Genomic DNA, 43,757 nt, shown 5'->3' on the forward strand with positions numbered 1-43,757 from the left:
TTTTCCTGTGATTGGCTTTACCTTTTTTGTAAACCTAAATATTCTTTTCTCTGTCTGGTTTTTCAATCTTCTTTTCCAAGTTTCTGATAGTTACAGACAAAGATGCAGCGAGATATTTTTTTGAGGGGCTTCCTTCAGGTATGAAAATTCCATGGTCTGCATGGTTAAGACCGCTGGCTGTCTGGCTACCTTTTATCCTTGTACTTTACTTTGTGATGTTCTGTGTGGCATCCATATTAAGGAAACAATGGGTTGAAAAGGAACGGCTTATATATCCTCTGACAATACTGCCGAGTGAGATGGTAAAGGATGTAAAGAAAGAAGGCAAAATTCCACCCTTCTTTAAAAATCCTCTTATGTGGCTGGGTTTTGGCATTGCCTTTATATTAGGAAGCACTGCTGCACTTAACTTTTATTTTCCCCTGTTTCCAAAGATACAACTTGTACAGAAGATACTTATATTCAGGAGGACTGTAGATCTACCTTTCAGAATAAGTTTTCCTGTGATTGGCTTTACCTTTTTTGTAAACCTAAATATTCTTTTCTCTGTCTGGTTTTTCAATCTTCTTTTCCGTGTAATAAGGGGCACATTTAATATCATGGGTATAGCAAGTCCAGAGAATGTTGGCATATACGGCTGTTCAGGAGAGCCAATCTTCAACCACTTTGGGATGGGTGCAATGATAGTGATGGCAATCTACAGTTTATGGATATCCCGGGCACATCTAAAAGAGGTCTGGTATGGTGCGTTAGGAAGAAAGCAGGTGGATGATTCTGATGAAGTATTAAGTTATAAAGCAGCATTATTTGGGCTTGTCTTTGGTTCACTTTTTCTTATAGGTTGGCTGATGGTCTCTGGTATGAGCTGGTATATTGCTATTTTGTTTATAGGATGTGCCTTTATCATCTGGTTTATACTTACGAGAGTTGTATGTGAAGGTGGTATCCCAATACTCGTTGCAACATCTATTGCATCCGCACAGATTATCTCTGCCTTTGGTTCAAAATTTCTTGCTCCCGTTACAATAGTCGCACTCGGGATGACCTATGTCTATGCTGCTGACTTAAGGACCTTTCCACTCTCTTCCATCTCTATGGGACTTAAGATAAGCAGTGATGAGAGAAAAAACAGTTACGGGCTTTTCTGGGCAATAATGTGTGCTATTACTGTGAATATTATTACAACTCTTACCCTACAGTTATATCTCGGATATAAACATGGGGGAATTAATATGAACAGATGGTACTTTGCTGGTAATGTTATAGCACCTTATAAATATGTTGCGGAGATGATAAAGGGACAAACAGTACCCAATAAGATTGGATGGATATGCAGGTTTACAGGTGCTTTTACCATGTGGCTATTCTTTTTTATGAGACAGCACTTTCTCTGGTGGCCATTTCATCCTGTAGGACTGGTTATAGCCCCTGTGGTATGGATTGACCAGTTATGGTTTTCTATATTTATTGTTTGGCTGGTAAAGTCCATCATTATGCGTTATGGCGGTGTTCAGGTATATGATAAAGCAAAATACTTCTTCTTGGGGCTACCACTGGGTATGTATACCTGTGCAGGTATATGGTTTATAGTGGACCTGTTTACAGGAAAAACAGGAAATATGGTATTCTGGATATAAAAGAAAGGAGTGATATATGGTCTTTTTAGGTGAGGACTATCTTTTAGGAAATAGTACAGCGAAAAAGATTTTTGAAAAGATTGCACACCTTCCTGTGGTTGACCCTCATAATCATGCAAATGTAAAGGAGATAGCGGAGAACAAAAAGTATCCTGACCCATGGCAACTTTTTGTAGGGACAGACCACTATATATGGAGTGTTTTAAGAAAGTGCGGAGCAGATGAGGAATATATCACAGGAAATACATCTCCTTTTGAGAAGTGGATGAAGATGTCAGAGTCCTTTCCTCTTATTGCTGGTAATCCTGTCTATGAGTGGGTTCATCTTGACCTTAAAAGATATTTCGGGATAGAAGAAGTTTTAAATAAAAAGACAGGTGAAAGGATATGGAATGTGCTGTGTGAAAAACTTAAACTTCCTGAAAACAGACCGAGAGAACTTTTAGAGAAGGCAGGGGTTGAGGTGATGTGTTCTACGGATGACCCTTTAGATATACTGGATTACCATAGACGGATTAATGATGAAACAGGAAAAACAATAGTAAGGCCGAGCTGGAGACCTGATAAGATAATGAAGATAAACGCTCCCTGGTGGAAAGAATACCTTTCTAAACTTGAGGATAGATTTGGTATAAAATGTTCTTCAATAAAAGACATTGTAAATATCCTTAAGGTATCCCATAACTATTTTGCTGAATACGGTTGTGTCGCAAGCGACCATGGTGTGGAGGTTCCTTATCCTGCAATAACTGAAGAAAAGGATGCAGATAAAGTTTTCAAGAAAGTACTTAAAGGAGAGAATATAACTGCTGAGGAGGTATACATATTTGCTGACTATCTTTTTGGGGTGATGGCAGAACTGGATGCTGAGAAGGGCTGGGTCTTTCAACTGCATATGGGTGCGGTAAGGGATACGAGGAAGATTATATTTGATAAACTTGGTCCTGATTCAGGTGTGGATGTCTCCAATCATTATCTTGATATACTTGCTCCACTTCTAAAATTTCTTAACAGGTTTGATGGAAGATTAAAGGTTGTCCTTTACTGCCTTGATGCATCCCATCAGCAGACACTTGCAACTGTTTCAAGAGCGTTTGGAGAAAATATACGGCTAGGTTCTGCCTGGTGGTTTCTTGATACCCCTTATGGGATGAAACAGCAGTTAAAATTTATAGCAGCCATAGAACTCCTCTCTAAACATGCAGGTATGGTATCTGACTCAAGGAAGATTCTTTCCTATGGTTCAAGGTTTGAGATGTTCAGAAGGGTACTTTCTGATGTGCTCGGTGAAATGGTTGAGAAAGGACAGATGTCTGAAGATGTTGCTAATGATATTGCTTACAGGGTTTCTTATACAAACCCAAAAGAGTTTTTTGTTCTTTAATGTAAGGAGGGTAATATGAAGGTCTATATCCAGACAGATATTGAAGGTATTTCTGGTTTTATCTCTTTTGAAGATATACATACCCAGACAGTTGAGAATTTCTATCACAGACAGAGGATGTACCGTCTTTTAACAGGTGAGGTAAATTCTGCAGTAAAAGGAGCAAAACAGGCAGGTGCAGATACAATATATATCAATGACAGTCATGGCTCTGGATATAATATTATCTTTGAAGAACTTGAGCCAGGATGTGAGGTTATACATGGGAGAGGGTCCCATTTTCCTGAATGGCTTACAGACCTTGCTGGCTCTGATGTTTTAGTTCTTATAGGTATGCATGCGATGGCTGGTGAACTGGATGCTGTCTGTCCCCATACAAAATGGGTTGTTGAGTCAAAGGAAGGTATTATCTATCTCAGTGAGGCATCTATGGCGATGGCTCTTGCAGGAGACCTCGGAATTCCTGCGGTCTTTATCAGTGGAGACCAGGTTGTGACAGAAGAGGTAAAAAAGAAAAATCCAGATATATTTACAGCGGTTGTTAAACATAGTTATGGTCCTAACTGCTGTCGTTCATTAGTCCCTAAAGTAGTACATAAGATGATAAGTGAAGGTGTAAAAAAAGGAATAGAAAAAAGGGATAAAATAAAGCCATATATTATAAGGGGACCTTTGACTATTAATCTTCTTACCTCCCCTGGATATATTCCTCCTTTAAAACCTTCACTAAAAACTCCTGTGAAGGGGAAGAATATAACAGAAGCTTTTAACAGCATATTAAAAAAATTCACCTGGGCAAGTTTTGGGAAAAAAGAGATGGACTGGTATATGTATCCTACAAATCTTTCAGGTAAGAAGCCACCGGATAGAAAATAAAATTCAGGGAATTAAATAGAGGATTTTATTAAGTATATCAGGTAAAACACCGAGCTTTTTAAGAAATCTTAAATGTGGATAAAACTCTCCTGCTTCTAAAAGGTTATGTGTGTCTGTCCCTAAAGATATCTTTATCCCTTCTTCCAGACACATACTGAAGAATTCAGGTTCAGGGTTGTTGCAGTGGAAGTTCAGTTCAGCGGCTACATTATAACTTTTAAGGATATCAACAACGGACTTAAAAAGTGTTTCAGGTACCACCAGTCCATATCTTGGAAAGATCCTGAAGGGATGTGCTAAAACATCTATCCCGTTTTCTATAAGTGCCTCTAACATATCCATAAACCAACTTTCTCGTTCCGAAGAAGCAGCAGATAGAATATCTTCTGGCAAGAAGTGTATGGCTCCTACAAGTATATCTATCCCTTCTCTGTCTTCAGGTAGTAAAGAAATCCCTCCGTTTTTGTCAGGTGTAACCTCCAGTCCAACCTTTACCCTGTCTGATTTCGCTTTATTGACTGTTTCCTTAAAAAGAGCCATCCTGTCTTTCCCCTCTACTCTTTTTCTTTTTATTATATCTGGCTGGTAATAAGAGAGTGCTTTGTTATACTCTTCTTTTGTAAGATATAACTGGTCTGCATGTTCTGTAAAACATACATAACCCATACCTAAAAGTTCAGCCCTTTCTAAAATCTTTTCTATTGTTATATCCTCTGCACAGTATGCAAACTGGGTATGGCAGTGGTTATCACATAAAGGGATTGGGTTTTTTATCTGTCGTGTACAAGAGGTAATTTTGCTGTTTTCTATCACAACCTCTACATACCTGAAAGGTTCTTCACAGAGTGCAGGAGTGGTCAGGTAGTATACACCATCCTTACAGGCAAGTTCCTGCCCTTTATGATAATGTCCGCTTATAGAGAGAATGACATTGTTATCCTTATAATATTTATGTACCTCTTCTGCATTAGCCAGATTATAAGGATATGAATTTTCTATCTCTGGATATACAGGGTTATGCTGGATAACTATAAACTTTTTATCAGGATACTTTTTTACACTCTCCATAAATTGCTGTAAATCTTCTTTTTCCCGGGAACATATATCCCCTTCTCCATAAGTATCAGAAAACGAATATATAATAAAGTCATTTATAAAACGGGCACCTGCCTTATCTTCCATTACCTGAAAAAACCTTTCATATTCAGTATCATGGTTTCCTGGTATAGCAACAACAGGGATTTTTGTCTTATCCAGTACATTTCTTATCTCAATCAATAACTGCTGGTCCATCCCATCTAAAATATCTCCGAGAATAAGGATAATGTCCGGGCTATCTCCATATCTGAACCTTCTAATAACCCTTTCTAACAACTCTCGTCCATATTGTATCCTTCTTTCAGGTATATCAGCATAGTCCTTACCGTAATGTATATCTCCAATTGCAATAAGTTTTAAATTTTCCATTTTTAATCTATTACGAAGGTATTTAAAAACGACAGAAATTTAACATTTCTCTTTAGATATGTCAATGTTAATTTCATTGACAGAAAAGGAGAAAAATTGTATTATATATCGTTTATTCTTACAGGAGGGAAGGAAGCAGAAATGGAAAGAGAACAACAAAGATATGATGCGACGACCATCCAGGTACTGGGTGGCATAGAAGCAGTTCGGAAAAGACCTGCGATGTATATCGGAGACACCTCTGTCTCAGGACTCCATCACCTTGTATATGAAGTAATAGACAACAGTATTGATGAGGCAATGGCTGGTTATTGTAATGAGATAGCAGTAGTTGTACATATGGATAACAGTGTCAGTGTTTCTGATAATGGAAGAGGTATACCGGTAGATATGCATAAAACAGAGAAAAGACCTGCTGTTGAAGTTGTTATGACAGTGCTTCATGCAGGAGGGAAGTTTGACAGGAAGGCATACAGGGTATCAGGAGGACTACATGGTGTAGGTGTCTCTGTTGTTAATGCACTTTCAGAATGGCTTGAGGTAGAGGTTAAAAGGAACGGGAAGGTATATCACCAGAGATATGAAAGAGGGAAACCGGTAACAGAACTTACTGTTATAGGGAAAACAAAAAGCACAGGTACAAAGGTTACATTTAAACCGGATGAAGAGATTTTTGAGACCATTGAGTTTGATGATAGTATTCTTTCCGGAAGGATTAAAGAACTTGCTTTTCTTAATGCAGGTGTAAAGATAACTTTTGAGGATGAGAGGAAGAAAGTAAAAGAGGAGTATTGTTTTGAAGGAGGACTGGTTTCCTTTGTTGAACACCTCAATAGAAATAAAAATGTACTTTTTCAAAAGCCCTTCTATTTTGCAAAAAGCACAGATGAAGGAGAGGTTGAAGTTGCTTTTCAGTATAATGATGGCTATAGCGAGACAGTACTTTCTTTTGCAAATAATGTTAATACAAAAGAAGGAGGAACACATCTGACCGGTTTCAGGTCCGGACTTACCAGGGCGATAAATGAATACGGTAAAAATAATGGATTTTTAGGAGAGACACTTCTTGCAGGGGAGGATATAAGGGAAGGACTGACAGCAGTTGTAAGCGTAAAGGTAGCAGAACCACAGTTTGAAGGACAGACAAAGACAAAATTAGGAAACTCTAAGATAAGATTTCTTGTAGAAGGAATAACCACTGAACAGGTTCTTACCTACCTTGAAGAAAATCCTGATGTTGCCCGTGAGATAGTAAACAAATGTGTATTAACAGCAAAGGCAAGGGAGGCAGCGAGAAAGGCAAGAGAACTGACTCGTAAAAAACTTGCGGAGACAGGAGCACTTCCAGGAAAACTGGCTGACTGTACTGTTAAAGAGCCCGAAAGAAGAGAACTTTTTATTGTTGAAGGTGACTCTGCGGGAGGTAGTGCAAAACAGGGAAGGGATAGATTCTTCCAGGCAATACTTCCATTAAAGGGAAAAATTATCAATGCAGAAAAAGCACCTTTAGAAAAGGTATTCAGTAACGAAGAGATACGAATGATGATAGGTGCTATAGGTGGTGGAGTTGGAGAGGACTTTGATGCTTCAAAGGCACGATATAGAAAGGTCATTATAATGACAGATGCGGATATTGATGGTGCCCATATCCGTACACTTCTTCTGACGTTCTTTTACAGACAGATGACAGACCTGATAAAACAGGGTTATATCTATATTGCACAACCACCTCTTTATAAGGTAAAGAAAGGGAAGAAAGAGTTTTATGTGGATACAGAGGCAGAGATGGACAGAATACTCATACAGATGGCAAAGGATAGTATAAAGATAACGGTTAAACAGAAAAGTGGCAAACAGATAGATATCAGTGAAAATATCCTTAAGATAGGAACATTAAGTAGAAGGATGGAAGAGATTTCTAAAAGTTTAGAAACGAAAGGAATTTCCCTGATAGATATATTTAGATACTGGAAAGAAAAGAAAAAAGTCCCTATATACCTCATAAGGTATCAGGAGAAAGAAGAATTCTTCTCAACAGAGAAGGAACTTTCCACCTTTATGGAGAAGCAGAATAAGAACCATATAGACCTGTTTTCTGGAGAGGAAAAGGACTATAAGATGGTTGAGATTTATGAGGCGCGAGATATTGAAAAAATCCTCAAATGGATAGAAGAAAATGGAATTGATATAGAGACACCTTCAGATAATATCTTTACAATAGAAGAGAATGATACAGGAAAAAAGGAAACAAGGAACTTTGTAGATATTTATGAAGCACTTAAAAACAAAGGGAAGAAAGGACTTTTTATACAGCGATATAAAGGACTGGGGGAAATGAACCCAGAGCAGTTATGGGAAACGACGATGGACCCAAAGACCAGAAGGATGAAACTTGTTACCATTGAAGATGCTGTTAAGGCAGAAGAGATATTTACCATCCTTATGGGTGATGCGGTAGAACCGAGAAGGGATTTTATAGAAAGGTATGCAAAAGAGGTAAAGAATCTGGATATATAATTTTAAGGTAGAAGTTATTAAAAGGAGATTGAGGAGATAAGATGGGAGAAGAAGAAAAGATTATGCCGGTTGGGATAGAAGAGGAGATGAAGACCTCTTACATTGATTACGCAATGAGCGTAATCATTGGGAGGGCATTACCTGATGTCAGGGATGGATTAAAACCGGTTCATAGAAGGATTCTTTATGGTATGCTTGAATTAGGGGTTGAGCCAGGAAGACCATTTAAGAAGTCAGCGAGAATAGTGGGGGAGGTTATGGGTAAATACCATCCCCATGGCGATGCACCTATATATGAATCCATAGCGAGGATGACACAGGACTTTTCTTTAAGATATCCACTCATTGAAGGACAGGGGAATTTTGGTTCAATAGATGGTGACCCACCTGCTGCTATGCGATATACAGAGGCACGTCTTACCCATCTTGCGATGGAGATGCTTGCTGATATAGAAAAAGAAACAGTTGAGTTTATCCCTAACTTTGATGAATCACTTCTGGAACCAGTGGTTCTACCGAGTAGAATTCCTAACCTTCTTATAAACGGTTCTTCAGGTATTGCGGTAGGTATGGCAACAAACATTCCTCCTCATAATCTTGGAGAGGTAGTGGATGCAATGATAAAAGTGATAGACAGCCCTGATATATCAATAGAAGAGATTATGGAAGTTCTACCTGGCCCTGACTTTCCTACAGGTGGAATTATATGTGGTAGGGAAGGTGTCAGGTCTGCCTATACCACAGGTAAAGGGATAATAACAATAAGAGGTAAGGTGGATATTGAAGAGGAAGCAAGCAAGAAGAAAAAGACCATTGTTATAAAAGAGATACCCTATGAAGTGAATAAAGCTCGGCTTGTAGAGCAGATTGCAGGACTGGTGGAAGAAAACAAAATCAACGGTATTATTGAGGTAAGAGATGAATCCGATAAGGAAGGGATGAGGATAGTTCTTGAGGTAAGAAAAGAAGAGAACGAGGATATTATTATAAACCAACTATATAAATACACATCCCTGCAGTCATCCTATGGCATAATTAACCTTGCGCTTGTCAATCAGCAACCGAAACTACTCAATATAAAACAGATGCTTGAACTCTTTTTGGACCATAGAAAGGAGATTATATTAAGACGTACCCGTTATGATCTTAGGAAGGCAGAAGAAAGGGACCATATTGTTTCCGGACTTATTATTGCTCTTGATAATCTTGATAGGGTAATCACACTCATCAGGAATTCCAAAACAGTAGAAGAGGCACGGGATGGACTTGTAAAGAAGTTTAAGATGAGTGAGAAACAGGCAAATGCAGTTCTTTCAATGCCGTTGGCTCGTCTTACAGGACTTGAGAGAGAAAAAATACTTGAAGAGAAAGAACAACTACAGAAAACCATAAAGGAATTGAAAGAAATCCTTGCCAGTGAAGAAAAAGTAAAGGCAATTATAAAACAGGAACTTAAAGAGATTCAAAAAAAGTATGGAGATGAGAGAAAGACAGAGATAGCAGGTCCTATTGAAGAATTTGATGAGATGGACCTTATCAGACCTGAGGATATTGTTGTAACTGTCTCTTCTGAAGGTTATATAAAGAGAAGTCCTTTAGAGGCATACAGAAGACAACGTAGAGGTGGCAAAGGGATGGTAGGGGTTAAGACAAAAGAAGAGGACTTTGTCAAACATCTTTTTGTCTGTTCCACAGTGGACACAATACTATTTTTCACAGAAAAAGGAATGGTTCACTGGTTGAAGGGATACCTTATACCAGAAACAGGAAGAAATGCAAAGGGTAAGCCCATAGTAAATCTTTTAAGGATAGACCCAGGAGAGAAAATATCAGCAGTAATACCTGTAAAGGAATTTTCAGAAGATAGATTTCTTTTGATGATTACTAAAAATGGTATGGTGAAGAAGACCGTTTTAAGTGCTTATAGCAGACCGAGAAAAGGTGGAATTATAGGTATAGGATTGAGAGAAGACGATAAACTGATAGATGTCCATATGACAGATGGAAATCAGGATGTATTTTTAAGTACGAAGTATGGACTTGGTATAAGATTTTCGGAGAAGGAGGTAAAGCCAGTAGGAAGAGCAGCGATAGGTGTAATAGGGATAAGGTTTAAAAATAAAGAAGATGAAGTTGTTGGATGTGAAATATGCCAGCAGGAAGAACAGAGCAGGTCTCTTTTTACAGCAACATCTGAAGGATTTGGAAAACGGACAATGATAAGCCAGTACAGAAGACAGCACAGGGGAGGAAAGGGTGTTATAGACATAAAAACAGGTGGAAGGAATGGTTATGTGGTTGGTATCAAGTCAGTGAAAGCAGGCGATGAAATCATACTTATTACAAAAGGTGGTATTGTTATAAGGATGCAGGTTGATGATATCAGAACTGTTGGTAGGAATACATTAGGAGTGAAACTTATCAATCTTTCTTCTGGTGATAACATAGTTGATATGGCTTTGATATCCAAAGAGGATGAAGAACTTTGAAACGATTGAACATACTGCAGATGTAGGTGGCAGAATATATGGAAAGGATATAGAAGAGCTGTTTGTTAATGCTGTAAAACTCTTATATTTTTTAGCAGGGGTAAAACAATATCAGGAGAAGACAAAGGTTATAAAGATAGAAATAAAAGGGCAGACAATAGAGGAATTACTTGTTAAGTTTTTAAATGAACTGATATACTATATGGATTCTAAAATGGTAGGAGGAGATATAAAAAATTTATTTATAGAGAAAGCAAATGAGGGATTTAATCTCTATTGTGAAGTTGATGGTCACAGGATTTCTATGGTAAGGGAAATAAAAGCAGCAACATATCACAATATAAGGATTAAAGAAAAAAACGGGTTTTTCTCATCAGAAATAATATTTGATATTTAGGGGGACAGAATGAACAAAAAAGAAAAAAAGTATTATATAGAACTTCTCAACAGGGAAAAAGAAAGAATTTTTAAGAATCTGGGATATCTCAGAGAAGGTATTGAATCAGGTGAAAAGGGGATACCTACACATATTGCTGACTATGGAACAGATGAGTTTGAAAAAGGGTTAGGAATAGATATTTCTGATGAGGAAAGAAAAATCCTTGAGAATATAAACCTTGCGATAGAAAAAATAGAGAAAAATATATATGGTATATGTGAAAAATGTGGGAAGAAAATAGCAATTTCAAGATTAAAAGCAATCCCATATGCAAGGTATTGTATAAAATGTCAGAGAGAGAAAGAAAAAGGTGGCGTATAAATATAGATGGTTTCTTTTGACGTTTGTTCTTGCTGTGTTTATTGACCAGTTTTCTAAATATCTTGTAGTCAATTTTTTATCTGATATAGGGTCTTTGCATATATTCAAATACTTTTCTCTTACCCTCGTCAGGAACAAAGGAATATGTTTTGGTATTTTGAACAACCTGAACCTAAGAGGGATTATTATCTTTGCCTCTTTCATTATTGCAGCAGGAATTTTCTTCTGCCTTGAGAGATACGGTAAGGACAGGATGACTGTTATTGCTTCTGGACTGATAGAAGGAGGTATCATAGGTAATCTTATAGATAGAATAACAATGGGGGCGGTTATTGACTTTATCAATTTTCATATCTGGCCTGTTTTCAACCTCGCTGATACTTTCATTGTTTCAGGCGTAATAATTATACTTTTAAATAATTTTAAGAGAGGGAAATATGTATCCTGAGTTTATAAAAATAGGTAATTTTGTTATATACTGGTACGGTGTTTTTGTTGCATTGGGAGTCCTTGTTGGTAGCACTATATTCCAGAAAATATCTTATCAGAAGGGGTATCCACCCCAACTTATCTCATCTTTAATATTCTGGATTATTATCTGGGGTTTGATAGGAGGTAGATTATTACATATACTGGTTCATCTTTCCTACTATTACAGACATCCTTTTGATATTATAAGAATAAGAAATGGTGGGTTAGCGGTTGAAGGTGCGGTTATATCTGTTCTTATATTTATTACGATATATTCCAAAATAAAAAGATTCAATATTAGAGAAATGTTAGATATTATTGCTCTTTCCACTCCTTTAGGCCAGGCAATAGGCAGGATAGGATGTTTTTTAAATGGTTGTTGTTATGGTAAACCAACTGAATTTTTCACCGGGATAAAGTTTCCTTTTTCTGCTGACAGGATACACCCTACACAATTGTATTACTCTGCAATTTATATAGCTATGTTTTTTTTCCTGAAAGCACTTTATAATAGACGACTTAAACCAGGGATAATATTTTCATCTTATATATTGGGATTTTCTTTAATCAGGTACCTTGTGGATATGTTAAGAGGTGATATGTCCTATACCTTTTTGGGGCTTTATCCAACGCAGTTAATTGCTATAATCCTTTTTATAATAGGTGTGGGATGGCTTTTATCTATAATTTTTGAAAGGAGAGGATAATGGCAAAACTTGTTTTTAATTATCTTTTTATGGATAAGGAGTATAAACTGGAAGGTAAAGATGTTTTTTATGTAGGACGTCTTAATAGCAATGATATAATAGTTCCCAATTATGCGCTTTTTGGTAAATTATCTCATGATTCTCAATCAGTGCTTGTTAAGGATCTTACAAAAGTATCAAGGATACACGCAAGGATTACTAGAAAAGAAGACAAATGGTATATTGAGGATATAGGAACAAAAGGGCTTGGAAGTAACTTTGGTACTTTTGTGAATGAACTACGGCTGGAGGTAAATAAACCCTATCTTTTAAAAAATAATGATAGAATAAGATTGGGAACTATTGAGTGTATATTTGTGGAAGATTAACAGATTGATAGATTTTGAAAAAAGGACTTATTGTAAAAATACTGACCTTTTTTTGTAACTTCTTATCCTTATTTCCCATCTAAAAGATATGGACTATATAAATGAAAAGTTTACAGATAGAGCACAGGAATCATTATTAAGGGCACATTCTATAGCACAGAGCAGAAACCATCAGGTAGTAGATACAGTACATCTACTGATATCCCTTATTGAAGATGAAACTGTATTAGATATTTTAAAGCAAATGGGGGTAGATGTATTGAGGTTAAAAGAGGAAAGTTCTTCTTTACTTGATAAACTTCCTGAGGTTACAGGACCAGGGGTTTCAGGTGGTGTTTATATCAGCCAGAAACTTGGTCAGGTATTGAATAGTGCTGTAAAGCAAGCTGAGAATATGGGAGATGCGTATGTAAGTGTTGAACATCTCTTCCTTTCCCTTACAGAGAAGTTTTCTGATGTCTCTGAAATTCTTAAAAAATATGATATCTTTAAGGAAAGATTATTAAAACTAATAAAACAGATAAGAAACGGAGAAAAAGTTATGGATAGAGATGCAGAAAATAAGTACAAGGTGCTGGAAAAATATACGAGGGATTTCACTGACCTTGCGAGAAAGGGGAAACTTGACCCTGTTATAGGCAGGGATGAGGAGATAAGGAGGGTTATACAGGTTCTTTCCAGAAGGACCAAAAATAACCCAGTTCTTATAGGTGAAGCAGGTGTAGGCAAGACCGCTATTGTAGAAGGACTTGCGAGAAGAATTGTTTCAGGAGATGTTCCCGAATCCCTTAAAAATAAACAGATATTAGGATTGGATATAGGCGCACTTGTCGCAGGTACAAAGTACCGTGGAGAATTTGAAGACCGTCTTAAAGCATTATTGAAAGAGATAGAAAAAAAAGAAGGAGATATAATTCTTTTTATTGATGAACTCCATACCCTTGTAGGTGCTGGTGGTGCAGAGGGAGCAATAGATGCTTCAAATATGTTAAAACCAGCACTTGCGAGAGGAACATTGAGATGTATCGGTGCAACAACTCTGGATGAATATAGAAAATATATAGAGAAGGACAGAGCACTTGAAAGGAGATTTCAGGTTGTATATGTTAAAGAACCGAGTGTTGAAGAGACAATATCTATTTTAAGGGGCTTAAAAGAAAGATATGAAGTCCATCATGGAGTAAAGATTACAGACAGTGCACTTGTATCAGCAGCGATTCTTTCAAGCAGATATATATCAGGAAGGTTTTTGCCGGATAAGGCGATAGACCTTGTTGATGAGGCAGCAAGCAGGTTAAGGATAGAGATGGAAAGTGTTCCTGCGGAATTAGATGAGATTGAGAGAAAGATAGTACAGTTAGAAATAGAAAGGCAGGCACTTAAAAAAGAGACAGGAAATGAAGTGAAAGAGCGTCTCGGGAAAATAGAAAAGGAACTTGATACACTGAAAAAGGAAAAGGAAAAATTACGGTCAAGATGGCTTGCAGAAAAAGGCATTGTAGAAAATATAAGAAAAATCAAGGGTGAGATAGAAGAAGCAAAGAATGTTATAGAAAAGGCAGAGAGAGAAGGAGACCTTGATAAGGCAGCAGAATATAAATACGGGAGATTGATTGAACTGCAGAAGAAATTGGAAGATGAGACAGCAAAATTAAAGAAAGTACAGGGCAAGACAGGAGCACTTTTGAAAGATGAAGTTACAGAGGAAGATATAGCAGAGATTGTTTCCAAGTGGACAGGTATTCCTGTTTCAAGGATGCTGGAGGGAGAGGTTGAAAAACTTATTAAGATGGAAGAGCGACTTTCTAAAAGAGTTGTAGGACAGGATGAAGCAATTATTGCTGTATCCAATGCTATAAGAAGGAACAGGGCAGGACTTTCAGACCCGAAAAGGCCCATCGGTTCATTTATCTTCCTCGGTCCTACAGGTGTGGGAAAGACAGAACTTGCAAGAACACTTGCAGAGGTTTTATTTAACGATGAAAATGCTCTTGTACGTATTGATATGAGTGAGTATACAGAAAAATATTCAATCTCTCGTCTTATAGGTGCTCCTCCTGGATATGTGGGATATGAGGAAGGAGGGCAACTTACAGAGAAAATCAGGAGAAGACCTTACAGTGTGATACTTCTTGATGAGATAGAGAAGGCACATATTGAGGTCTTTAACCTTCTTTTACAGGTTCTTGATGATGGACGTCTTACTGATGGACAGGGACATACCGTGGACTTCAGAAATACAGTTATCATAATGACATCCAACCTCGGCAGTCAGTATATCACTATGTTTAAGGAAGAGCAGGCGATGAGGGAAAAGGTGATGGATGTTTTGAAATCAACATTCAGACCGGAATTCTTGAACAGGGTGGATGAGGTTATTATATTCAGAAAACTCAAGAAAGAAGACCTTCTGAAGATAGTTGATATACAGATAGGATACCTTCAGAAACGTCTTGAAGAAAAGAGAATAACAATATCTTTTTCAGATTCTGTGAAGAACTACCTCGCTGAAAAAGGGTACGATGAGATATATGGCGCAAGACCTTTAAAGCGGCTTATCCAGAAGGAGATAGAAAATCCACTTGCCGTGAAGGTTCTTTCAGGAGAGATAAAAGAAGGCAGTAGTGTTAATATAGATATCAAAAATGATATCCTTGATTTCCATGTTCTATAAAGTGTAATAGTAATCTCTTATTTTTTTCAGTAGCCCCTGTATTTTGTAAAAGGGTATGGTATCCCATCTCTCCAATCCTTATACATTCATCAGGATTTTTGAGAAGATGGATACATTCTCTTAAAAGTGCATCATAGTCAGATACTTCTATTCCCCCTCCACCCTCTTTTATCTTTTGCCATTCCTCTTTGAAGTGCCAGTGATAGGGACCATAAAGGACGGGTTTTTTGAATGCAAGAGGTTCAATAGGATTCTGCCCACCCCACATGTACAAACTTCCCCCAACAAAAGCGAATTCAGATATAGCATAGAAATTATTGAGTTCTCCATATGTATCAACTACAACAATAGAGTATTTTTTATCAGATGGTAGTTCGCTTTTTCTTATAAAATTCATCCCTCTGTTTTTTAAGATGTTATATACGTCTGTTTTATCAAGGTATCTCGGAACAATTATCACAACCATATCATCAAAAATTTTCAAAAGTTTTTCAGCAATTTCAATAACAGGTAATTCCTCTGCGGGATGAAGTGAGCCAAATACCACAATATGTTTTTCTTTTTCTATTTTTAATGACTCCATTACCTTATCTGGATTTACTGTTTTTCCCATCTCATATGCAAGGTCAAACTTCATACTTCCCACGACCTTTACTCTGTTTCTATCCGCTCCTAAATATATAAGTTTTCCTGCCTCTTCTTCGGACCTCATACTGATTGCTGAAAAAAGTGGGAGAATTTGCCTTGTAAAAAATCTGAACATCTTATATTTCGGGTATGAAAAAGGAGAGAGCCGTCCATTTATGAGTAATACAGGTATCTTCTGCCTGTGTGCTATATAAAGCAAACATGGCCAGAATTCTGTCTCTATTATCACAATAATTCCAGGATTAATTTTACTTATAGTACTTCGGATAACAGGATAAATATCAACAGGAAAAAACAGATATTTTATGTTATTAAATCTCTTTTCAGCAACACGTCTTCCTGTCTTTGTAGAAAAAGTAATGACTATATTATTTTTATTTTCTTCCTGAAGGCGTTTTATCAGGGGTGTTATGGATAGAAACTCTCCTATGGAGACAGTATGTATCCATATATTCTTCTGTTTTTTAAGTTGTTTTATTGTTTCTCTATCGTATATACCGAGCCGTTCCTTTAACCCTGAAGGAAATTCTCTATCTGGCTTTATTCTTCTCCATATGAAAGGTAATGAAAGAATACTGGATACTGCAAGCAAAAAATTATATATGATTAGGTATATAAACATAGAAATAAATACACACTTTCCTACTTACCTTTGCTCTATAAGTAAAGCGAAGATAAGTGGCTTAACTCCATTTAAAATAACTAAAACTGTATCTCCAGTGTTAATATCCTGTAAGGTGCGATATTAAATTTAATGCTTTTCCCCCTCCATCCTTTCAACTCTTTTTCTCTTTTTTCCACACTGTTTGTAATATACACCTTTTTGGGTTTTTTTACAAAATCAATCTTTATGATTTCCTTTTTACCCTCTACTTCAACCAGCCGTAATATATAAGAATTTCTTCCCAGTGCCCTCTTGAAAGAAGTTGGAACTACATTTCCTTTTATTTCAAATGGATAAAACTCCTCTGATTCTGTTTTTCCTGATATAGCCAGTGGAGGTGTATTATATTCCATTGCTAATTTAGTAATATCAGTTATACTGGATTTACCAAAGAACAATCTATAGGAGATTAGATGTTTCCCTTTGTCAGGTACAGCATCTGGTTCATAAGGGTTTCTTAAAAGCGTCAAAGATAGATTATTTCCGTCAATATTGTATCCATGTTTTTCTTTATTCATCAGAACTACCCAGTAATTCCCTTCTTTCTGCCCTGCCCATTTTAATGCAGGATATTCCTTTCCGATGGGTTCTCTTTTTATTGCCCCAAAGGGTATTTCAAAGTATGTATCAGGATTCTTCAGCGCTGTATGGAAGTTGACCCTTAACATAGGTACCCCTTCTTTACTATTCCCTTCTTCATTCCAGACAATCTGATTAACAAAATCAATATAGGGAAAATCGTTATAAAGGAATATCTTTTGTATAATCTCTGAGTTTCTATATGTTCGTTTGATGTATATTGTGGTTTTAAAATTCTCTGTAATTGTCTTTATCTCCTCCAGATTAAAAAGGTTCTCTATCCTATAGATATTTCCTATTAGCCAGGCACTTGCACTGTGAGGTGCTTCCCAGCATACACTTATAAGATTACCACCTTTTTCTGCATACCAGGTATATATATCCTCCCAGATACTCATATGTGTAAAAAGTACCTCACGACTGTTCTTCTTATCAAAAAGTCGTTTTATTATCCCTGTTTGCCTGTCCATCTTCATTATGTAAAACTCATTCTCATATTCCTCCTCGTAATCATAAAGCCCATCTTTATTTATAGTTAGTTTCCCTTTTCCAGATATGTTTTTACATTCCTCAATACAGATTGTTTTATATCCATATCCAGGTATCTCAACAAAAGTTTCTTGATTTTTTTCTTCGTATAGATACTTTCTTTTCCATCCCAGCGGGTTGAATAGAGTTATGCTGTGCTTATTATTTTTCTGAACAAGTTTCTCAAGCAATGTACTGGAGAGTTCACTACACTTTTTTTCTACCTCATCAGCAAGTTTTCCTGAAAATTCATAAGATGAATGTATTGCAGAACCGTCAATAATATCGTGGAATTGATTGAACAGTACTGTACGCCATAACTCTTCTAATTCTTTTTCAGGAGCGGAGATACCTTTCATATGCATTATTACAGATAGTGTTTCTAAAGAAAGGAGCATTGTCTCACCTGTCCTGTTGGCTTTTTTAATATCAGAGTGTGTGGTATAACATCCTTCCAGTGTTGCATTCAATTCATCTGCCACTACAGGAATTTTATTTCTATATCTTTCAACCGCTCTAAAATATCTGAGTGTTGTAGAAAATTCAAGCTTTGGTAATACTGGTTTTGTCTCCATCTTCTGTTTTCTCTTTATATCCGCTTCCGTAGGTCCTCCCCCATGGTCTCCCACTCCGTAAACAAAAAGAAAGTCAGGTAGATTGTATCTTTTGTGATATTCAAGAAAAACAGGGATAGTAGTTTCAGGTCTGATAGAGTTGTTATATATACTATTAAAAGCAAGCAGTTCACTGCCATCTTTACCCTTCCATCTTAAAAGGGGTAGTCCTTTACCACATCTCATAAAATAATAATATTTAATACCTGCACCTGCCAGTATAGATGGTAGTGTCCCTGCATGTCCGAAACCATCAGGTGCCCAGAATATCTCTGATTTTACTCCGAAATTTTCTGATATATATTTATTGGCATAAAGTATATGCCGTATAAAGGACTCTCCATCCACTATATTCATATCACTTTCCACCCAGGAGGAGGCGGTAATGTCCCATCTTCCTTCTTTTACCTTTTCCTTTACCTTCTCAAACAATGCAGGGTTATGGTCTTCAACGATTTTGTATATATGTGCCTGGCTTTGAGAGAAGGTCAGGTCAGGGTATCTATCCATAAGTTTTGTGACTGTATCAAAATCACGCAGACATGTATCAATAGTATCTTCATAGGTCCAGAGCCAGTTCATATCAATATGGGCATGTCCTATAAGATGGACAGTATATCTCTTTGCTTCTTTTCGGAATGGTTCAAGCGCTTCTTCTGCTTTTTTAATGTCATTTAAGATATTATCCCAGTTTCTATCCTTAATATCCTGCACATTTATAAAAGAGAGTGCTTTATCCAGATTTTTTTGTAGATTTTTTGATTTTTTAGAAAGTTCCATAGCAAATTTCAACTGGAAAAGTAAGGAGTTAAGTTCAAAGAGGACTTCTTCAACTCTGTTGATAACAATCTGAGCACTGAAATATCTAAATCCATCTGCAGTGGATGTTTTAAAAACAAGAAAATATCTTTCTCCAGGAATAGCATTTTTAACAAAAGTAATAACAGGACCCCCTCTCGTATCTGCCCAGTATTTCTGTGAGTAAATCTCTTTCCCGTTAATAAAAAGTTTTGTATTTGAAAGGATAAGGAAAATGATAGAAATTTCGCTTCCTTCAATTTTTACACCTTCTATTATATCTGGAACAGTAAAATATGTTCTGAAGTATGCAGGTCCATCATTAGGTTGCCATCTTGCATTAGATGTTTTTTCTTCCCATCCGCTATCATCTATGTCAGGGTTTTCTCCATTTTCTATGCCCTGTATAAACTTCCACTTTACAGTAATTTGCTCTTCAATCTTTTTCTGAACATCCTTTATAATCCTCTCAAGTTCCAGTATCTTTTCCATTTTTTACTCTTCTCCTTTTTGAAAATGTATATTAAAAACCAATTATTCCCATATGTCAAGAAAGAGCATCTTTGAAGAATCTGTACCAGATTTTGAGTATCCATTATAAATAAGGTGGCAGAAGTAAGAAGATAAAAAATCCTCCCCATATGAGGGGGAGATACCTAAATTACCTTTTCCCTATGGGGGAGAAGGTTAAGGATGAGGGGGAAAAGTATAGCGAAGGTTTCACCCTCCCCTTAATCCCCTCCCCTCAAGGGAGGGGAGAATTAACAGAACCTCTCCATTCAAGGTAGAGCATAAGGGTAAAAGTATTACCTATGCCTCTCATCTGTGCGGGTTATTGACAGAATATATAAAAAGGCAGTATAATAAATCTCCTTTTGCCCCCATAGACTAGTGGATAGGTCACCACTCTTTCAAGGTGGGCGGGCCGGTTCGAATCCGGCTGGGGGCGCTTCTTTTTAACTATTTTCTTTAACAAAGAGGATAAGGTCATATATATTCACTGTAGCCATACAGACATATGTGTCTGCTGCTCCATAATATATCCGTAGTGTTTTTTTATCTTTTTCCAGAATAGTTGCTGTTGGAAACACTACATTAGGCACATCCCCTATCCTTTCATATTCCATACTAGGTGCCAGGATATATTTTTTTGAGCGGTATAAGACATTCCAAGGACTCTCTTTATCAAGTATTGCCGCACCAGCACTATAGACAAACCCATTACAGGATGTCAGAACACCATGGTATATTAATAGCCATCCCTCTTCTATCTCTATAGGGACAGGTCCTGCACCTATCTTTGTCTTTTCCCAGGGCATTTCAGGTTTCATTACCAGACGATGTCTCCCCCAGAATTTAAGGTCAGGGCTCTGGGAACAGAATATATTTCCAAATGGAGTATGTCCATAATCACTGGGGCGGCTTAACATAGTATAAAGACCACCTATCTTACGAGGAAAAAGCACACCATTCCTGTTGGCGGGAAGGAATGCATCTTCCATTTGATAGAATGTTTGAAAGTCCTCTGTCCATCCCATACCAATAGTAGGTCCGTTTACATCATTACACCATGTTATGTAATATCTCCCCTCTATACAGGTGACTCTCGGGTCATAACTGAATCCTATTTTAATATCAGTGTTTTCTTGTACAAACTTGATGGGTTCATCACTGATTTCCCATTTTACTCCATCCTTACTGAAACCAGCCCTGAGGGTGGCAAATCTCGTCCTGTCATCTATTCTGAAAATCCCTGCATATCCATCCTTAAACGGGACTATTGCACTGTTGAAGATTGAGTTTGCCCCTTTTACATCCTCTGGTTTAATAATAGGGTTTCCTTCATATCTTTTTACAGGTGAGTCGTACATATTTCCCCTCCTAAATTTTTAGAAGTTTTTTTGCATTATTATAGAAGATATCTTCTTTTTCTTCTTCAGTTAATTTCCAGAAGTTTATCTTTGCTATATCTATCTCCGGTGGAATTAATGGTCCATCTGAACCAAATATTAGTTTTTTGCTTCCAACCTTTTCAATCGCTTTACCGATAAAACCAACTGCTCTTACATATGATGTATCAAAATACAAATTTTCTGTTTCATTAGCAAGGTCCAGGAGTTTTTCTAACACTGTCTGGTCCTCTCCTCCTAAATGTGCGACTACTATCTTGGCAGATGGGTAGTTTTTAACAATCTCTTTCACTGGTTCAAATTCAGCACAGCAATCTATTAAACAGGGTATATCAAGTTCTATACACTTTTCAATCAGTGGAAAGATAAGATATCCTTCAAGGGTATGAATCCCTCTATGGACTTTAACCCCTTTAAAACCATATTCATTAACCGCTCTTTCTATCTCTTCACATACATTTGTGTTAAAGGCAGGGATACCTGTGGCAAAGCCAATCAATCTATCAGGGAACTTTTTTACCTCTTTATATGTTTTTAGATTACCTTCTCTCGCAGATATACATATTGAGAAGACAACACTTCTTTCAATACCTGCCCTGTCCATTATCTTTATAATCTCTTCTCCGGTTGCTTCTGTTCTGTCTCTGTCCCCACCCTTTATATGCATATGAAAGTCAATAATCTTCATTTTAAGCGACCTCCTGACAGGTTTATTATATTCTTATAAGCTACTTTTTCAACTATGTCTTTTTCAACTTCTGCATAGCCAAGTTTTGCTATCCCTGCTTCCGTATATAAAAATGGTGTATGACTGCCAAAAACGAGTTTATCAGGCGAGATTTCTTTTAACAGGGATTTTATGGTTTTAAAATACTCAGCAAAAGAGATATCAGAGTACACATTATCAATCTTACATAGTTGAATAATCTCTGAAAAATATCCACAGAGAAGGATAATCTTTATATCAGGATAGTTTACAGCAAAATTTTTTATCTCTTCCAGAGATGGACTACCTATCTTAAAGGCAGGGTTATGGCTTCTTTCATCTTCATATCTCATCTGTAGAAAAACGAGGATTTTTTTATCGGATATCTTCTGGAAGAGATAGGAGAACTTTTTATCATTTAAAGAATAGAGATGATAAGAGGGAGCAATCTTGATATATCTAAAATTTTCTATTATCTCTTCTGCATCTGTAAGGGCAGGATTTACAGCAGGGACAAAGCAGAAGAACTTATTATCTTTTATTTTCTTATGCAATTCTTCGTTATATTCTTCTACCTCTTGGAAGTTCAACGCACAGCCAAGATGGGAAATGAAACATTTAGAGATTTTATTTTTTCTTAGTTTCTTTTCAATCCCTTTTATTGTATTTATAGATAATCTCCTGAATGGCCAGTTTCCATAATTTACATTGACATCAATCAGCATATCTTCAATATCCTTTCTGCATTTTTAAATAGAATATCTTCTTTTTCTTTTGTTTTAATATTGCTTTCAATAACTGTTTTCAACTGTACAGGAAGGTCTCTTCCGCCTGGAAAATAGATATCAGAACCGAACAAAATCCTCTCAGACCCTATCTTTTTGACTGCATACTCAATGATTCCTACAACTGGCTGGGCACCTGATGTATCTATATAAACATTGCTATATCCTTTAATTGCTATTATGCCTCTGATATCAATCCCTCTTAAATGGGCAACAATAAGGGTTAGTTCAGGAAAGTTTTTTATAAGAGTTATTATATCTGTGGGGTCTGTCTGATAACATTCCGGGGAAGGATTTTTTCCTAATGTTAGTGTATTCCAGCAGTGGTGGAGTAAAGGAATATTTAAATTCTGCGCAATATCTGCAATAAAAAAGACACGTTTATCAGAGGCAAATGTAGATGCTTCAAGTTTAATTCCCTTAAGTTTGTTATTCAATATACATCTCTCAACCTCTTCCGCTATAAACTTTTTTGAGTTTTTAGGATTTAAGAAACAAAACCCGGTGAAAAAGGCAGGATATTTTCTGGTTAGGAAAATAGTTAAATCATTTATTTCTCTTACCTGTCCTTCTTGGGGATTATATCCATACTTTAATACATCTCCGAGAAGACACATTTTGATTACATTTAACCTTTCAGCATATTCTATTACATCTTCACACTCTTTTATCTGGATATGGGTATGTATATCAATTACTTTCATTTGGAAGGAGATATTATTTTATATTTTTTTCTCTGTGGGTAAGTGCCCTGTTAAAATAATCATCAAGAAGTTCTATGTCAAACTCTTTTATAATCTCTTTTATTGTTTTATCCTGCATTTCACAGGTAATTAAAACAGAACCCAAAAGTCCAGGGTCATATATCTTTACACCCGAACCATACTTTTTCTTCATCTCTTTGAACTTTCTCTCATTATAACTGATAAAAGCAACACAATAGTCGAGATTTATGTCTGCAGTGATATAAGGAGTATAGTTTGTAGTAGAGGTGATAATTTCACCTACTGGTGAAATGATAGTTCCTGGCAGCGTAGAGGTTGCACCGACAAAGTATGCCCTGCAGGAATAAGCCCAGTATCTTTGAAGGAGTCCTCCATGTGCCATAGATGAGAAAAGAATTATTTCAGGTCTTTTCTCTACATACTGTAATCTTAACCTGTCAAAATTTAAGTCGAAACATATTACACACCCTATATTCCCGAAATCACATTGTATTAAAGGTGCTTCTGTCCCATAAGCGAGTCCGTAAACTGTATTTTCTTCTATTACGAGGTGGTTCTTATGGTATATACCAGCGATATTGCCATCTCTATCAATAATCCTTGTAGAATTTCTCCATATACCATTTTCATCTTCCATTACCGCAGGATATGTAATATAACAGTTATTATTTCTTGCTATTTCTCTAAAATAGTCAAGTATTTGAGTTCCTCTTTCTTTATAGTATTCCATAATTTTCTCTTGAGGTAGATTAGATGGCCAGTCACATACTTCAGGGAGAACAATGAGGTCTGGTCTATCAGGTAAAACTTCTTGGATAAGAGCATCTAAATGTTTTTTTATCTGGTTAATTATACTTTGATAGTTGGAAGATAGGTCAACAGATGTATATCCGCTGCTTATATTACTTATCCTTACATATCTTGCCATTGATATAAGTTAGGAATTATGGGATAGTGAGTTTCTGCCCTATATACACAACATCACTTTTTAAATTGTTTGCCTTCTTAATTTCACTTACACTTGTTGCAAACTTCTCCGCAATTTTTTCAAGAGTATCCCCGCTTTTTACAATATATGTTTTTGATTCTTTTGGTTTTACTATTGGAGTAGGTTCTATCCTGTTCTTTAAATAGAATATCTCACTCTCCTGCCTTGTAAGTTCATCAAGGAATACCTGCATAGTACTATCAAACTTTGATTCCATCGCACCCTGTCGGTTATTTATATCCTGAATACTTGCAGAAATTTTATTAACTGCTTCTCCGAGGGATACCTGTGCTTTATTTACTGTAATTATATCATTCTGCAAGGTTGTTATATTTTTATTAAGTGATGCAATGGAAGTAATAATATCAGTGTATGTCTTTTTTACTCCTTCTACATCCCTGCGGAGTTCAAATTCTCTGCTCTGGGTATTTTCTTTCTCTCCCTTTATCTGCTCTTTATAGGTATAGTCAAGTTCTTCTATCTTCCCCGATAACCCCTTAATTTCAGAACTTAACCTTGATATCTCGTCAGCAAGTATGGCACGTTGTTTTTCAAGTTCATCTATTCTTTCTTCAAGAGAAGAGAATCTTTTATTATTGTTTTGTTCTAAGGTATTTAACCTATCAGCCACTGCTTTTGTTGTTGCATAAAGGTCTTCTTCCACAGAAGAAACCTTTTCCTGTACCATCCCAACATCTGATTGAGTAGCAACACAACCAGAAAGCAACAGAAGTCCACAAAAACTGATTAAAAGCCACTTTTTCATTTTGCTATTTTAAATTCAGCCCTTCTATTCTTCGCCCATGCCTCTTCATTACTTGCTGTATCTAATGGTTTATCTTCTCCATAGCTTACAGTATGTAACCTCTTTGGAGATACACCGAGGGATACAAGATACCTTCTCGTGCTAAGTGCTCTCTGTTCTCCTAATACGAGGTTATACTCTCTTGTTCCCCTTTCATCACAGTGTCCTTCAATCAGAATCTCAACCTTTGGATTTTCTGAAAGGTATTTACCTATGGCATTAAGGATTGGTCTTGCATCAGGTCTTATATCATATTTATCAAAGTCAAAGTGTATATTCTGGAATATTTTTGCAAGTTCCTCACTTATCTCCGAAGGGGAAACAAAAACTTTTCCTTCAATATTTGTAGCGGGTATTGGTTCATTCTTAATTGCTTTTGCAATCTCTTCTTTGGTGGCTTTTCCTTCTTTCATATCCTCTTCAACGGTTTTTTCCCCAGGACTTATCAGTGTTGCAGCACAAGGTTTTTCTTCTACGGCTACTTTTTTCTTTGGTGTTTGACATCCACATAAGAGTCCTGCAATCAAACATACAATAATTACTCTACTTATCAATTTCATCATATTCCCTCCTTTTTTATTTTATTCACTTATTATACCTTTTATAATATATCTGTCAAGAAAACGTACGTATAAGGTACTCAGAATCGTCTTCCCTCTCCTTTGAAGGTGATATCCTTCCTAATCTTTCTCTCCCTTATCCTGCCATTCTCCTTTACTTTTCATTGCCCCTCCCTTGAGGGGAGGGTGAGACCTTATGTTCTACTATCCACCCCCACCTAATTCCTCCCCCCTCATATGGGGAGGATATTTTATCTTCCCCCTCCCTTGAGGGGAGGGTGAGACCTTTGCTAATCTTTTTTCTCTCATCCTTCACCTTCTTCCGCCATAGGGAGAAGGGAATATAGGTATTCCACTCATATAAACAGGGATTGTTCCTTCTATCTTAGTTTATAATGGATGTGTTACCTGTGTATCTCAAATTCTGCATAACTGAATGCGTCAGGAAGTTTTTTGATAATATCTGAGGCAATAAGAGATGTTTCTCCTATTTCTTTTGCTGCAATATCTCCTGCAAGTCCATGTATATATACACCGTATCTTGCGGATTCAAGAGCAGGTCTTCCCTGTGCAAGAAGTCCTCCTATAATTCCTGCAAGAACATCCCCACTGCCTGCTGTTGCCATACCAGGATTTCCTGTGAGATTTATATATGCCTCTTTTCCATCTGTCACTACTGTTCTGTACCCTTTTAGAACAACCACCACATTGTATCTCTTTGCAAAATCTATTGCTACCTTTTCTCTATTATTCTGGATTTCTTTTATTGTTAGCCCTGTAAGATATGACATCTCACCGGGGTGAGGGGTGAGTATAATACCTGTGCTTTTACTTTTCTTTAGAACATTAAGGTTGGAAGAGATAATTTTCAATGCATCTGCGTCTATTATAAGTGGTCTTTCTATCTTTTTGATGATGTTTTTAACAAAACTGCATGTATCCTGGTTTCCTGTAGATATACCGGGTCCAATAATAACAGCATCTGTCCTTTCCTCAATAAATTTTAGTGCGGGCTTTATTGCTTTTTTAGAAAATGTCCTTCTATCTGTCTGTGGCAGTGGTAAACTCATTACTTCAGTCAGTTTTATTTCTATAATATCGTTCAGTCCTTCAGGAATACCAATTGTTACGAGTCCACACCCACTTCTTAATGCGGATTCTCCAGCCATACATACAGCACCTGTCAATCCAGGGCTACCACCTAATATAAATAAGTGTCCGTAGTCCCCTTTATGTGTATCTCGCTTCCTTTTTCCCATTATTTGTTTTATAGAGGATACAGATAGCCACTGCCTCTTCTTTTGTATGTGATATAGATAGTGATATTTTATAGCCAGCGATTTTGTTAGAAAGATTTGTATCCAGAATTTTTATGAAAGGTCTCCCTGAAGACATTTTGCCAATCTCAATCTTTTTATAGAACCTTTCTGATGGAACAATACCGATATTTTTAAGAAAGGCATCTTTTGCTGCAAATTTGCCTGTAAGGGTTATTTTATTACTTTTCTGCTCTTCCTCTGTAAAGATATTATCTATCTTCTTAGAGATTGTTTTAATATCTTCCAGTTTTTTTATTTCAATGGAGTGTTTTATCATTGGGACACAGGGACTACCTGTACCACCTTCTTCCCTTTCCTTTCTACAAATTCCACCATTCCATCAATTAAACTGAAGATGGTAAAGTCCTTTCCCATACAGGCACCTTTGCCAGGTATTACTCTACTACCTTTCTGCCGGATAATAATACTTCCAGCAGTGACGGTCTGTCCACTGTAAACCTTCGTACCAGCATATCTGGGATTTGAATCCCTTCCGTTTCCTTGTTTTTTTCTTCCCATAGTGAAAAGCATTATACCTTTAATAAAAATATCTGTCAAGGATATGGTTAGGAATTATTTATTATTTATCTTTTTTATTGAAGGTGTCCCCATGCGATAAATGTTTAAAAGCATTTTCTGGTACGTCCGCCGAGATAGTGAGCCCGTTGGCAAAAGCCCGTCAGGGCAAGACAGGGTGAGGGTGATATTCTCTCTTAACTTTCTCCTTCTTTCTCTTTATCTCCCTCGCCCTTAGAGGGGAGAGGGTACGGGTGAGGGTGAGACCTTTCTAATTTTTCTCACCCTGAGGGAGAAGAAAGTTTAGTTATCCCTCCTCATATGAGGAGGAGTTGCTCTTCTTCCTCTCCTTTGAGGAGAGATAAAATTGTACTTGACAGGAAAAGATAGTGTAGTAAAATAGTAAGTAGGTGTTGCTCTTGACAAAAGTTTTATGGCAGGTATAATAATTGTTAAAGATAGTCCGTATGCGTTTCTGGTTTAATATGCCGGAAAGGAGGTGAAGAAAGAAGAAAAAGGCAGAGACCAGAAAGGAAGAGCGACGGATTTGTGGTGTGAAGTAGAGAAGAACCGAGTGGTTTCAAAAGAGTATTTTTGAATTCACTCGGATGAGTATAGATAACAACAAGGAGAATGAAAATGAGTATGTGGAAAAGAATACTTGTTGCTGTTGCGGTAGTCGCAATGGCAATCCCTGCCTTTTCTGCTGTTGAAAGTGTGAAGGTAGGGGGAGATATTGATATATATGGAATCAAGAGAATGAATATGTACCCGACTTATTATCCATATGGTGATGAAATAACTCACCTGCAGACAAATACACGGGTTTATGTTCAGGCGATGCTTACAGAGAATGTTGAGGCAATGGTCCGCCTGATAAATGAACGTATATGGTGGGGTTCCTGGACAGAGATTATGCCAGGTTCTGATACTGATATAGACCTTGACCTTGCATACATAAAGGTATCAGATATTCTTACCCCTGGATTGGTACTTACTGTTGGAAGACAGGAAATCCAGTTCGGTGAAGGGTTGGTTGTAGGAAGTGCATATGTTCCTTTTGATACCTATCCTACAACTTTACCTTTAGCACAGGACCTCGGAAAGCAGAAGGCATTTGATGCGGTAAGAATTGACTATACATTCAACCAGGTTCCTCTTGACCTAACTGCATTTGGAGCTAAGATATGGGAAACATTGAGTGATAATGATGGTAACCTCTATGGAATTAACCTCGGCTTCAAGGCAGGTGATGCTGCGAGAATAGAAGGGTATTATGTCACTCTCCAGGATTACGCTGTTGATGAAGATGTTTCTACTGTAGGTATTCGCGCGACAGGAGATCTTGCAGGATTTGCACTTAAAGGTGAGTATGCAAAGCAGTTCGGAGAGTGGGATGGTGCTGACAATGAAGGATGGGCACTCCTTCTTTCAGGTCAGTATAACTTCCCTCAGTCAGAGATGGCTGCATATATAAAGGCACAGTTAAATCTCTATTCAGGGAATGATGGAGATGCCGATAATACACAGTGGATAAGTTTCTTCCCATCCAACGTTGCATCCAGAATAGGTGCCATCAATTATATACTTGCAACAACCGTCAATCCTTATGGACTTTCAAATGCCAGAGTCATCAATGTTGGTGGTGGAATCAGTCCTGTTGAAAAGGTAGCGGTTTCTCTGGATTGGTTTAATGTGTCCTTCATGGAAGAGGCAGGTTGGAACGATGAAACAGCAGTAGGTAATGAGATAGATGCAGGACTTACCTACAAATACAGTGAAGACCTTTCATTTGGTCTCCAGTATGGTGTGCTTCTTCTCGGAGATGCAATCCAGGACTACTTTGATGATGACCCATGGCAGTTGATTGCGTCTATGAAGGTTGTATTCTAAACCACTGCATCTAAGGGATTTACAGAAGGGGGCTTTCAAAAGCCCCCTTCTTTTTTTATTCACCTTCACCCATATCCTCTCTCCTCAAGGGAGAGTAATACAGCACAAATCCTCCCCATATGAGGGGGAGGAAATTAGGTGGGGGTAAAAAGTAAAGGGAAGGTTTCACCCTTGCCCTGCACCCTTCTCCGGACGAAAAATTGAAAATTATGTTAAGAAAGTAGTAAAATATAAGAGATTGAAAGAAATTCCTCCCCAGATAAAGGGGGAGAAGGAAAGGATGAGAGGGAATTAAGTAATAAAGGTTTCACCCTCACCTTAATCCTCTCCCCTTAAGGGAGAGGATATAAAAAAGAAAAAATGCAATGAAAAGGTATATTAAGAAACTGATAAAAAAGGCACTCAGAGAAGATAGAGGAAAAAAAGATATTACCACTTCCTTTTTGTTTGAGAAGAATTTTACTGTGGATGCGGTCTTAACAGCAAAGGAAGAGGGTATTATCTGCGGGATAGATATATTCAAAAATGTATTTTTGACCCTCTCCCCTTCTTTTAGATTTAAATTCTATGTAAAAGAGGGTGGATATGTGCATAAAGGACAAAAAGTTGCTGAAGTAAAAGGACCTTTAAAAGAACTCCTTACAGGCGAGAGGACTGCATTAAACTTCTTACAGCATCTTTCAGGTATAGCAACACTTACAAAAAGGTTTGTGGAAAAGGCAGGAAATATTAATGTTTATGATACAAGAAAGACCATACCACTTTTAAGGACACTTGAGAAATATGCGGTGAAGGTAGGTGGTGGCAGGAACCATAGGTTCGGACTTTTTGATATGGTGCTTATAAAGGATAACCATATTACAGCAATAATGAAAAGTAATGGACTGAATAAAAAATCCGCCATATCTTATGCGATAGAAAAGATAAAAAGGAAAGCAAAAGGAAGATATAAAATAGAGGTAGAAGTGGGAGATTTTAATGAGGCAGTTGCTGGCTATAAATCAGGTGCGGATATTATAATGTTTGACAATGCGGATAAGAAAGAACTGCAAAAATTTGTAAAGTATCTCGGTAAAGATAGAAAAAAGGTTATTATTGAGTGGTCTGGGAATATAGATATTGATACGATAGAGAAAATAAAGAACCTTCCTTTGGACAGGGTTTCTATTGGTGCTATTACACATTCAGCAAAGGCACTGGATTTCTCCCTGAAGATTTTGTAGGGAGGAAGAGATTATGACCAAACTTTTTCTTTCACCTCAGGAGATTTCACAGGAATTGACAAAAATTGGTACAAAAAAAGCAGAAGCAAACTGGCTGGAACTTTTTCTTTTTGGTATCCTTGCAGGTATATATATCGGGTTTGGTGCCCAGACAGCATTGAGTATTACAAGTGGAGGGACATTAGACCCAGGGATTACCAAGCTTCTTTCTGGTAGTGTATTCAGTTTAGGACTTATGCTTGTTCTTATACCGGGTGCTGAACTTTTTACAGGAAATATCCTTATGACAATCGGGACACTTACAGGTAGATATAACATTTTTAAACTTCTCAGAAACTGGTTCATTGTGTATGCTGGTAATTTTATTGGTTCTCTTCTTCTCGCATATCTTGTTTATCATACAGGACTTTTAGGCTATGGTCCGGATTCTTTTACACCGATAGGAATTTCAGCAATTACTGTGGCAGAGAATAAGATGAAACTCGGATTTATTGAAGCATTTACAAGAGGTATTTTATGTAATATACTTGTCTGTCTTGCAGTAATTCTCTGTATTTCTTCCCTTACTGTTAGTGGTAAGATATTAGGAATCTATTTCCCTATTATGGCATTTGTTGCCAGTGGGTATGAACACTCCATTGCTAATATGTATTTTATTCCTGCTGGGTTTCTTGTGAAAGGATGTTTTTTAAGTAATTTTTTATCTATGTGGAAAAATCTTATCCCTGTTACCATAGGGAATATTATAGGTGGATTAGTGATTGTTATTTTCCATCCGAAGATGTTTAAGAAGATACTGTATCATTAAATTTTTATAGATTTCATTTTATTCCTATGTACATTGATACACACTGTCATCTAAACTTCCCTGATTTTGACAATGACAGGGAAGAGGTGTTAAGAGAAGCAGAAAAGGAAGGGGTAATTGCTATTATCAACCCTGGCTCATCAGTTGAAAAAAGTAGAAGTGCTGTTGCTATATCTGAAAGATATTCTGATGTTTATGCTAATGTTGGAATACATCCTCTTGATGTTAAAGATGTCTCAACTTCTGATGTTTTTGAGATAGAAAAACTTGCTAAAAACAAAAAGGTTATAGGTATTGGAGAAACAGGACTGGACTTTTATTATGCAAGGGATACAGAAAGAAAACAGAGAGAGTTATTCATTGCCCATATTGATATAGCAGGAAAATTGAACCTTCCTCTGATAATCCATCAGAGAAATAGCAGGGATGAGGTGATTGAAGTATGTGAAAAATATAAACTGCCTGAAAAGGTTGTTTTCCATTGCTTTGGTGGAGATAATGTGATGGCGGATTACTGTAAAAATAGGGGATTTTATATATCTTTTACAGGCACAATTACTTTTAAAAATGCAGTAGATGTCCGTACAGTATGTAGGGACTATCCTCTGGATATGATAATGGCAGAGACAGATGCACCATTCCTTGCACCAACTCCTTACAGAGGCAAAAGAAATGACCCTTCAAAGGTAAAATATATTGTGGAGATGATTGCAAATGTTAAGGGACTTGAGATAAAAGAATGTGCTGAAATAATCCTGAATAATTCAAAGAAATTCTTCGGAATATGAAACTTTTTTTAAAGACATATGGATGCAAGGCAAACCAGTATGATAGCCAGTTATTACTTGAGAATTTACAGGAAGAGGGATATAGATTCTCTCCTCTCAAAGATGCAGAAGTAGTAATTGTTAATACCTGCTGTGTAACAAGTAAGGCAGAAAAGGAAGAGAGGAGTTTTATAAGAAAGGTACATGCCGAAGGGAAAGAAATATGGCTTACTGGCTGTGCTGTGAAGAAAACAGGATTTTTGGAAAAGATAGATGTAAAGGTAAAGGTTATTCCGCAAATACCATCAAAGAAAAAAACCATAACTTTCTTCTATAACCATACCCGTGCATTTGTAAAGATAGAAGATGGGTGTGAGAATTTCTGTACCTACTGTATTGTTCCTTATGTAAGAGGAAGTATAAAAAGTAGAAATGAAAGTGAGATTATAGAAGAGGTAAGAAATCTGTGTGCTAATGGATACAAAGAGATTGTACTAACGGGTATTGATACAGGAGCATATGGTAAGGATACGGATACAGATATTATACATTTACTGGAAAGGTTGAAAAATATAAATGGATTGAAACGTCTTCGTCTGAGTTCAATAGAGATTTTTTATCTTACTGATAAACTCTGTGATTATCTTCTCTCCTATCCACTTTTCTGTCCTCATCTTCATATCCCTTTACAGAGTGGCTCTGACAAAATCCTTAAACTTATGGGAAGGAGATATACATTTTCTGAGTATTTAGAAAGGATAGAGAAGATAAGAAAAAAAGATAAGGAAAATAGGTTTACATTCACTACAGATATAATGGTAGGTTTCCCTTATGAGGAGGATGATGATTTTGCATTGAGTGTTAAGGCAGTGAAGGAGATTGGTTTTCTTAAAGTTCATATATTCAGGTATTCAAAAAGGGAAGGAACATCTGCTTTTTCAATGGAAGGTGATATTTCTGAAAGGATAAAAAAAGAAAGGGAAAAAACATTGGAAGAAATGGCAGATGAGATATCCGTAAAGGTAAAAAAGCAGTTTCTGGGTAAGAAACTCTCGGTTCTTATTGAGAGACAGAAAGATAGTTTCTGGGAAGGATATTCTTCTCAATATCTTCCTGTAAAAATCCAACTTTGTTCTGATAATTGTATTATAAATGAAATTGTTTGTGTGAAAGCAGAAGGGATAGATAAGGATGGTATAGTATACGGCAGGATGATATAATCAATGTGTAAAGGAGTAGATTAATGGAACCAAAGATAATTACTCAGGTAGTGGCAGGAATTGTTTTGATAGGAGGAGGTATATACCTTACATTCAAGCCGAAACTCACATACCAAAAAGAAGGGATATCTGATATATTTGCCATCGCAGGTATTATCCTTATGATTGTTGGAGTTGTTCTTCTCTTTTCTCCCCTTTTAAGATGATTTTTATTTAGGCATGATGAGATTGATGGCTTCTGTTCTGGTGCGGAAGTCCCTTAAGAAGATTCCTCTCATTGCAGATGTTACTATTTTCGTTCCTGCCTTTCTCGCTCCCCGCATACTCATACACATATGTTCTGCTTCAATTACAACCATTGCTCCCTGTGGGGTTAGAACCTTCATAATGGTATCGGCAATCTGGTTGGTAATTCTTTCCTGTAGTTGCATCCTTCTGGAAAATATATCTACAAGCCGTGCAAGTTTGCTTATACCCACAACAATACCATTATCAGGCAGATACGCTATATGTGCCTTCCCATAAAAAGGGAGGAGGTGATGTTCACATAATGAAAAAAAAGGAATGTCTTTTACAAGAACAAGTTCGTTAAAGTTCTCCTTGAATGTCTTTCCTAATACCTTTTCAGGGTCTTCCTCTATACCACCGAGAAGTTCTACATACATCCTTGCTACCCGTTTTGGTGTTTCTTTAATTCCTTTTCTGTTAGGATTTTCTCCTACTGCCTCAATAATTAATTTAATTGCTTCCTCTATCTTCCTCTGGTCCATTAATATTCTCCCTTTTCTTAAGTCCTAATATCTCATCTATTTCGTCTGAATTAAGTGTCTCTTTCTGTAATAATTCTTCAGTAAGTTTTTCTAATTTATCTCTCTGTTCTGTAAGTATTTCCATCGCTTGTTTCTCTGCCTCTTCTAAAATCCTTCTTATCTCATTGTCTATCTCTCTTGATGTATCCTCGCTATATTCTCTCTGGCGGACAATATCTCTGCCGAGGAATACCGCTTCATTGTGGTGATAACTTACAGGTCCTAAATTTTCGCTCATCCCCCATTCACATACCATACGTCTTGCTATCTCTGTAGCAATTTTAAGGTCATTCTCTCCACCTGTAAATATCTTGCCAAATATCATTTTTTCTGCACTCCTTCCAGCCATAAGAGCACAGATAGAGTTTTTGTAATAAACATTACTTTCAATAAATCTATCTTCTTCAGGAAGTATATGTGTTATTCCCAATGCCTGCCCTCTGGGTATAATAGTAACTTTATGTACAGGATATACTTCAGGAAGTTGTTTCTGAACGAGTGTATGCCCTGCTTCATGGTAGGCAATGATTTTTTTCTCTTTATCGCTGATTACTAAACTTTTTCTCTCTACTCCCATCAAAACCTTATCTTTTGCTTCTTCAAAGTCAGACATATCTATTTTGTGCTTCCCTTTTCTCGCTGCAAGAAGCGCTGCTTCATTTACAAGATTTTCAAGGTTTGCACCTGAAAGTCCTGCAGTTGCCCTCGCGAGTATCTTTATATCAACAGATTCATCTATGGGCTTGTTTCTCATATGGACTTTAAGAATCTCTTCTCTCGCCTGAATATCAGGTAGGTCAATAACAATGGTTCTATCAAATCTACCAGGTCTTGTTAAGGCAGGGTCAAGGACGTCCGGTCTGTTTGTTGCAGCCATAACAATCACACCACTTTCAGTAGGAAATCCATCCATCTGTACAAGAAGCTGGTTAAGTGTCTGCTCTCTTTCATCGTGTCCACCACCAATCCCTGCAAATCTCTGCCTTCCTACAGCGTCAAGTTCATCAATAAAAATAATACAGGGACTGAGTCGCATCGCCTGTCGGAAAAGGTCTCTTATTCTTGCTGCTCCCACACCTACAAACATCTCCACGAATTCAGAACCACTCATACTTAAGAAAGGAGTCCCTGCTTCACCCGCAACTGCCTTTGCCAAAAGTGTCTTACCTGTCCCGGGAGGACCTATAAGAAGGATACCCCGCGGAATCTTTCCTCCGAGTCGTTGAAATTTTTTCTGGTCTTTTAAAAATTCTATTACCTCACGCAACTCTTCTTTTGCTTCTTTACAACCAGCCACATCATCAAATGTAACACGGTTTTTCTTATCAGGCATAATGGGCCTGCTTTTCGTAAATGCCATTACTCTGCTGCTTTCAGATGACATCTGTCTGAATACAAGAAACCATATAAGAAGAAAAACAAGGAGTATAGGGATCGTGGAGACAAGTATATTAACCCATATGTTTGAGGATGGCTCTACTTTAAAATTAACCTGATACTCTCTTAAAATGTTAAAAAGTTCAGGGTCATCGGGTTTGTATGTGTAGAACTTTTTTCCATCTTTCAGTGTACCAGAAATAATATCCTCTTTTATTATAACAGTGTCTGCAATATTACCCTGCTTTACTTCATTGAGAAAACCGCTGTATATAATCTCCTGTTTTTTCCCTTCAAGTCCTGCAAAATGTGCCATTATTATAAGAATAATTCCTGCTATTATCCAGAATAATAATCCTTTGAATAGGTTAAAATTATTCTTTTCTGGCTGTTTTTTTTCTTCGTTTGCCATAACTTTTTACCTCTCTTATTATCATATTTATTATTGTTTCAATTTTTTCAGGAATATCCTTTCCTATTATAAGTATAATACCATCCATATCATCTTTAAGAAGTTTTTTAAGATGGGAACCTTGGTTGATATTTGTTTCTTTAACAGGTATATTAACGATTTTTAACTCATCTGTCAAGATGACTCTGTCTTGAAGGAGTTCCTTTACCTCTCTGTAAGGTAGATCTTTTCTGTTAAGAAAAACACCATCTGCATCACAGAGTATACAAATATCAGGTCTTCCACATATGAGATATGTTAAAGATGGGGGAACTATTTTCCTTATCTTGTTTGCCATATTTAAGAAGAAACGCTGGTTATCTCCCGGGTAGCATAACATGAGCATATCTGGCTTGCAATCTATAATCTTTTTTATATTTGATAGCGATGGTTTTGTATCAAGATTTAAAAGGACAGATACAAACGGTATGGGTATATCTTTTTTGCTTATAGAAAGGAGTACTTCTTTCTCTAAGTTGTAAAGATTAAATCTTAGATTGTGAAATTTCTGTGAAGCAGAGGGTATGGTTAAACGGGAATATTCTTCCATTACCCTCATTGCTTCTGATACCCTCATAAAGTTTCTTTCTATCAATTGTTTTATATCCTGTTTATCTCTGTTGTCAATATCTTTGCCTCTGTCTCCTATAGTATCTCTTCCTTTCTTAATTACTGATAAACCGAAATACCTATCAACAGCAATGGAAAGAGCATGTCTTATATGCTTTACCTTCTTTATGAGAGATTTATCTAAATTATAGTAAAACCTTATCCCATCTTCTATAGTTCTTAGTCCCTCTCTCGCACGGTTAAAATTGGCATCAATAACTCTCAATATCTCATACATAAGTAGTATATGAATTCCATTAAAAAATTTATTTATTCAAAAAGTTTTTTCTCAACAAGGTGGCAGAGTATATGGATGATAAGAGAATGTGCTTCCTGTATTCTCGGTGTCTGTGTAGATGGAGCGGAAATAGTTATATCTGATATCTTTGAAAGAGGAGATGGGGATTTTCCTGTAAGTGCAAGCACCTTCATCTTTTTCTTCTTTGCTGTTTTCGCTGCATTTATGACATTTTTTGAAGTACCGGAAGTGGAGATGCATATGAGGACATCTCCCTTCTTTCCGAGTCCTTCTACCTGTCTTGAGAATACGATATCAAATGAATAATCATTTCCAATGGATGTTAATTCTGATGTATTGGTGGTAAGAGCGATAAAAGGAAGAGAGGTCCTTTCTTTCAGAAATCTTCCTATCATTTCAGCAGCCCAGTGTTGACAATCCGCTGCACTGCCACCATTTCCACAGATGAGAATCTTTCGCCCATTTTTTAATGTTTCTACTATAACATTGGATACCATAATGAATTTTTCAATTACCTGTGGATTTAGTAATAACTCCTTTATCCTTATACTTTCTGATATACATTCCCTTATAATCTCTTTTTCGTTATCCTGCATCTTCTTCATCATAGGTTTCTTCTTCTATTTTCTGTCCATTCTGCTTAATGCTTGTTACGAAGACCTCAATATTTGATATCCTTTCAATACCAACAGCATCCTGAAGATATTCTTTTGTAATTTCTTGGATTTTTGAACATATCTCCGGTATATTAAGATGTGCATAGAGTTTAACCCTTATCTTCGTTTCAAGTCCTTTTGCCGAGATAGAACTTTTTACTTTTAATGACCGTATTCCATTAATCTGTTTCATCAACATAGAACTGATATAGTCCTCTATAGCACGCAGGGATATTTTTATCTTTCCACCCGGGTTGTCAAAAGCGATAACCTTTGTTCTATAAATATAGTCAAACCAGTTTACAAGCCAAACAACTCCTATCATTACAAGTACTATTCCTGTGATACCAAATCCTGATATGTTATTCTGAAAAAATATCTTAAGTTTGTCAAAAATCTCTTCTTTTGCACCGGTTGCCCATAAAACAAGAAGTATAAAGGAGAAAATAGTACCTGCTATAATATAGAGTGTTCCAACTATCCTGCTCCATATTCTCATTTTGCCCCCCATTTAGCAGAGAGTTTTTCTATGGCTATTTTTGCTCTCTGTATTCCTTTCCCCTTAATTGCCTTCTTTATATCAGGAAGAAGAACGGGTAAGGGATTATGAGATATTGTATCCTTTTTCTTTAAGATTATCAATTATTTTCTTGTGTAGAACTTACCCGGCAGTTCAATTATAATGCCTTTTGTGATAAGTGAAAGAAGTGACTGAAAAAGCAGATGCTGTTCTATCCCTATATTCATTAATATCTCTTCAAGACATACTTTTGTTCCTAAAGGTATCCTGTTAAGTATTTTTCTTTCCATTTCTGATAGGATTAAGGTTTTCTCTTCATCTTTATTCTCTTTTTTTGTGATTTTAAGATTCAAAGCATCCAGTATATCATTAACACTCTCAACGAGAATTGCTCCTTCTTTTAGAAGTTGATTGGTCCCTTTGGATGTTATATCATCTGCCCTGCCCGGGATAGCAAATACATCACGACCCTGTTCAAGGGCAAGATTAGCGGTTATAAGTGCGCCACTTCTCTGTCCTGCTTCAATAACCAGAACACCTCTGGACATACCCGATACAATCCTGTTTCTTCTCGGAAAGTTTTCTGGTTTCGGTTTTATATATGAGGGGAATTCTGTTATTACTGCCCCTGTTTTTTCTATCTCTTTTGACAGAGAGAGATTTTCAACAGGATAACAATATTTCATTCCACATCCAAGTACTGCTACTGTTTTACCACCTGTTCTTAAAGCACCTCTATGTGCTGCTGTATCTATACCCCTTGCCATACCGCTTACAACAGTAATTCCGTAAAAAGAAAGTTGTTCAGCAAATTTTTCAGCCATTTTTAACCCATATATTGAAGGATTACGTGTGCCTACAATAGCAAGACAGATATCATTATCAGAAGGTAGATTTCCTTTCACATAAAGGAGAATTGGGGGATTATGGATTTCTCTTAATAGACGTGGATAAGAGGTGTCGTCTATACTTACGAGAGTTATATTGTTTTTTCTACAGAATTCTATCTCTTGTTTCCATGGTAATCTCTCCCAATTATTTATATTTTCTGCTGTGTTTAAAGGAATCCCTGCTTCTTTTATCTCTTTTACAGAGAGATTAAAAATTTTCTCAATATTACCATACACTTCCAGAAGTTTTTTGGCTCCAACAGGTCCTAATCCAGCAAGAACTGCACATATCCAAAATTTTTTTGTATCAGACATTATAAGTTCAATTCCAGGTTTTACCCTTCATTTTAAATCCCCTATCTCTTTCAGGAAGATAGGTAGGATAAGGATTACCCTCTTCCTGTTATACAGGATAGTGAGGGTCAAAAAGTTTTTTATGTTCTGAAAGTGCGAATCTATCTGTCATACCTGCAATATAGTCAGCGATGACTATTGCAGGTGGCTCTTTTTTCATCCGTTCCTGTATATGTGGTGGAAGTTGCTTGGGTTCTTCTATATAGGCATTAAACAGGTCCTTTATTATCATTGCACCTTTGTGGGTCATCCTTATCACCCTGAAATGAGAGTACATCTGGTCTTCAAGGAATTTTTGCATCTGTTCAAATTTCTTTTTCAATGTTTCAGGATAGGATAGTATGGGGATATTTTTTCTTACATCTCCAACAGTTATTACACCTGCCCTCTGGATATTTTCTCTACTTTTTTCAATCAGTTTCATAACGAGATGATTTATGAGATTTCTTATAATAACGGTTTTCTGTATTTCTTCGTCCATCCCATCCATATATGATATTTCGTCTATCTCCTTCCAGAGGGGAATTTCTTTGAGTTTATCTATGGTTATAATGCCCGATTTTAAACCATCGTCAAGGTCATGACAGGTATAGGCAATCTCATCTGCAAAATTTACTACCTGTGATTCAAGAGAAGGGGAAGGATATTTTATGAAGTCCTCAAACTCATCTTCATCCAGCGGGATGTCATAACTTGTGTTATGCCTTATAATGCCTTCTCTAACCTCAAATGACAGGTTAAGACCCGGAAACTGCGGGTATCTCTTTTCAAGTTTATCCACAATCCGTAGTCCCTGTCTGTTATGTTCAAATCCCTTAAATCCTCTTTCTATTAAAAGTTCGTTGAGGACGGACTCACCTTTATGTCCAAAAGGTGTATGTCCAATATCATGCGCAAGTGATATTGCTTCTACAAGGTCTTCATTGAGTTTTAATATCCTTGCAATTGTTCTGGCAATCTGTTGAACTTCTAATGTATGTGTTAACCTATTTCTGTAATAGTCCCCCTCATGGTATATAAAAACCTGGGTTTTATATTCTAATCGGCGGAATGCTGTAGAGTGGATTATCCTATCTCTATCTCTCTGGAAAGGATTTCTAAAAGGGTGTTCTTTCTCTGCATATTTCCTTCCAAGTGTCTCTGACGGTTTTACAGCATAAGAAGCCAGAAGTTGTTCACCTTCATAAGTAAATATCTCTTTCATATTACTCCTTATTGTTGTGGGAGATACATCAAAGGGTTAACAGCAACATTGTTAATCCTGATTTCGAAATGGATATATCTTGTTCTGTGTGTCCCACTTTTCACTTTTGCTATAGGTGTCCCTTTCTTTACATAGTCACCTTGCTGTACCATTAAATCAAGGTCGTGACTATATACAGTATAAACAGTTGATGAATGTTGAATAATTATGGTCTCTTGATATTTTGAGGTTATTCCTGCAAATACAATTTTCCCATCATCCACAGAGTGTACCTCTGTCCCCGGGGCTATGAGTATATCTATTCCCTGATTATCCAGTTCGCCAAAATTACATATTATTTTTCCACTGACAGGCCATATAAATGTCCTGTCAATCAGTATAGGCCGATACTCAGTTGTGGATGGTGTCTGTTCAATATTTGTTTCTTTTGTAGTAGAAGATGGATTTGAGTACGATTTTATTGCTGTTGTAATATCAGAGGGAGGCAGTAAAGGATAGTTTGGCTGTTTTTTTGCTGTATAAGGGATAATAAGCCGTTGTCCTACTGATATACTATTGTTTCTTATGTCATTGGCATTTTTTATTTTCTCAACACCATCAAGAACTTCTTTTGTTGATTTTCCTTCATAATAATACATTGAAATCCTGAATAAATTTTCACCCTGTCTGACATAGTGATATGTCTTTTTTAATACTTCTTTCTGTCTGGTTGTACCTGTCTCAATCGTTGCGCTACAGCCAGAAATGATAAGTAATAACAAAATTACATCAATTTTTTTTAAGATGTTTGACATTTTGATGCCTTTCCATAGGGACATAATGGTTTTAAAATACATATACCACATAATGGATTTTTTGCCTTACAGACAGCCCTTCCGTGAAGTATCAGTGCAAATGGAAAAGAAATCCATTTTTCGTAAGGTATAAGTTTCATAAGGTCCTGTTCAATTTTCTCAGGTGTTTTTGCCTTACTCAATTCCAAACGTTCTGCCAGTCGTTTTACATGGGTGTCAACAACAATTCCCTCTGCTCTGCCAAATCCCTGTGATAGAACAACATTTGCTGTTTTTCTCGCTACCCCTGGTAATTGTATAAGTTTATCAATAGTAGAGGGTATCTCTCCATTGTACTGGTTAACAATTATCTCTGCAAGTTTCTTTATATTTATTGCCTTTGTGTTATAGTAGTTCACTCCTTTTATATATTTTTTAAGTTCTTCTATATCTGCTTTTGCGAAATCAAAAGGGGTTTTATATTTTTTAAAAAGGACAGGTGTAATTTTATTTACTGTTTTGTCTGTTGTCTGTGCTGAAAGGATTGTAGCAATAAGTAACTGGAAGGGATTATTGAAAAGCAATTCCGTCTTTGCAGAAGGGTATGCTTTTTCCAATAATTGTATCATTTTAATAATTCTTTGCATACATTAATTTTACAACAGGATATGGATTTTTTGCAATAATCCCCGCCTTATTTTACAGGAAGAGAGATAATAACCTCAGTTCCACTTCCAGGTTTGCTTTTAATCTCCATTTTTCCATTGTGGTTTTTAATAACTCTCATAGCAATGGTAAGGCCAAGTCCTGTCCCTGTTTCTTTTTCTGTAACAAATGGTTCAGTGATTTTTGAGATTAATTCTTCAGAGATACCCTTCCCCACATCTTTTATAGAAAGGACAAGATAATCATTATATACACCTGTTTTGATAGTAATATTACCCTTATTTCCCATTGCCTGTATACTGTTTAGAACTATATTAACCACTGCTTGATGTAATTGATATGGGTCTGCCTTGATTAGCGGGATTTTATCAAGAAATAACTTAAATTCAATATTTTTACCGAGAGATGAATTTTCAAATAACTCAACAACTTTTTTTACTATACCATTTATATCAGTATCTACTATATTTTTCTTTGCCTTTGCCATTTCAAGAATACTGCTTGTAAGGTGTCTACATCTGCTGATTTCCTGTTCTATAATTTCTATATATTTTTTATTATTTTCAGGGATATTCTGGATATTGATTTCCTTAACAAGAAGTTGTGTATATCCATAGATAATGGCAAGGAGGTTATTAATATCATGTATTATCTCAGAAGCAAGTTGCCCTATCGTAGCCATATTCTCAAGTTGTGCCATCCTTATTGTAAGGTTTTTATTCAGTGTATTCAGGTCAGCAATAAGCCGTTCAGACCTTTTTTCTATGAACCTTTTCTCACTCGCCCTTTTTACAATGTTTCGCATCTCTTTAACATCAAAGGGCTTACTGATAAATTCTATTGCACCTAAGTGTATTGCCTTCTTTGCTGCTTCAATATCCCCATAACCAGTCAGTATAATAACAGGAACTTTTTCATCAATATGTCTAATTTCTTCAAGGGTTTCAATACCTCCCTTATCAGGCATCTTAAGGTCAAGGATAATTACATCAGGGTTATGTTGTTTTAATTCATTGATTCCTTTATCTCCTGAATCTGCTGTGATAACATTATAATCATCTTTAAAAAGCATCCTCAGTGATTCTCTTGGTCCAAGTTCATCATCAATCACAAGGATTGTTCCTAATTTTAGGTCCTTTTCAGAAAGGTATTTTGTATTCAAGGTTGATGAAATATCCTGTGGATTGATATTCTCCATCATAAAGAGCTCCTTTCTCTATAGTCCTTTCGTCAAAGATATGGATACCAGCCAGTATGTTAAAGATACCTATTCTTGTTGAAAATTCTCCTCCTCCTGTAATTACAAAACTATCTGCATCCGGTAAACTCGGGTCCCATGTGGATTCAGGGATAGGGGTGGGGATATATATAATCCCTCCTCTGATTTTTACTCTATCGGATTTTTTGTATTCAGTTCCTAAAGCGATGGTATAGATATCATCCCAGTTTTTTTCAATATAGGGAGGGAAACCACTTATGGAAACAGGGATTCTTTTTATAGAAGAAAACCCAAACCATTCACCATCAATCTCTATCTTCAGACGTTCATTCAGGAAAAAGGCAATACCCAGTCCTATGTTATCAGGAAAGTTTATTTCCATTTCTGCTGGAAACTCTGTTCCATCCATTTTAAAGTCACCATCATATTCAATAGTAAAATCACTTTTGTATCTGAGTCCTATGCTGTATCTTTCCTGTCTGTAAAAAAGTCCCGCAGTCCAGCCGGTGGCAGTCCCCTCCACATCTAACTTTCCATTAAGTTCCAGTGGCGGTACAGGCGGCA

Annotated in this window: 42 protein-coding genes and 1 tRNA gene; 18 read left to right on the top strand and 25 right to left on the bottom strand. The window is 36.7% G+C overall.

The window, feature by feature from the left end; genetic code table 11:
* Nucleotides 1–140 precede the first annotated feature (140 nt).
* The 3 genes from N3D17_02650 to N3D17_02660 are packed head-to-tail and all read left to right on the top strand — an operon-like array spanning nt 141 to nt 3,897.
* Entirely contained in the window at nt 141–1,637 is a 1,497-nt protein-coding gene (locus N3D17_02650) for a hypothetical protein (GenBank protein MCX8082285.1), read from the top strand.
* A gap of 16 nt (nt 1,638–1,653) precedes the next feature.
* Entirely contained in the window at nt 1,654–3,021 is a 1,368-nt protein-coding gene (gene uxaC / locus N3D17_02655) for a glucuronate isomerase (protein ID MCX8082286.1), read from the top strand.
* A 15-nt stretch (nt 3,022–3,036) separates the two neighbouring features.
* The gene (locus N3D17_02660; protein MCX8082287.1) at nt 3,037–3,897 is read left to right on the top strand and encodes a M55 family metallopeptidase; all 861 of its coding nucleotides are present in this window, start codon (nt 3,037–3,039) and stop codon (nt 3,895–3,897) included.
* A 3-nt stretch (nt 3,898–3,900) separates the two neighbouring features.
* On the opposite strand, the gene N3D17_02665 is transcribed toward N3D17_02660, so the two are convergent.
* Nucleotides 3,901–5,364 carry a metallophosphoesterase gene (locus tag N3D17_02665; GenBank protein ID MCX8082288.1) on the bottom strand — a complete coding sequence of 488 codons (1,464 nt, stop codon included), beginning with the start codon at nt 5,362–5,364 and terminating at the stop codon, nt 3,901–3,903.
* A gap of 141 nt (nt 5,365–5,505) precedes the next feature.
* On the opposite strand from N3D17_02665, the gene gyrB reads away from it, so the two are divergent.
* The 8 genes from gyrB (at nt 5,506) to clpB (ending at nt 15,350) form a co-directional block, all read left to right on the top strand.
* A complete protein-coding gene (gene gyrB, locus N3D17_02670; protein MCX8082289.1) occupies nt 5,506–7,881 on the top strand; it encodes a DNA topoisomerase (ATP-hydrolyzing) subunit B in 2,376 nt (791 codons plus the stop codon).
* A 41-nt stretch (nt 7,882–7,922) separates the two neighbouring features.
* Nucleotides 7,923–10,370, top strand: a complete 2,448-nt coding sequence (gyrA, locus tag N3D17_02675) for a DNA gyrase subunit A (protein ID MCX8082290.1) — start codon at nt 7,923–7,925, stop codon at nt 10,368–10,370.
* Nucleotides 10,357–10,767 (top strand): archease, encoded by a 411-nt coding sequence (locus tag N3D17_02680; GenBank protein MCX8082291.1) that lies wholly within the window; start codon nt 10,357–10,359, stop codon nt 10,765–10,767. Before gyrA ends, N3D17_02680 begins: the two co-directional genes overlap by 14 nt.
* Nucleotides 10,768–10,776: 9 nt before the next feature.
* Entirely contained in the window at nt 10,777–11,130 is a 354-nt protein-coding gene (locus tag N3D17_02685; GenBank protein MCX8082292.1) for a TraR/DksA family transcriptional regulator, read from the top strand.
* Nucleotides 11,120–11,578: a signal peptidase II gene (gene lspA / locus N3D17_02690; protein ID MCX8082293.1), complete on the top strand. Its 459-nt coding sequence runs from the start codon at nt 11,120–11,122 to the stop codon at nt 11,576–11,578. Before N3D17_02685 ends, lspA begins: the two co-directional genes overlap by 11 nt.
* On the top strand, nt 11,568–12,308 hold the full coding sequence (gene lgt / locus N3D17_02695) for a prolipoprotein diacylglyceryl transferase (GenBank protein ID MCX8082294.1): 741 nt from the start codon (nt 11,568–11,570) through the stop codon (nt 12,306–12,308). The genes lspA and lgt overlap by 11 nt, the downstream gene beginning before the upstream one ends.
* Nucleotides 12,308–12,676 (top strand): FHA domain-containing protein, encoded by a 369-nt coding sequence (locus tag N3D17_02700; GenBank protein ID MCX8082295.1) that lies wholly within the window; start codon nt 12,308–12,310, stop codon nt 12,674–12,676. Before lgt ends, N3D17_02700 begins: the two co-directional genes overlap by 1 nt.
* Nucleotides 12,677–12,764: 88 nt before the next feature.
* Nucleotides 12,765–15,350: an ATP-dependent chaperone ClpB gene (gene clpB / locus N3D17_02705; GenBank protein MCX8082296.1), complete on the top strand. Its 2,586-nt coding sequence runs from the start codon at nt 12,765–12,767 to the stop codon at nt 15,348–15,350.
* Here the strand turns inward: clpB and N3D17_02710 are convergent.
* Together N3D17_02710 and N3D17_02715 are read right to left on the bottom strand one after the other, a co-directional pair.
* Entirely contained in the window at nt 15,316–16,620 is a 1,305-nt protein-coding gene (locus N3D17_02710) for a hypothetical protein (protein ID MCX8082297.1), read from the bottom strand. The two genes, clpB and N3D17_02710, sit on opposite strands and share 35 nt — an antisense overlap.
* Before the next feature lie 80 nt (nt 16,621–16,700).
* On the bottom strand, nt 16,701–19,673 hold the full coding sequence (locus N3D17_02715; protein MCX8082298.1) for a glycosyl hydrolase-related protein: 2,973 nt from the start codon (nt 19,671–19,673) through the stop codon (nt 16,701–16,703).
* A 385-nt stretch (nt 19,674–20,058) separates the two neighbouring features.
* Here N3D17_02715 and N3D17_02720 point away from each other — a divergent pair.
* Nucleotides 20,059–20,130, top strand: a tRNA-Glu gene (locus tag N3D17_02720).
* 7 nt (nt 20,131–20,137) lie between these two features.
* Here the strand turns inward: N3D17_02720 and N3D17_02725 are convergent.
* From N3D17_02725 to N3D17_02770, 10 genes are all read right to left on the bottom strand, one after another.
* Nucleotides 20,138–21,052, bottom strand: a complete 915-nt coding sequence (locus N3D17_02725) for a glycoside hydrolase family 130 protein (GenBank protein ID MCX8082299.1) — start codon at nt 21,050–21,052, stop codon at nt 20,138–20,140.
* 10 nt (nt 21,053–21,062) lie between these two features.
* The gene (locus tag N3D17_02730) at nt 21,063–21,779 is read right to left on the bottom strand and encodes an amidohydrolase family protein (GenBank protein ID MCX8082300.1); all 717 of its coding nucleotides are present in this window, start codon (nt 21,777–21,779) and stop codon (nt 21,063–21,065) included.
* Nucleotides 21,776–22,522 (bottom strand): amidohydrolase, encoded by a 747-nt coding sequence (locus tag N3D17_02735; protein ID MCX8082301.1) that lies wholly within the window; start codon nt 22,520–22,522, stop codon nt 21,776–21,778. The genes N3D17_02730 and N3D17_02735 overlap by 4 nt, the downstream gene beginning before the upstream one ends.
* Nucleotides 22,516–23,286 (bottom strand): amidohydrolase family protein, encoded by a 771-nt coding sequence (locus N3D17_02740; protein ID MCX8082302.1) that lies wholly within the window; start codon nt 23,284–23,286, stop codon nt 22,516–22,518. Before N3D17_02740 ends, N3D17_02735 begins: the two co-directional genes overlap by 7 nt.
* 13 nt (nt 23,287–23,299) lie before the next feature.
* Nucleotides 23,300–24,235, bottom strand: a complete 936-nt coding sequence (locus tag N3D17_02745) for a carbon-nitrogen hydrolase family protein (GenBank protein ID MCX8082303.1) — start codon at nt 24,233–24,235, stop codon at nt 23,300–23,302.
* A 16-nt stretch (nt 24,236–24,251) separates the two neighbouring features.
* The gene (locus N3D17_02750; GenBank protein MCX8082304.1) at nt 24,252–25,061 is read right to left on the bottom strand and encodes a LysM peptidoglycan-binding domain-containing protein; all 810 of its coding nucleotides are present in this window, start codon (nt 25,059–25,061) and stop codon (nt 24,252–24,254) included.
* Nucleotides 25,058–25,663, bottom strand: coding sequence for a peptidoglycan-associated lipoprotein Pal (pal, locus tag N3D17_02755; GenBank protein ID MCX8082305.1), 606 nt, complete (start codon nt 25,661–25,663; stop codon nt 25,058–25,060). Before pal ends, N3D17_02750 begins: the two co-directional genes overlap by 4 nt.
* Before the next feature lie 401 nt (nt 25,664–26,064).
* A complete protein-coding gene (locus N3D17_02760) occupies nt 26,065–26,919 on the bottom strand; it encodes an NAD(P)H-hydrate dehydratase (protein ID MCX8082306.1) in 855 nt (284 codons plus the stop codon).
* Nucleotides 26,891–27,256, bottom strand: coding sequence for a 4'-phosphopantetheinyl transferase superfamily protein (locus N3D17_02765; protein MCX8082307.1), 366 nt, complete (start codon nt 27,254–27,256; stop codon nt 26,891–26,893). The genes N3D17_02760 and N3D17_02765 overlap by 29 nt, the downstream gene beginning before the upstream one ends.
* Nucleotides 27,253–27,498: a bL27 family ribosomal protein gene (locus N3D17_02770; protein MCX8082308.1), complete on the bottom strand. Its 246-nt coding sequence runs from the start codon at nt 27,496–27,498 to the stop codon at nt 27,253–27,255. Before N3D17_02770 ends, N3D17_02765 begins: the two co-directional genes overlap by 4 nt.
* Nucleotides 27,499–28,134: 636 nt before the next feature.
* Between N3D17_02770 and N3D17_02775 the strand changes: the two genes are divergently transcribed.
* From N3D17_02775 to N3D17_02800, 6 genes are all read left to right on the top strand, one after another.
* The gene (locus tag N3D17_02775; GenBank protein ID MCX8082309.1) at nt 28,135–29,388 is read left to right on the top strand and encodes an alginate export family protein; all 1,254 of its coding nucleotides are present in this window, start codon (nt 28,135–28,137) and stop codon (nt 29,386–29,388) included.
* A 365-nt stretch (nt 29,389–29,753) separates the two neighbouring features.
* Nucleotides 29,754–30,611, top strand: a complete 858-nt coding sequence (gene nadC / locus N3D17_02780) for a carboxylating nicotinate-nucleotide diphosphorylase (GenBank protein ID MCX8082310.1) — start codon at nt 29,754–29,756, stop codon at nt 30,609–30,611.
* Nucleotides 30,612–30,624: 13 nt separating this feature from the next.
* Entirely contained in the window at nt 30,625–31,419 is a 795-nt protein-coding gene (locus N3D17_02785) for a formate/nitrite transporter family protein (protein ID MCX8082311.1), read from the top strand.
* A 26-nt stretch (nt 31,420–31,445) separates the two neighbouring features.
* Nucleotides 31,446–32,207 (top strand): TatD family hydrolase, encoded by a 762-nt coding sequence (locus N3D17_02790; protein ID MCX8082312.1) that lies wholly within the window; start codon nt 31,446–31,448, stop codon nt 32,205–32,207.
* A complete protein-coding gene (locus N3D17_02795; GenBank protein MCX8082313.1) occupies nt 32,204–33,406 on the top strand; it encodes a MiaB/RimO family radical SAM methylthiotransferase in 1,203 nt (400 codons plus the stop codon). Before N3D17_02790 ends, N3D17_02795 begins: the two co-directional genes overlap by 4 nt.
* Before the next feature lie 23 nt (nt 33,407–33,429).
* The gene (locus N3D17_02800; GenBank protein MCX8082314.1) at nt 33,430–33,612 is read left to right on the top strand and encodes a hypothetical protein; all 183 of its coding nucleotides are present in this window, start codon (nt 33,430–33,432) and stop codon (nt 33,610–33,612) included.
* Nucleotides 33,613–33,615: 3 nt separating this feature from the next.
* On the opposite strand, the gene folE is transcribed toward N3D17_02800, so the two are convergent.
* From folE to N3D17_02860, 12 genes are all read right to left on the bottom strand, one after another.
* Nucleotides 33,616–34,176 carry a GTP cyclohydrolase I FolE gene (gene folE / locus N3D17_02805; protein ID MCX8082315.1) on the bottom strand — a complete coding sequence of 187 codons (561 nt, stop codon included), beginning with the start codon at nt 34,174–34,176 and terminating at the stop codon, nt 33,616–33,618.
* The gene (gene ftsH, locus N3D17_02810) at nt 34,145–36,004 is read right to left on the bottom strand and encodes an ATP-dependent zinc metalloprotease FtsH (GenBank protein ID MCX8082316.1); all 1,860 of its coding nucleotides are present in this window, start codon (nt 36,002–36,004) and stop codon (nt 34,145–34,147) included. Before ftsH ends, folE begins: the two co-directional genes overlap by 32 nt.
* Nucleotides 35,967–36,890 (bottom strand): thiamine phosphate synthase, encoded by a 924-nt coding sequence (locus tag N3D17_02815; GenBank protein ID MCX8082317.1) that lies wholly within the window; start codon nt 36,888–36,890, stop codon nt 35,967–35,969. The genes ftsH and N3D17_02815 overlap by 38 nt, the downstream gene beginning before the upstream one ends.
* Before the next feature lie 32 nt (nt 36,891–36,922).
* On the bottom strand, nt 36,923–37,519 hold the full coding sequence (locus N3D17_02820; GenBank protein MCX8082318.1) for an SIS domain-containing protein: 597 nt from the start codon (nt 37,517–37,519) through the stop codon (nt 36,923–36,925).
* On the bottom strand, nt 37,497–38,066 hold the full coding sequence (gene amaP / locus N3D17_02825) for an alkaline shock response membrane anchor protein AmaP (GenBank protein ID MCX8082319.1): 570 nt from the start codon (nt 38,064–38,066) through the stop codon (nt 37,497–37,499). The genes N3D17_02820 and amaP overlap by 23 nt, the downstream gene beginning before the upstream one ends.
* A complete protein-coding gene (locus N3D17_02830; GenBank protein MCX8082320.1) occupies nt 38,063–38,209 on the bottom strand; it encodes a hypothetical protein in 147 nt (48 codons plus the stop codon). The genes amaP and N3D17_02830 overlap by 4 nt, the downstream gene beginning before the upstream one ends.
* Nucleotides 38,210–39,292 carry a DNA-processing protein DprA gene (gene dprA / locus N3D17_02835; GenBank protein ID MCX8082321.1) on the bottom strand — a complete coding sequence of 361 codons (1,083 nt, stop codon included), beginning with the start codon at nt 39,290–39,292 and terminating at the stop codon, nt 38,210–38,212.
* Nucleotides 39,293–39,380: 88 nt separating this feature from the next.
* Nucleotides 39,381–40,535, bottom strand: coding sequence for a deoxyguanosinetriphosphate triphosphohydrolase (locus tag N3D17_02840; protein MCX8082322.1), 1,155 nt, complete (start codon nt 40,533–40,535; stop codon nt 39,381–39,383).
* A gap of 8 nt (nt 40,536–40,543) precedes the next feature.
* Nucleotides 40,544–41,329, bottom strand: a complete 786-nt coding sequence (locus tag N3D17_02845; GenBank protein MCX8082323.1) for a peptidoglycan DD-metalloendopeptidase family protein — start codon at nt 41,327–41,329, stop codon at nt 40,544–40,546.
* Entirely contained in the window at nt 41,314–41,955 is a 642-nt protein-coding gene (gene nth / locus N3D17_02850) for an endonuclease III (GenBank protein ID MCX8082324.1), read from the bottom strand. The genes N3D17_02845 and nth overlap by 16 nt, the downstream gene beginning before the upstream one ends.
* A 47-nt stretch (nt 41,956–42,002) precedes the next feature.
* The gene (locus tag N3D17_02855; protein MCX8082325.1) at nt 42,003–43,175 is read right to left on the bottom strand and encodes a response regulator; all 1,173 of its coding nucleotides are present in this window, start codon (nt 43,173–43,175) and stop codon (nt 42,003–42,005) included.
* Nucleotides 43,114–43,757 (bottom strand): outer membrane protein transport protein (locus N3D17_02860; GenBank protein ID MCX8082326.1); only part of this gene is annotated, 644 nt, incomplete at its 5' end. The genes N3D17_02860 and N3D17_02855, both read right to left, overlap by 62 nt.

The sequence above is a fragment of the bacterium genome, assembly GCA_026414725.1.
Lineage (GTDB): Bacteria > Ratteibacteria > UBA8468 > B48-G9 > JAFGKM01 > JAAYXZ01.

Bases quoted from the DNA above. Each gene is read 5' to 3' on its own strand.
- N3D17_02845 (MCX8082323.1), bottom strand. From the start codon at position 41,329: ATGTCAAACATCTTAAAAAAAATTGATGTAATTTTGTTATTACTTATC.
- N3D17_02795 (MCX8082313.1), top strand. From the start codon at position 32,204: ATGAAACTTTTTTTAAAGACATATGGATGCAAGGCAAACCAGTATGAT.
- N3D17_02775 (MCX8082309.1), top strand. From the start codon at position 28,135: ATGAGTATGTGGAAAAGAATACTTGTTGCTGTTGCGGTAGTCGCAATG.
- N3D17_02820 (MCX8082318.1), bottom strand. From the start codon at position 37,519: ATGATGAAGAAGATGCAGGATAACGAAAAAGAGATTATAAGGGAATGT.
- N3D17_02715 (MCX8082298.1), bottom strand. From the start codon at position 19,673: ATGGAAAAGATACTGGAACTTGAGAGGATTATAAAGGATGTTCAGAAA.
- folE (MCX8082315.1), bottom strand. From the start codon at position 34,176: ATGGACCAGAGGAAGATAGAGGAAGCAATTAAATTAATTATTGAGGCA.
- N3D17_02770 (MCX8082308.1), bottom strand. From the start codon at position 27,498: ATGGGAAGAAAAAAACAAGGAAACGGAAGGGATTCAAATCCCAGATAT.
- gyrB (MCX8082289.1), top strand. From the start codon at position 5,506: ATGGAAAGAGAACAACAAAGATATGATGCGACGACCATCCAGGTACTG.
- gyrA (MCX8082290.1), top strand. From the start codon at position 7,923: ATGGGAGAAGAAGAAAAGATTATGCCGGTTGGGATAGAAGAGGAGATG.
- nadC (MCX8082310.1), top strand. From the start codon at position 29,754: ATGAAAAGGTATATTAAGAAACTGATAAAAAAGGCACTCAGAGAAGAT.
- dprA (MCX8082321.1), bottom strand. From the start codon at position 39,292: ATGTCTGATACAAAAAAATTTTGGATATGTGCAGTTCTTGCTGGATTA.
- N3D17_02725 (MCX8082299.1), bottom strand. From the start codon at position 21,052: ATGTACGACTCACCTGTAAAAAGATATGAAGGAAACCCTATTATTAAA.
- N3D17_02665 (MCX8082288.1), bottom strand. From the start codon at position 5,364: ATGGAAAATTTAAAACTTATTGCAATTGGAGATATACATTACGGTAAG.
- N3D17_02750 (MCX8082304.1), bottom strand. From the start codon at position 25,061: ATGAAAAAGTGGCTTTTAATCAGTTTTTGTGGACTTCTGTTGCTTTCT.
- N3D17_02800 (MCX8082314.1), top strand. From the start codon at position 33,430: ATGGAACCAAAGATAATTACTCAGGTAGTGGCAGGAATTGTTTTGATA.
- N3D17_02855 (MCX8082325.1), bottom strand. From the start codon at position 43,175: ATGATGGAGAATATCAATCCACAGGATATTTCATCAACCTTGAATACA.
- N3D17_02730 (MCX8082300.1), bottom strand. From the start codon at position 21,779: ATGAAGATTATTGACTTTCATATGCATATAAAGGGTGGGGACAGAGAC.
- ftsH (MCX8082316.1), bottom strand. From the start codon at position 36,004: ATGGCAAACGAAGAAAAAAAACAGCCAGAAAAGAATAATTTTAACCTA.
- N3D17_02760 (MCX8082306.1), bottom strand. From the start codon at position 26,919: ATGGGAAAAAGGAAGCGAGATACACATAAAGGGGACTACGGACACTTA.
- N3D17_02680 (MCX8082291.1), top strand. From the start codon at position 10,357: ATGAAGAACTTTGAAACGATTGAACATACTGCAGATGTAGGTGGCAGA.
- N3D17_02650 (MCX8082285.1), top strand. From the start codon at position 141: ATGAAAATTCCATGGTCTGCATGGTTAAGACCGCTGGCTGTCTGGCTA.
- N3D17_02765 (MCX8082307.1), bottom strand. From the start codon at position 27,256: ATGATAAAACACTCCATTGAAATAAAAAAACTGGAAGATATTAAAACA.
- pal (MCX8082305.1), bottom strand. From the start codon at position 25,663: ATGATGAAATTGATAAGTAGAGTAATTATTGTATGTTTGATTGCAGGA.
- amaP (MCX8082319.1), bottom strand. From the start codon at position 38,066: ATGAGAATATGGAGCAGGATAGTTGGAACACTCTATATTATAGCAGGT.
- N3D17_02740 (MCX8082302.1), bottom strand. From the start codon at position 23,286: ATGAAAGTAATTGATATACATACCCATATCCAGATAAAAGAGTGTGAA.
- nth (MCX8082324.1), bottom strand. From the start codon at position 41,955: ATGCAAAGAATTATTAAAATGATACAATTATTGGAAAAAGCATACCCT.
- N3D17_02840 (MCX8082322.1), bottom strand. From the start codon at position 40,535: ATGAAAGAGATATTTACTTATGAAGGTGAACAACTTCTGGCTTCTTAT.
- N3D17_02815 (MCX8082317.1), bottom strand. From the start codon at position 36,890: ATGTATGAGATATTGAGAGTTATTGATGCCAATTTTAACCGTGCGAGA.
- N3D17_02660 (MCX8082287.1), top strand. From the start codon at position 3,037: ATGAAGGTCTATATCCAGACAGATATTGAAGGTATTTCTGGTTTTATC.
- clpB (MCX8082296.1), top strand. From the start codon at position 12,765: ATGGACTATATAAATGAAAAGTTTACAGATAGAGCACAGGAATCATTA.
- N3D17_02685 (MCX8082292.1), top strand. From the start codon at position 10,777: ATGAACAAAAAAGAAAAAAAGTATTATATAGAACTTCTCAACAGGGAA.
- N3D17_02700 (MCX8082295.1), top strand. From the start codon at position 12,308: ATGGCAAAACTTGTTTTTAATTATCTTTTTATGGATAAGGAGTATAAA.
- N3D17_02790 (MCX8082312.1), top strand. From the start codon at position 31,446: ATGTACATTGATACACACTGTCATCTAAACTTCCCTGATTTTGACAAT.
- N3D17_02735 (MCX8082301.1), bottom strand. From the start codon at position 22,522: ATGCTGATTGATGTCAATGTAAATTATGGAAACTGGCCATTCAGGAGA.
- lgt (MCX8082294.1), top strand. From the start codon at position 11,568: ATGTATCCTGAGTTTATAAAAATAGGTAATTTTGTTATATACTGGTAC.
- N3D17_02710 (MCX8082297.1), bottom strand. From the start codon at position 16,620: ATGTTTATATACCTAATCATATATAATTTTTTGCTTGCAGTATCCAGT.
- N3D17_02745 (MCX8082303.1), bottom strand. From the start codon at position 24,235: ATGGCAAGATATGTAAGGATAAGTAATATAAGCAGCGGATATACATCT.
- uxaC (MCX8082286.1), top strand. From the start codon at position 1,654: ATGGTCTTTTTAGGTGAGGACTATCTTTTAGGAAATAGTACAGCGAAA.
- N3D17_02785 (MCX8082311.1), top strand. From the start codon at position 30,625: ATGACCAAACTTTTTCTTTCACCTCAGGAGATTTCACAGGAATTGACA.